Here is a 53960-nt window from a genome sequence, read left to right as displayed (position 1 = left end):
GAGCCAAGTGCTCAGCGCCACACTGCCGATACGCGGCGTGACCGTCTGGTAGATCCACACTGTCGAGCGCTGGAAGGCAGAAGCAAAGTCCTGGCTTTCATTCCACCCCGGCAAGAACCGTGTCTCGCCATCCCACTCAAACCATTCATCGGAGCCGCTGACAGCGCCTGTCTCCAAGGCAATCAGCGTGTGTGGGATCTTGGAGGTCGATGCGGCCACGAAACGCTCAGATGGCCGCTCACCGCTGGTGGTCCATGTCCGACCGTCTTCAAGCCGATAGACGACGAGCGCCGCTGTATCCTGCGTCAGGGATTTGCTGGCAAGGACAGGATCAAGATTTCCGACCGGGACACTCGGCGGAGACTGGCATGCGCCCAGCACGGCGACCAAAGCCACCGCCAACCAGTGCGCAGGATGCCAGCCTGCCCGCATAGCGCTAGAACGGGATCTCGTCGTCGAGGTCCTGGCTGAAACTTTCCTGCGGACCGCTCATCTGGCGCGGCGCGCCAGCCTGCCCCTGATAGCCGCCGAAATCGTTGCCGGAAGACCGGCCACCGCCTTCATTGCGGCTGTCCAGCATGGTCAGCGTGGAGTTGAAGCCGCGCAGCACGACTTCAGTCGTGTAGCGGTCCTGGCCATCCTTGTCCTGCCATTTGCGGGTCTCGAGTTGGCCCTCGATATAGAGCTTGGAGCCCTTTTTGATATAATTCTGGACAACGCGGACAAGGCCTTCGCTGAAAACCGAAACGCGATGCCATTCGGTCTTTTCCTTGCGTTCGCCCGTATTCTTGTCCTTCCACGTCTCGGACGTGGCGAGCGAGAAGCTGGCGACCTGGCCGCCATTCTGGAACTGGCGGACTTCCGGGTCCTGTCCAACATTTCCGACAAGAATGACCTTGTTCACTGATCCTGCCATGGTTCCAACTCCGCTCCGGTCTGTTTCGCTTTCGATTCGAATCCGCTTTTACTCTGCTCAAGGCGGTGTGTCGCCCGCTGCGGTGAGAATTCCCCCGCCTTCGGCATGAAAAAGCAGCGCCCGCTGTATGTTCACATTTTGTTCTTGTCGTCAAGCTGGACTCAAGGCACACATAGGATCTAGCAGATATTTAGTCCCGTTTCGCTGGCGAAACGAGCATCAATCCAGCAGAGAGCCCGTAAATGGCAGAGTCTCCCTTCATCCGCGTGCGCGGCGCCAAGGAACATAATCTCAAGAATGTCGACGTGGATATTCCCCGCGGCGAGCTGGTCGTGATGACCGGCCTGTCGGGATCAGGCAAATCTTCGCTGGCTTTCGACACGATCTATGCCGAAGGCCAACGCCGTTATGTCGAGAGCCTTTCGGCCTATGCGCGCCAATTCCTGGAGCTGATGCAGAAGCCGGATGTAGAGAGCATTGAGGGCCTGTCGCCTGCTATCTCGATTGAGCAGAAGACGACCAGCCGAAACCCGCGCTCGACCGTTGGTACGGTTACCGAGATTTACGACTACATGCGCCTGCTGTGGGCGCGCGTCGGCATTCCCTATTCGCCAGCCACCGGCCTGCCCATCGAGAGCCAGACCGTCAGCCAGATGGTCGACCGCACAATGGACCTGCCCGAAGGCACGCGGCTCTACCTGCTGGCGCCTATCGTCCGTGGCCGGAAAGGGGAGTACCGCAAGGAATTCGCCGAATTGCTCAAGAATGGCTACCAGCGGGTCAAGGTCGACGGCGAGTTTCACGAACTGGAAAACCCGCCCAAACTGGACAAGAAATTCAAGCATGACATCGACGTCGTGGTCGACCGGATCGTCGTGCGCGAGGGCATGGAACAGCGCCTCGCCGAAAGTTTCGAGACGGCGATCGGACTCGCCAATGGCATCGCTATCGGCGAATATGCCGATCTCGAAGACGGCGAGACCGAGCCGAAGCGCATCACCTACAGCGCCAATTTCGCCTGCCCGGTCTCCGGCTTCACAATCCCTGAAATCGAACCCCGCCTCTTCTCGTTCAACAATCCCTTCGGGGCCTGCCCGACCTGTGACGGCCTCGGACAGCAATTGAAGGTTGATGCCGGACTGGTTGTTCCGGACAAGGATCTTGACCTGCTGAACGGTGCGATCGCGCCCTGGGCCAAATCGACCTCACCCTACCAGACCCAGACCCTGCAGGCCCTGTCGGCGCACTACCGATTTGACCTGAAGAAGCCCTGGAACAAATTGTCGGAGGACATCCACCAGATGATCCTGTTCGGCACGGGCGAAGAAGAAATCAATTTCGTCTACGACGACGGCATGCGCCGTTATGAGGTCAAGAAGACGTTCGAAGGCGTCATCCCGAACCTTGAGCGCCGCTATCGCGAAACCGACAGCCAATGGGTGCGTGACGAGATCGCGAAATTTCAGGCAGCCGCACCCTGCCCGGCCTGCGGTGGCAAGCGTCTGAAACCTGAAGCGCTGGCGGTGAAGATCGACAGTCTCGACATTTCCGACGCCTCGGTCTTCTCCATCAAGGATGCTCACATCTGGTTTGGCAATGCGCACAAGGCGCTGACCAAACAGCAGAACGAGATTGCCGGGCGCATCCTGAAAGAAATCAATGACCGGCTCGACTTCCTTAATGATGTCGGCCTGGAATACCTGACGCTCAGCCGCGCCTCCGGCACGCTGTCTGGCGGGGAAAGCCAACGTATCCGGCTCGCCAGCCAGATCGGCTCCGGCCTGACTGGCGTGCTCTACGTGCTGGATGAGCCGAGCATTGGCCTGCACCAGCGCGACAATGATCGCCTGCTGGAAACGCTGAAACGCCTGCGTGACCTTGGAAACTCCGTGATCGTCGTGGAACATGACGAGGATGCTATCCTGACCGCTGACCATGTTATCGACATGGGGCCGGCCGCAGGTGTGCATGGCGGCCAGATCATTGCCGAGGGCACGCCCGATGAGGTGATGGCCAGCCCGAAAAGCCTGACAGCAGACTATCTGAACGGCACCAAGGAAATCCCGATTCCGACGCGCCGTCCGGTCGAGAAAGCCAAGCGCAAAGTGACCCTGAAAGGGGCCACCGGCAACAATCTGAAAAATGTCGACGCGACGATCCCGCTTGGCAGCTTTACCTGCATCACGGGCGTCTCCGGCGGCGGCAAGTCCACGCTGATCATCGAGACGCTTTACAAGGCACTTGCGCGAAAGCTGAATGGCGCGTCGAGCCCGCCACAACCGTACCAAAGTCTTGAAGGTCTGCAGCATCTCGACAAGGTCATCGACATTGACCAGAGCCCGATTGGCCGTACACCACGCTCTAACCCGGCCACTTATACCGGCGCCTTCGGCCCGATCCGCGACTGGTTTGCCGGCCTGCCTGAAGCCAAGGCGCGCGGCTACGCACCCGGCCGGTTCAGCTTCAACGTGAAAGGCGGGCGCTGTGAAGCCTGTCAGGGCGACGGCGTCATCAAGATCGAGATGCACTTCCTGCCAGACGTCTATGTCACTTGCGAAACCTGCAAGGGCAAGCGCTACAATCGCGAGACGCTGGAAGTCCTGTTCAAGGGCAAGTCGATTGCCGACGTGCTGGACATGACCGTGGAAGACGCCGCGAAATTCTTCTCCGCCGTGCCTGCGATTTCGACCAAGCTCGACACGCTGAACCAGGTCGGCCTTGGCTATGTGAAGGTCGGCCAACAGGCGACGACTCTGTCGGGCGGCGAAGCCCAACGAGTGAAGCTCGCCAAGGAGCTCTCCAAACGTGCCACCGGCAAGACGCTCTACATTCTCGACGAACCGACGACCGGCCTGCATTTCGAGGACGTTCGCAAGCTTCTCGAAGTGCTGCACTCCCTCGTCGACACCGGCAACACGGTCGTCGTGATCGAGCACAATCTGGATGTGGTGAAAACGGCGGACTGGGTGCTGGACCTCGGTCCTGAAGGCGGCGATGGCGGCGGCGAACTCGTCGCTTATGGCACACCGGAAGATATTGCTGCCTGCACCGACAGTTGGACCGGTAAACACCTCGCCGAGACGTTCCGACGTCAGGACGAGCGCCGCGCCGCGCGCAACAAGCGATTGCGAGCCGAAGGCACGAGCAAGGTAAAGCCTGCCGCCAAACCGGAGAAGGCCGCCGCAAAGGCGCCTGCGAAAGCCAAAGCTGCAGCCAAGCCGAAGGCCAAGGCCCCGGCAAAGGCCGCAACCAAGGCAACGCCAAAAGCAAAGAGCCCGGCAAAGCGGAAATCCCGCACGCCGAGCCCTGCCAAGTAGTCGCCTGTCGCGCTAGACGAAAGTTTCGTTGATCGCCGCAGTGTCCGTCCAGTTCGGGTCGGTCTTCGCAGCCAGCGCTGCGGGGCCACCGAACACATGCATCATGATGCCAGCCAGCCCCATATAGATCAGCCCGAAGAAAATCGTGGGGATGATGAATCCCGGCGATGCAAAGGCAACAAGTATCGCGGCCGGATCGTCCGATCCGCTCTGCATGACCGGCATCAACGCCAGGACAGCGGTCACCGCGAAGACCAGATACAAGACAAAGATGATCGCCATCATGATCAGCGCCAGGATCAGCCAGCTGCCGATCAACGTCCACACCTTGCCTTTGGTGGCGCGCCACGCACTGCCGAACCGAATCTTGCGATCCCGAATGGTCATGGCGGCCGCGGGTGAGAAGCGCACAGCAACCCATATTGCAAACACCGTGTAGGCAAGCATGACAATCACCGCCACAGCTCCGGCGGCCATGGCGCCATCACCGCCCGCGGCGGCTCCGATGATCATGGGGATCATCATCAATATGAACATCCCTATATAAAGCAGGATCAGCAGACCGAACCAGAACAGGCCGACCACGAACAGGCGGCCTTCATCACCGCCAAGCTTCAGGCTGAACCCGTCGGCGCGCATGTAGCGCCGCTGGCTGGCGGCTTCGAACATGATCCACATCAGGATACCAAAGACAAAAGAGACCAGATAGCCGAGCGCCACCCGGCCCATATTCTCCAGCACCACCTGATCCATCATGTCGGGATCTTCCATGACGATGGGATTGAACGCAGCACCATAGATGGGCGCCATGAGGTAGAGGCTGAGCCCCTGCACAACAATTCCGATCAGCGCATACGCCAACGCATATTTCCAGAGAAACCCTTTCGGTCCCCCGGTTTTGCGGAAGTGCCCCATCGCATTCCCGACTGAAAATTCCAGAGTATTCATCAGCTCGCCCTCTCTTTAGCTGAAAATATCCACACGATACGTATCGTCCACACTGCCGCGCGGGTCATGCCTCGCCGCAAACGCAGCCGGCGCGCCAGCGACATGCATGAGCAGCCCCGACAGGAACAGGCGCGCGATCAGGTAGACGGCCAACACCACGATCACCCCACTGCTCATGAAGGCTGCGGCAATGTCATCGCCAGTCTGAACATTCTCAAATGCTGGCGCTATCATGAACATCATAGGCAACTGGAGCAGTTGGTCGGCGATGCTGACGACGATTCCACCCACGATGCTGAGGATGAGATATGCACCGAGGATTGGCCAAAACCGGCCACGCGACACGTTCCAGGCATCGAAAAACCGGAAAGCCTTGTCTTTTATGGTGAGACCAAAACACGGTGCCAACCGCGTCGCGAAAAACGCGTAGACAAAAAACAGCACGATCCAGAGCCCGAATGCACCCAGGATCGTACCCACGACGCGGCTCGCGATCTGTGACTCGGTAACGCCATCGGCCGCAAGCCCCACTGCCGTGGACACGGCCCCAAAGAACATGAGCACCGGTACAATGATGAACAGGGTTTGCATCACGGCCCAACAGAGTCCGACCGCCATCATTCGTATTTCATCCCCTCCGAAACCGAGGGAAAATCGCTCATCGCGAACATATCGCCGTTGCGACGCGGCTTCGAACATTGCCCAGATGATCCAGCTGCCGAGCATGGCGAAGACCGCCCACCCGACCAGTGGCTCCATCGCACCCAATATCGCGGCGAATACGGCTTGAGGGTCCCCCCGACCGACCGAGGCCTGCTCCAGCATTTCTATGGTCTGGAATACTTGTAAAAAATCGTCTTTGGCGAAAATCAGGATCGCCAAGCTGAACAGGGTGAACACACCGGCAAAGGCGAGAGGAAAGACCCAGAGAAAGCTACGGACATGCGCCGCACGGAACGCGAACATCAGCGCGCCATCAAATGAAAACCGGCTTGGCATGTGGCAGAGCCCCCCCCTGAACTGCTTATCAGGCGTCAGGATAGGACGATTTAGATGACAGGTGCAATCATTCGCTTGGCTCGGTACCAGGATGCAGCTGGTGCAGGGTGGCCACCGCCAGGCCATGTCCGCCAAGCAGGAACGGCACCAGCAGGGCCATGCCAATCGCGCCTGACAGGAAGGCCCCAATGGCGCTATCGCCCCAGATATCCCGCAAGGTCCAGTTGATCAGAACCGCCACAGCAAATGGCAGGATATGTGTCGCCAGTCCCGCGAGACCGAGTTTCACAGCGTGGCCCTTGGTCCATGGCCATGTGCGAAACACCAGTGTCTGGCTCGTCGCAACCGTTGCAGCGCCAACCAGTAACAGACGCAATGCCATGAAGAACAGTATGGCTGCACCCGCCAGACAGGCAAGGATCAGCACCACGCCATAAGCGGTCGACAGCATGTCGATCAGCGCGGCCTGCACGACTTCTGGCGGCGTCTCCGCATCAACATCCACCCGACCGGAAGCCTTGAGCAGGATTCCGGGCAGAATCAGGAGGAAGAACCCGATGAAGACACCCACAAACAGGAATGCCACGTAGATCGCCAGATTTGCATGGGCGAGGCGCAACCGGTCTCCCGTCCCGGTGTCCAGCATGGCGCGGTACACAACCAGCGAAAATTCGATGCCAACTACGAACACGACCAGCGCAGCAATAGCCGGCGCTGCATCGCCCATTGAAGATCCAGGTCCCACGGCGAACGTGTAAACCCCGCCTGCCACAATCAGGGCCAGCATGATGACCAAGCTGGGCCGCGCCGCTTTCAGCGCAAGGGACCAAGCCTCTGAAACAAGGCCGGGAATGGAGAGTTCACGAGTCATATCCGACTCCTTACACGCCTCACCGCGCGCTCGCCACGAGGAATCACGGCAAACGCCATCTTGACGGAGGGGCCGTCGCCCCGCACATCCGGCCCATGAGCATCAAACCCATTCATATTATCGGCGGCGGCATGGCCGGGTCGGAGGCCGCCTGGCAGGCCGCAAATGCAGGCGTGCCCGTCATCTTGCACGAAATGCGTGGCGTCAAAGGCACCGATGCCCACCAGACCGACAAACTGGCGGAACTGGTCTGTTCCAACTCGTTCCGGTCAGACGATCACGTCTCGAACGCCGTCGGTGTGCTGCATGAGGAAATGCGCCGCGCGAATGGCCTGATCATGCATACGGCAGCCGAGCACCAAGTGCCCGCCGGCAGCGCGCTGGCCGTGGACCGTGAAGGCTTTGCCGAGGCGGTTACCGCCAAGCTGGAAGCCCACCCGAACGTCACCATCGTCCGCGAGGAAATCGACGATATCCCGCCCGAAGACTGGGACAGCGTGATCGTGGCCACCGGGCCGCTCACCTCGCTCAAGCTCGCGGAAGCCATCCACGCCCATACTGGCGAGGATGATCTCGCTTTCTTCGACGCCATCGCGCCAATCGTCTATTTCGACTCCGTCGACATGACCAAGGCTTGGCGCCAGAGCCGCTATGACAAGCCCGGACCCGGAGGTGACACAGCGGCGTATATCAACTGCCCGCTGGATGAAGACCAGTACAATGCCTTCATCGACGCGCTGATCTCGGGCGAGAAGACCGAGTTCAAGGAATGGGAAAAAAACACGCCTTACTTTGAAGGCTGCCTGCCGATTGAAGTCATGGCAGAGCGCGGTCGCGAGACGCTGCGATTCGGACCGATGAAACCGGTCGGCCTGACCAATCCACACCAGCCGGACATCAAGGCGCACGCCATCGTCCAGCTGCGCCAGGACAATGCCCACGGCACCTTGTGGAACATGGTCGGCTTCCAGACCAAGCTTAAGTATGGCGCGCAAACCGATATCTTCCGGATGATCCCCGGCCTCGAAAAAGCAGAGTTTGCGCGGCTTGGCGGCATCCATCGCAATACGTTCCTGAATTCGCCGAAACTGCTCGACGAGCAGCTGCGCATGAAAACCCTGCCGCGCTTGCGCTTTGCCGGTCAGGTTACCGGCGTCGAAGGCTATGTCGAAAGCGCGGGCATGGGCTTGCTCGCCGGCCGCTTTGCCGCGGCAGAGCGCCTTGGCCGTCCATTGGCGCCGCCGCCCGAGACGACCGCACTCGGCTCGCTAATCCGCCACATCACCGGCGGACACCTTGAAGGCAAGGCGACGTTCCAACCGATGAACGTGAATTTCGGCCTGTTCCCTGAGATCACCGACTTCCCCAAACACGGGCCCGACGGCAAGCGCCTGCGCGGCAAGGACAAGGGCCGCGCCAAGAAACGCGCGCAGGCCGTACGCGCACTGGAAGATTTTGATTCCTGGCTGTCGGCAACCAGCCTGGTCCCGGCAGAATAAACATGCGCCTCGCCGTCACAGAGCCCGGCGTGCCCGAGATTTTCCATTCGCTACAAGGCGAGGGCGTCTCGGCCGGCAAGCCGAGCGTGTTCGTGCGCCTGTCGCAATGCAATCTCCACTGCCTCTGGTGCGACACGGCCTATACATGGAATTTTCTGGGGACGGAGTTTGCTCATCGCGATGACCTGCCGGGCGCCCCGAAAAAATTCGACCGCACAGCAGAAACCGTCGATGTATCTGTCGACTCCCTGACCGAGAGGCTGATCAGCCAGCCTTGCCGCCGCATCATCTTCACCGGTGGTGAACCTTTGCTGCAACAACGCGAACTCGGTGAGTTAATCCAAAATCTCAAAACCTTCGACCCAGACTTCTATATCGAGATCGAAACCAATGGTACGATCAAGCCTATTGGTCTCGCGGCGGAGCTGATCGACCAGTTCAATGTCTCGCCGAAGCTGGCCCATTCCGGCAATTCGGCCTCAATCCGTCTCAGGCCCGAAGTGCTCGACTTCTATGCGAGCGACCCGCGCGCGAACTTCAAGATCGTCGTCGCAAACCCGTCAGACCTCACAGAAGTTCACGCCCTTGTTGCACAATCCGGTATGCCCACCGGTCGCGTATGGCTGATGCCCGAGGGCCGTACGCCCGCCGAACTTCGTGCGCGAGAAACATGGCTTGCCAAAGCATGTCTTGAAGCTGGCTACAATTTCACCGACCGCCTGCACATCCATCTGTATGGCGATACACGCGGCACCTGAGCCTTATTTGGCCAGCATCCACACAGCCATTGCGATCATCATCAGGTTTTCGGTCAGTGAGACAAAGCCCAGCGGCACATTGCTGTCTCCGCCGACACAGGCGCATTTTAGGTCTCGCTTCTCGATATAGACCGCACGGAAAACTGATACCGCACCAATCGTGCCTATGAACAGGGCGACCGGCGCCGCCAGAAAGATCAATGCGCCGGCAATCATCAGCACGCCTGCCAGCAATTCCGCAAACGGATAGATATAAGCGTACCTGACCCATTTCCGCGCCAACAGGTCGTAGCCGAGAAACGAATTGGAGAAGCTTTCAAGGTCCCGCAATTTCTGGATGGACAGGATGCACATGCTGATCGCAATGAACCACTCCGCTGCACGGATGGTCAGCAAGCTGCCATAGGTGGCCCAGCTGACAGCTAGCGCCATCAGGGCAGCCGACGCGAAGATGGCCATGACCGGCGTATAGGTCTTCGTGTTCTTGTCCTTCGCAGGCTGGCCGAAGAATTCCTTCAAGGCGTCGTATCCGCCGATCCGCTTTCCGTCGATGAAAGTCTGAGGCGTCGTCTTTACATCATGCTCTCGCTTGAAGGCATCGGTCTCCTCGCGGCTGGTCAGGAGATGATCATCCACCGCATACCCTTTGCGGTTCAGAAGCGCCCGGCTTTTCAGCCCGAACGGACAGACATGCGACGGTGTTTTCAACCGGTAGAGATGGGCGACGGGTTTGGTCGTAGACATGGGAAACTCCGATTGTGGACTTCAGACCTTGCCTATATAACCCCCGTACCATGGTACGGTTGCAACAAGATCTTCAAATCTCGATTGGAAAATTGGCCAAAGCTGGAGGCGTAGGTGTGGAAACCGTTCGCTATTATCAGCGTCTGGGTCTGATGCCGCTACCGGAGCGCCCGCAAGGCAGTGGCGTCTCAGGTGGCATCCGCCAATATGGCCGGGCAGATATGGAACGCCTTCGTTTCATTCGCTCTGCGCAGGCCGCCGGCTTCACGTTGAAGCAAATTGCCCGCCTGATCGAACTCGACGCGATGACAGACCGCACGGAAGCGAGACAAATGGCAACAGATCGCCTCAAGGCGCTGGATGCCCAGATCAACGAGCTACAGCAGGCCCGGGCGTCATTGAAACGGCTTGCGGAAGAATGTGCATATGAGGATGGCGGCCCATGCCCCATCTTGAAGGCGTTCGAGCCCTAGACCTTGCCGCTACGGACCGCCTGCAGCACGCAGAGCCGTTTCTGGATCGCGTTCGGCGTCTTGCCCTCGGTGTAGAGTTTGCGCAGCCGGAAATGCGCAATGGCTGGCCGGATCGGCTTCGGTGCAGGCGGCAGGATCGGGCCGAATGCCTTGGAGTCAGAGCGGCGAGCGGCGGCAAAATAGGGCGCGACGTTCCGGATTTCCTCAGCCCAGTTATGCATCGGCGTCAGCACATGCGCCGCCGTCAGCGCAAGCCAGCCTTCCGGTTCCAATGCCCGGTCCTGCGCTTCAAAGGCAGCCTGATAACCATCAATCAGATCCTGCAAGGCGCGTGTTTTCAGGCGCCCGGCCTCGATCTCTTCTTTCAAGGCCCGCGCGACGTCATGTTCGCGCACTTTGCCCATTTCAATTTCGGAAATTGCATCCCGCCACCATTGGAACCGGATCAGGCCAAGACCCTCTTCCGAAACCACCAGGCGCACCCGTGCCAGCTCGTATGCCAGCGCATAAAGTGCCGTCAGCGCCTGTCGCTGATCGTCCTTCGCATAGCGGCTGGAAATCCAGCGGTCTTCGTCTGCCCGCAGAATCCGCTTGTCGATTGCGGCCCATTGAGATTTGGAAAGAGGGCTAGTCTGGTTTGACATGCAACCCATATGTGGGAAGACGCGTAATTAGACCAGATACTTTGCTGCAAGAAAGGACGCCCAAAATGGCATTTTCCCTCCCTGATCTCCCATACGGACGCGACGCCCTGGCGCCGCACATCTCCGAGGAGACCTTGAACTTTCACCACGGCAAGCACCACGCCGCTTATGTCAACAACCTCAACGGCCTGATCGAGGGCACCGACCTCGAAAACGAGTCGCTCGAATCCATCATCAAGAAAGCCGCAGCCGATAGCGGCAAGGCCGGCCTGTTCAACAATGCGGCCCAGGTCTGGAACCACACATTTTACTGGCACTGCATGAAACCGGGCGGCGGCGGCAAACCGCACGGCAAAGTGGCAGAACTGATCGACCGCGACCTGGGCGGCTACGACCAGTTCGTGAAGGACTTCAAAGCAGCAGGCGGCGGTCAGTTTGGCTCCGGTTGGGCCTGGCTGGTCTACAAGGGCGGCAAGCTGCACATCACCAAGACCCCGAACGCGGAAACGCCGGTCACAGATATCGACGCTACGCCGATCCTGACCATGGATGTCTGGGAGCACGCATACTACCTCGACTACCAGAACAGCCGCCCGAACTATATGGGCGCTTTCCTGGACAATCTCGTGAATTGGGATTTTGCGAACCAGAATCTCGCTGACGCGGGCGCCTGATTTGGGGTAAGGTCCTCTCGTCATATGGACGAGGGGACCGCCCATGTTTTGTACAAATTGCGGACAGAAGCTGGGAGATGGCCACCGCTTCTGCGCCAATTGCGGAACAGCTGTTACAGACGGCGCACACTCCGCCTCACCGCCATCCCTCCCTGCACAGAATGTTGATCCCAGCGTCGATTGGCGCAATTCGATGAATGTGGGAGAGATCATCAACCATCCCGATGTTCGAGCACGGGTCGTCCAAGTCACCGGGGCGACTCCCCAAGGGATGACCGCAGAACAGTTCTTCAAATATGCCGAGCCCGTCATGGCGGCGGCTGGCGCGGGCGGGGTCCCGCTGGCCGCGATGAAAGACATCGCCATCCCGCTTTATGCCAAGCTCGGCCTCAAGATGGACCGCGAACTGTCGCAAGGCTTTCGCAACACGTTCGGCGAAACGCTCGCTGCCGTGGTCTGTTCGCTCGCCAGCCGCAGCCAGCCAATCGTGGATATTTCAGAGGCAGGCGATGGCTGCATCATCAATTCCAAAATGGCCTCTTCTGTCTGGTCCTGGGAAGGCAACATGATCATCACTTTGGAATCCCGTGAGGAAGGCACATTGCTGAAAGGCACGATTACCGTGCCCGGACAGGCATTTGATTGGGGCCGATCCAAGCGCGTGCTGCAAAATCTGATCGATGACGTCCAGCGCTATCGCGTCTGACCTGCGCGCTCTCGGGCGAAAGCTGGGCGGCCCCCCTTCCATTTAGTCACAATTTGGCTTATGTGCAGCGCAACACGACGCTCCGGGCATGGAATTCGCCCGGCCCGCCAAAAGTGCACTAAGGCACTGAACGCGGGAAACTGCGGCCACCAAGGCCGCCGGGTTGAATCAGAAACCATTCCAGGAACCATAACATTGACTGACGTAACATTTGCAGACCTCGGCCTTGGGCCGAACGTACTTAAGGCTGTGGAAGAGGCAGGCTATACCACGCCCACGCCGATCCAGGCCGAAGCCATCCCCCATATCCTCGCCGGCGGCGACGTCACAGGCATCGCGCAAACCGGCACCGGCAAGACGGCGGCCTTCGTGCTCCCGATGATCCATCGCCTTGCGCGCGGACGGGCGAGGGCCCGCATGCCCCGTTGCCTGATCCTCTGCCCGACGCGCGAACTGGCCGCGCAGGTGGCCGAGAATTTCGAGAAATATGGCAAGCACCTGAAACTCACCATGGCCCTGCTCATTGGCGGTGTCAGCTTCAAGGAACAAGAAGGTCTGCTCCAGCGCGGTGTCGACGTACTGATCGCCACACCGGGCCGCCTGATGGACCAGTTCGAACGCGGAAAGCTGCTGCTGATGGGGGTCGACTACCTCATCATTGACGAAGCCGACCGCATGCTCGACATGGGCTTCATTCCCGACATCGAGAAGATTGTCTCCAAAATTCCGGCGAAACGGCAGACTCTGCTATTCTCGGCAACCTTCCCGACCGATATTCAGAGACTGGCGAAGACCTTCCAGCGCGACCCGGTCAAGATCGAAGTTGCCCGTCCGACGGACGCCGCCAAGACGATCACACAGCACGTGGTCCACATTCCGACCAATGACGCGAAGGCCAAGCGCACCGCGCTGCGCCGCGTGATCGAGTCCCGCGACGTGAAGAACGGCATCGTCTTCTGTAACCGGAAGGTCGAAGTCGATATCGTCGCGGCCTCTTTGCAAAAGCATGGCCACGACGCCGCCGCCATTCATGGCGACCTGCCGCAGGCCTTCCGCACCCAAGTGCTGCAGCGTTTCCGTGACGGCGACCTGAAGCTGCTCGTAGCGTCGGATGTCGCCGCACGCGGGCTAGACATTCCGGACGTCGGACATGTCTTCAACTATTCGCCGCCACCCAAAGACGAGGATTATGTTCACCGGATCGGGCGGACCGGCCGCGCCGGGCGTACGGGCGAAAGCTTCACGGTTGTGTCACCGTCGGACGAAAAATCCTGGGGCTTTGTCCTCAAGATGATCCAGCAGGATGTCGAGGACTATATGCCCGAGGGCCTGCTTGAGGAACTCGGAGACCTGCCACCGGATGAAAGTCGCAGCCGCGGCCGTTCCCGGTCAGGCAGTCGTGACGACAAATCACGCGGCGGTCGCTCGCGCAGCCGTCGGCGCGACGAGAACACCGACAAGCTGGAAGAGGCAACTCCCGCCGAGTCCAAGCCTAAAGCCAAGGCTGAAGAGCCCAAGGCAAAGACTGAACCGAAGTCCGATGCCCAGACAGATGATCGCCCGGAAGAGAAGCCAAAGCGTGAGCGTGCGGCGAAGCCAAAACGCGATCGCGAACGGGACCGCAAGCGCAAGGATGACGACCCTATCCTCGATCCGGCTCCTGAAAAGGTCAAAGGCTTCGGCAGCGATATTCCAGCATTCCTGAAACGCTAGTTCGAACAGACCGCAAAAGAAAAAGCCCGCCAGCATTGCCGGCGGGCTTTCTTGTTTCCGGAAACAGAGCCTAGCGCTTGATGCGGCCTTTCACCTGACCCCGGAACTTGTCGCCATAAGGCGGGCGCATCATGGCCAGCATCTCACCGCCCGTTTGTATGTACACTGACTTCTTGTGACTGAACTCCATGAAGCCGTCCCGACCGTGATAGCTGCCCATGCCGGATGGACCCACACCGCCAAAGGGCAGGTCTTCCTGCGCGACATGGAAGATGACGTCATTCACGGTCACGCCCCCCGACGTCGTATTGTTCAGCACGTAATCTTTCTCGGTCGAGTCCTCACCGAAATAGTAAAGCCCAAGCGGCCGGTCATGCGCGTTTACATATGCCACCGCATCTTTTGTTTCACCATAAGACTTGATGGGCAGGATCGGACCGAAAATTTCATCCTGCATAACTTTCAAATCATCGCCCGGATTGACGATAATGTGCGGCGGGATCTTGCGGTGCGGCTGCTGGGAGAAGTTCTCTCCCGCCGGATTGAGTTCGTGGACCTCCGCGCCTTTTTCGCGCGCTTCCTCGATATAGCTCATGATCCGGTCATAATGGCGCTGGTTCACGACTGACGTGTAGTCGTCATTGTCTTTCAGGCCCGACGGATACATCGTCTCAATGGCTTTGGTCGCCGCGCCCACAAATTCTGCGGTCTTTTCCTGCGGCACGAAGGCATAGTCTGGAGCCAGGCAGATTTGGCCTGCGTTCAAAGTCTTGCCCGCCATGATACGGCTTGCCGCTTTTTCCATATTGGCCGACCGCCCGAGGATGACCGGGCTTTTCCCGCCAAGCTCCAGCGTCAGCGGCACGAGATTGTCTGCTGCGGCGCGCATGACGTGGTGCGCAATCGACGTCGCGCCCGTGAAGACCATATGATCAAAAGCAAGCTTGGAGAATTCCGCGCCCACTTCCGGACCGCCCGTGATGACCGCCACTTCTTCTTCGTCATAATACTGACCAATCAGCTGTTTCATCAGCTCTGAGGTCGCCTCGGTGAATTCCGATGGCTTGATCATCGCGCGATTGCCAGCAGCGAACACGCCCGCCAGCGGCGCGAAGGTCAAATTGACCGGGAAGTTCCAGGGGCTGATCACACCGATCACGCCCTTTGGCTGGAACTGAAGCTCCGCGCGCGAGCCGAGCAAGCCAAGCGGAAATTCGACCTTGCGTTTCTCAGGCCGCATCCATTTGGCGACATGCTTCTTCGAGAATTTGAGCGCGCCGATAGACCCGGCAATATCGGTCAAATTTGACTGGTCCACAGATCGATGGCCAAAATCTTCCCGCATGGCTTCGGCCAGAGCGTCGCCATGCGTCACCAGGAGGTCGATGGACTTGTCCAGCCATTCGATTCGTTTCGAAACGGAGGGAATGCCGTCGCGAATATGTGCGGCTTTCTGGCGGCTCAGTATCGAGCTCATGCCGGATCCGGTAGCACTATCTAGGGCCATGTATTTCTTCCTTTGGGTCGTTTCCTCACCTGAGTGTAACGCGCATTGACCCCTGAACAAAATAAAAAACATTTCCGTTGGGTCAGGCGTTCACGCGGGCCAGACGACACAATAGGGTGGCAAAAAATGTCCATCGGGAGCGGAACACATGGCCTACACAAAAATTTCCTATGAGCTGAAAGGCGACATCGCCGTCATCAGCTTTGATGATCCAAGCACGCTGAATGCCTGCGGCGTCGATACAGCGCAGGAATTGCTCCACGCATTCGAAGTGGCAGCGGACGAGGCGCGTTGCACTATTCTGACCGGCTCAGGTCGTGGCTTCTGTTCCGGCGCGAATCTCGGCCCCGGCGGTCTCAGCGTACAACTCAGCCATGAAGGCTCCAAGCCAGATGCGGGGCGCGCCCTCACAACGCACTACAATCCGCTGATGCAGGCCATCAAGGAACATCCGCATCCGGTCATTACTGCCGTGAATGGTCCCGCTGCTGGCGTCGGCTGTTCACTCGCACTTGTTGGCGACATCGTGGTTTGCGCCCAGAGCGCCTATTTCCTTCAAGCCTTCCGCCGCATAGGCCTCGTACCAGATGGCGGATCGACCTGGCTTCTGGCCCGCACGATCGGCCGCGTGCGCGCAATGGAAATGGCGCTGTTCGGCGATAAGGTCCCTGCGGAAAAAGCGTTGGAATGGGGCATGGTCAATCGCATCGTTGAGGATGACCAATTGATGCCCACGGCTTTGGAAATGGCCGAGAAGTTGGCAACCGGCCCGACCATCGCCCTGTCTCTGGCACGCGAGCTGATCTGGAAAGCCTGCGAATCCGATTTCGATGAGGCCATCTATGACGAGCGCATCGCTCAACGCACTGCGGGGCGCACGGATGACTTCAAGGAAGGCGTTACCGCATTCCTCAAGAAACGCCCGGCAGAGTTTAAAGGGAAGTAGCCGGAAGGTTTATTTTTTGCCGTCCGTTTTCTCTTAACAATTGCGAAACGGCTTTGTCATATCCCTGTCCAAATTGGACGGGGACATTTCAATGACGACGGAATACCGATTGATTCACTTCAATTGCGCGCGCCCATTAGGCGCGTTCAACATGGAGAATGAATTCGTCCGGGTATTCATGGCAATTTTGCCCCGTATCTTCACTGACGCGGACTCGTTTGACGGCATGCATTGGCATACGCACGGCATCCGGCGCCCAAATGGTGACTGGTATGGCATGCAAGATGCCTTTCCTTATCCCCGCGACATGGCTGCGCCGGATGTGTGCACCATGGCTGGCTGGACATCGATCGAAGCCCTGAAAGAGTTCTCTTATAGTGGACGCACACACCCACCCGGGATGCGCCGTCTGTCCGACAGTCTGGACCGCAGTGACGGGGCCAGCTTCGTACTCTGGTGGGCCCCGCGGGGTGAGCGCTTCTCGATGCAGGATGGCTGGGAGAGGCTGCAATCCCTGAGGCAGAACGGTCCGACAGAATCTGCGTTTTCCCTTGAGCACCCGATCCGCAAACCGGTGGCAGCCTGATGCTGACACGGAGACTTGCACTCGGGCTTTTGGCGTCGATCCCATTGGCGGCGTGCGCCTCGTCGCCTGCGCCAGATGCCCGCCAAATCTATCTGGTCCGCCACGCAGAGAAAGCCGCCGGAGACGATCCGGACCTGACGGTTGTCGGTCGGGCCAGGGCTGATATTCTCGCAAACGAATTGAAGCAGGCCGGCCTTACAGCGATCTACTCAACCGATACCCGGCGCACGCGACAGACAGCTCTTCCAATTGCCAAGGCCACTGGCCTCACCGTGCTGCCCTATGACGCCGGCAATCTGGAGACCTTTGCGAACATGCTCCGCGCGACGCCCGGAAACATCCTCGTCGTGGGCCATTCCAACACCACGCCCGAACTCGTCAAAGCACTCGGCGGCAAACCCGGCGCGCCGATTGTCGAGGCCACTGAGTATGACCGCCTTTATGTACTGACTTCCAAGGGCCGCGGATTCCGGACAGAAATCCGCCGCTATGGAAACTAGCTCCGTCAGGCTGGAAGGCCCAGCCGATAGACGCCCTTGAACACATCCGGATCCTCGACAGGTTTGCCTTTCCGATAGATCAAGACTGTGCCCGCCTTGTGCAGGCGCACGGCTTCTGCCCGCACATCCTTCAGCACACGTTGAAAATTCGCATCACTCACGGCGCGCGCTGCCTGTTCAGCACTGATCGTCTTGCCTGCACCAGCTTCTGTGGTCAGATCTAGAATCGCCTGCCTGACCGGGTTCGCTTTCTCCTCGTTCACCAGTCCACCGCCGCATAAACGAGTTGCTGCAATTGTGGCCTGATCGGATAGGTGCCTGAAGGGATCATCTGTGTCGCCTGGATGACGACCATTTCTTCTTCGGGATCAATCCAGAAGAAGGTGGACGCAAGGCCACCCCAGCTGAAATTGCCCAGACTGGAAGGCTGCATCGAGGCAACCGGATCAGTCAGCACAGAGCCCCCGAGCCCGAAACCATTGCCTTCCATCCGCGCTTCGGAGAACGTCTTGTCTCCCATCTCCTTGATCGTCTTGCCATCCGGAAGATGATTTTGGCGCATGAACTCCCACGTCTTCGGGCTGATGATGCGTGCGCCGTCCAGCGTACCGCCACGCATCAGCATCAGGCAGAAACGGTGATAATCCCGCACGGTAGAGGCCAGACCGCCGCCAGCATTCAGCAGTTTCGGACGCTTGCTATAGAGCTTCGACTCCTTGCCAGCGGCATCGGACATCGATATCTCGCCAGTCAACGGATGCTTGTTGTAGCATGCCATCAACCGGTCAATCTTGTTCTCCGGCACCCAGAAGTCGGTATCATCCATGCCAAGTGGACCAAAGATACGTTCCCGGAAGAACTCATCGAGAGGTTGCCCCGCAACGATTTCGACGATCGCGCCGAGCACGTCAATGGAATGCCCATATCCCCATTGTGTGCCAGGCGAGAATGAGAGCGGCAGTTTCGCGATCCGCTGGCTCATTTCCAGCAAGGTTTCGGTCGGCGCACCGATCTTGTGCTTGCGATAGATCGCGTCAGGTTCGTCCTGCATCAGGAAGCCGTACGTGATTCCCGATGTATGCGTGAACAAGTCCAGGATTGTCATCGGGCGGTCAGGTGCGCGGGTCGTATAATCCTCGCGACTGCCTCCGTCGAAAACCTGGACGTCCGCGAACTCGGGAATGAAGCGCGACACTTCATGGTCCAGGCGCAACTTGCCCTCCTCGAACAGCATCATCGCCGCCAGAGACGTGACTGGCTTGGTCATGGAATAGATTCGGAAGATCGTATGCGGACCGATCGGTTCGCCTTCGCCAATATGCGTGGTGCCGGAATAATCCTCCAGCGCCACCTCGCCCCCGCGTGACACCAATGTCGCCACGCATGGTAATTTGCCTCGGTCGATATAGTTCTGCTGGAAATATTGCGGAATGGCTGCAAGCCGTTCGGCATTCAGGCCCACATCATGCGGGTCGGTCAAATCGTGTTCGAACATGGCTTAAAGTCTCCCGGATTTGGCCGCCTTGGCCAATTCGCGTGCGATGATGATCTGCTGGATCTGGCTGGTGCCTTCATACAGGCGGAAGATGCGCACGTCGCGGTAGAATCGCTCGATGCCATAGTCGGAGACATAGCCTGCACCGCCAAACACCTGCACCGCACGATCAGCCACCCGGCCGCACGCCTCGGTGGCAAACAATTTCGTGGAAGAGGCGAGTAGGGTGACATCCTCGCCCGCATCGCGCCGACGCGCGGCATCCATGATCATGCATTCCGCCGCATAAGTCTCAGCCTGGCTGTCAGCGATCATCGCCTGGATCATCTGGTGGTTCATGATGGCCGTGCCGAATTGCTTCCGCTCGAGGGCATAATTCACCATCTCGCGGATCAGGCGTTTCGACACGCCCGTTGCTACGGCTGAGATGTGCAGGCGTCCCTTGTCGAGCACGCTCATCGCAACCTTGAAGCCTTCGCCTTCCTTGCCGATGATGTTCTCGGCTGGCACGCGGGCATCTTCGAAGATCACGTCACAAATGTGCGCGCCCTGCTGGCCCATCTTCTTTTCCGGCACACCAACCGACACGCCCGGTGTGTCGCGTTCCACGACAAAGGCTGACACGCCCTTTGGGCCCGGCGTATCCACATCGGTCCGCGCCATGACTGTGAACAGGTCCGCCTTGTTGGCATTGGTGATGTAGCGCTTGGTGCCGTTCAGCACATAATGATCGCCGTCACGGATTGCCTTTGTGGTCAGGCTGCCCGCATCAGAGCCCGCTTCCGGCTCGGTCAGCGCAAAGCTCGCGATCAGATCGCCTGACGCGATGCCCGGCAGCCATTTTTCCTTCTGCGCGTCGGTCCCGAACAGGACGAGCGCCTGGCTCCCAATACCGATATTCGTGCCGGCCACACTGCGGAAGGCTGGAGAGGTCTGGCCGAGCTCAAACGCCACCAGCGCCTCGGTCTCCATGTCCAGCGCGAGGCCGCCATACTCTTCCGGCACCGCAATGCCGAACAGGCCGAGATTCTTCATCTCATCGACCACAGCCTGCGGAACTTCGTCCTCGTCGCCGACTTGCGCTTCGATCGGCACGCATTTCTCGGTCACGAAGCGGCGCACCTGCTCGATCAGCGCCGCGCGGATTTCGGCATCGAATGCCATACGATTTCCTCCGATTATATACCTTCCCACGTAATCTATGCCCCAACGGCACGCTTGTCGAAGGGTGACTGTGCGGTATCGTGCCGGAAAAACAGCAGGGAGGCGGAATGACCGCAGAAACAGTCCAAACCGGGGAGTTTGCCGGCTGGCAGACATGGCCCGACGAGCCGTTTGAACACGATGCCGCCGGTCCGTTCTATTTCAAGATTGACGATGATGGCCCGGTCGCGGCCTTTCGGGCACAACGCAAGCATATGAATGCGGGCGGCGTGATGCATGGCGGCTGCCTGATGGCGTTCGGTGACTTCTCCCTGTTCGCGATCGCGCATGACGGCATGGAGGGCGAATACGGAGTCACGGTCGCCTTCACGTCTGAATTTCTGGATGGCGCGTTGGAAGGCGAATACATCGAAGCGCGCGGCGAAGTGCTCCGCAAGGGGGGCTCCATCACCTTCGTGCGCGGCCTTGTCACCGCGAATGGCCGACCCGTCCTCAACTTCTCCGGCACAATCAAGAAACGAAAGAAACGCACATGAGCCACCCGCCATATCAGGATCTCTCGCGCTCCATTGAAGGCAAGACCGCACTCATTACCGGCGCCGCCAGCGGCATGGGCCGCGCCACCGCCCACCTGTTCGCCCGCCAAGGCGCCAACGTCGCCGTGACAGACCTCAAGCAGGAAAATGTCGATGTCGTTGTTCAGGAAATCCGTGATGCTGGCTTCGCCAATGTGCAGGGCTGGGCGCTGGACGTCAGCGACAAGGACGCGATCAAGCGCGTCGTGGACGAGACGGCCGCGCATTTCGGCGGGCTGGAAATTCTCGTGAACAATGCCGGCTTCGCCAGGATGGCTGACGTTGCCGAGGAAAGCTATGAAGACGCATGGGCCGACAGCATCAATGTCATGCTGACCTCCCACCAGCGCGCCATCCGCGCAGCGCTCCCTTACATGCGCAAGGCAGGCTTTGGTCGCATCGTGAACATTGCGTCCACGGAAGGCCTTGGCGCCACGCCGGGCAATTCGCCCTATGTCGCAGCCAAACATGGCGTCATCGGCCTGACCCGCGGGCTCGCCGTCGACCTTGGTCGTGAAGGCATCACCGTCAATGCGATCTGCCCCGGCCCGATCCATACGGGCATCACCGCTGGCATCCAGGACGAGCACAAGGAAATCTACGCCAAGCGCCGCGTGCCTTTGCGCCGTTACGGCATCCCGGAAGAGGTGGCCAATATGACGCTATCTCTCGTCCTGCCAGCGGCCAGCTTCCTGACCGGCGTGCATATCCCGGTCGATGGCGGGATGAACATCAAGAACGCCTAGCCCGCAAAACCGCGTGCCTTCATGGCGTCGTACCAGCGACCGAGATTCTCGTGCTCCTTGTGCGGCGCCCATTTCATGACGCGGCAGAAGCCACAGGTGATGAACAGCGTAATGTCCGCAATCGAGAACCGGTCAGCCGCGAGGAATTCGTGGTCGGCAAGGTGGGCATCAAACCGCTCAGCCATGCGCTTGGCGTTCTTCTCACCCTTGGCAGCGGCCTCGGCGCTCTGCGGGACTTCCAGCGGCGCCATCATCTCATGCGCATTGCGGAACCAGGTCGCGAACTGCACCATGAACATCAGCTCGACCCGGCGATCCCACATCTCGATCAGGGCCTTTTCCTTCGCGTCCGTTCCCATCAGGTTCGGCTCCGGGAAGACATTCTCGAAATAGGTACAAATCGCCCGGCTTTCGGTGACCTTGGTCCCATCATCCAGCACCAGCGCCGGCACCTGCGCAAACGGAGAGACCTCGCGATATTCCTTCGTCCGGTGCTCCTGTTTCATGATGGAGACTTCTTCCAGATCCACCGCGTCCAATTTGCCTTTCGCGCGCAGGAAAAAGACAACCCGGTCCGGATTGGGGGCCATGGGGCTATGATAGAGTTTCATCGGTTTCCTCCTAGAATGTTTTTCTCATGCCCAGCGTCGCATTCAGAGGTTCGCCAGGGAAGTAGCGTTCATTGCCAAAGGCGAGATCTGCCCGGTCGGCATAATTTTCGTCTGTCAGATTCCGCACGATCGAGAACAGCTCGGCCGTCTCGCTGAGGGCCCACGCGCCCCGCGCGCCCAGCACGGTGTGGCCGGGGTAAGTGGTCGTGTTCGCGGGATCCACGAAATACTCGCCGACATGATCAACATTCAGTGACAGTTTGATCGCGTCCGTCGCCTGCCAGTCGAGCGACACATTGGCCAGCCATTCCGGCGCCGTGTCGATTTCATTGCCGTCGCGGATGGTCTCGGTGCCAGAGCCGGTGATCCGGTCGAATGTATAGGTCTGGTCAGACCAGCTGGCCGAGCCGGACACGCTCAGGACAGGCGTCAGCTCAAATGCCGCGGAGGCTTCCACGCCCTTGTGCTCGGTCGCCCCATCCGGAACGTTCAGCCCGTCACTGTCACGAAAGAAGAAATTGTCCTTCTCCATCCAGTAGGCCGCAACATCATATACCAGCCGACCGTTCAGCGCATTGCCCCGCGCGCCAATCTCGACGCTGTCGAGCGTCTCTTCCTCCACCTGTCCGGACACTTGCAGGCTTTGCAGGCGGTAGAGATCAGAGGCCTGTGGCGCGCGCTCGCCGCGGGCATAGTTCGCATAAAGATCGGTCACCTCCGTTACCGACCAGATCAGGCCCAGCTTCGGCGTCAGGAGGTCAAAATTATCGGTCCGGTCATCCGGCACATTGAACCGGCCATTGATGCCGGGCGCCACATCGGTCGAATAGTCATACTCATGCGCTTCCGCGCGCAGCCCAGCCAGCACGTGCACATCCTCACTCAGCGCAAAATCCAGCTCGCCCCAGACCGCCCCCATCAACGTGTTGACGGTGTAGTCATAGTGTTTACCTTGCGGGAAACGCGAGTCGCCCGGAAAGAAGCCGAACGGTTCGGGCTGGATTTCAGTCAGCCAGCCGCTTGCAACATCAACATCCGCGCCCACGCGCCAGGTCAGGCTGTCGGAAGCCTCCCGTTCAAAGCGCGCCATCACACCCCCACCGGTCGAGCCATTCTTCTCCACGCCACCATTCGGCAGGAAGTGCTGTGCAAAGATCATCGACTGGGTGTGCGCATACGGCGTCAGGGTCAGCGTGCCGCCGCTGAGGTTTTGAGACAGCCGCGCGCCTGCCCGCGCCGACCACGCATCGCGGTAGGCTTCCGGGTTCGGATTGGATTTGGCAATGTCCTCATCCTTGTAGGCATCCGGCCCCTGAGCAAAGCCGGCCGTTTCCTGGTTGAGGTTTGACGCGGTGAGCCATGTCGTCGTGTCCCAGTCGCCCAGCATCCAGTCGCCGACCAGTGTCAGTTTCTGCTGGTCCACGCCCGTATTGTCGCGCCAGCCCGTATCCTTCTGCAAGGATACCGCCGCCAGCCAGTGCGCCCCCTCGTCCAGCGTGACATCCGTGCGCCAGCGACCAAGAGTGCCATAGCTCGCGACCACCTGGCCGCCGCTGCCGACTTCCGGCAAGATGACATTGACCAGTCCGTGCACGGCATTGGAACCGTATTTCGCACTGCCCGGCCCGCGCACGACTTCAATCGCGCTCGCCACTTCATGATGTGGCTCGAACAGACTGTTGACGTTGCCAAAAGCGGGCGAGCGCACCGGCACGCCATTCTCCATGACCAGGAAACTTCCCTGCCCGGCCCCGCCGGTCAGCACGGGTGAGCGGATTGCAACCAGATGCTCCTGCCCGGAATTCATCTGAATGTTCACGCCGGGCAATTTGTTCAGGATCTCAGCAGGATGATCGGCGAGCGTCTCGTCGATCTCAGCAGCGTCCAGACCCGCAAGGCTCCCGGGATCGGTCTCTGTCCGATCACCCCAGACGCTCACCGGCGCCAAGCGTTCCTGTGCCAAAGAAGGCATAGCCGTTGCCATACCGCAGGCGGCCAGCAACCCAATTCGAAATCGTGTCATCTTCATATCCCGCACTCGTGCCAATCCCAGCCCTGAAGTCTAGGCCTGACCGTGCGGGAGGCGAGCGGAAAGATCAGCCACCCACACCTGCAAATAGCTGATATGGCAGCGCCCCGACCACCGCGCCAGAAAGACACGTCGCCAGCGTCCCCGCCAACAGCGTCCGCCAAGCCAGCGCCAGGAAATCATCCCGCCGCGCCGGTTCCACAATGCTCAGGCCGCCAATCAGGATGCCCATGGAGCCGAAATTCGCAAAACCGCAAATGGCGTGCGCCGTGATGATGCGCGTGCGCGGGTCCATTGCGTCCTGAGGCACTTCAGCGAGTTGCAGGAAGGCCACGAATTCGGTCAGCACCGTCTTCACGCCCATCAGCGAGCCCGATTGCGCCGCCTCGCCCATCGGCACGCCGATCATGTACATCAGCGGCGCGAAGATCCAGCCAAGGATACGCTCAATGGAGAGCGGTGCACCCGCCACATCCGGGAATGCGCCCAGCCCTGCATTGACCAGCCAGAGCAGCGCCAGCGCCGCGATCAGCATGGTCGCAATGTTCAGCACGATCTTCAGGCCGTCAGAGGCGCCCGTCGAAAAAGCATCCATCGTGGAAGAATAGCTGAAATCAGGTTCCTTCATCCGCTCGGTCGCGGGCGTCGTCTCCGGAATCAGGCAGAGCGCCACGGCCACCGCTGCCGGGGCCGCCATGATGGAGGCGGTCAGCAGTTGTGCCAGCGGATTGTCCATCTTGCCTTCAAGGAACGCCCCATACACCACAAGCACACTGCCTGCGATGGTCGCAAAGCCCGCCGTCATCATGATCAGCAGCTCAGACCGGGTCATACCCTTGATGTAGGGCCGGATCAGAACCGGCGCCTCGGTCATACCCATGAACACATTGGCCGACACGGCGAGAGACGTTGCCCCGCCAAGCCCCATCGCGCGCTGAAAGATATAGGCGAACCCGTTTGTGACCCATTGAAGGATGCGCCAGTGCCAGAGAATGGCGGACAGCGCGGCAACGACGATCACGATTGGCAGAATTTGGAAAAAGAACAGCGGCGGCGGCGACCCATCCATCAATTGCTGCGCGGCCACATTGTCACCGACATACCCGAACACAAAGCTGGTGCCGGCCCGCGTCGCATTTTGCAGGCCATCGACCACGTCATTGGCCTTGAACAGGATCGCCCGCACAAAGGGGATGCCAAACAGGATCAGCGCAAACACGAACTGCATGATCGTCGCGCCGATGATCAGCCGGAACGGAAACAGTTTCCGCTTCTCTGACAACACCCAGCACACACCATAGATCAGCAAGATGCCGAGCAGCGCCCGCGCATTGTCCCAGCCCCATTCATACCCTGCGATGGAAAGCATTCGCCGCTCCCTTTCCCCAAAACTGTCACATTCAGGCTTAGCGGCGCCTTGGCCGGAGGGGAAGTATTCATGTGCGCAACTGCGTGCAACTCCCCCAGCCTGCCCATCCTTCGACTTCGCTCAGGTTGAGCGCTGCAACCTGGCAGCAGAGTGCGGACTCATCCTGAGCGAAGTCGAAGGATGGGCGAAGTCGAAGCACCGGCGCGGGAGACTAGGGCCCGGCCCTCTCCCGACGTCCGGCTTGCGCGGCGCCCACCCGGCTGCTCAAGTGACGCGCATGGAAACACTCATCCCCATCGCGCAACAGATCGCAAACACGCTCAAGGCCCGCAGCGAGACCGTGGCCATCTCGGAATCCTCAGCTGGCGGCCTCATCTCGGCGGCGCTGCTCGCCGTGCCCGGCGCCTCGGCCTATTATCGTGGGGGCGGCGTTATCTACACGCCCAAGGCATTCAAGCATCTGCTCGGCCTGACACGAGAAGATATTGGCGACATGCGCTCTTCGACTGAGCCCTATGCCCGTCTGCTGGCCAACACCATTCGCGGCAAGCTCGCCGCCGATTGGGGCCTCTGCGAGACCGGCGCCTCAGGCCCAACCGGCAATGGCTATGGCGACGCCGCAGGCCACACCTGCATCGCCGTAGTCGGCCCGAACCGGTTCGAGATCTCCACCACTTTGGAGACCGGCCTCAGCGACCGCCCGGAAAACATGCGCCTCTTTGCAAAAGAGACGCTCGAAGTCTTCCTGGCGGCGCTGGGCTGATACCTAGCCCAGCTTGCAGACGCAGAGCTTGTTGCCGTCGGGGTCCCGGAAATAGGCACCGTAGAAGTTTGGCAGGCGTTGGCCCGGCTCGCCTTCACAGGTGCCGCCCATTTCTAGCGCTTTCTTGTAGGCGCGGTCGACGGTCTCATTATCCTTGCAGCCAAGCGCCGGCATGACGCCATTGCCGGCAGAGGCGGCTTCGCCATCATAAGGACCGCCAATCGCGATCATCGGCTGGCCGGGGCCGGTGCCATAGAATTGCAGCCGGTCATTGGCGAAGACGCGTTGCCCGCCCAGCTCCCCCATGACCGCGTCATAGAAATCGACGGCCTTGTCCTTGTCGTTTGATCCCAGTGTTACATAAGCCAGCATGACGATCCTCCCTGGATACTTTTCTTCGGCTGGCCAAAACGCAATCACGGCGCGGCAATCCGCGCAAGAGGTGACGCTACGGGTATGCTTGACGTTTACGTCAGCGTTTGGTCTGACACGAGGCAGAACAGTCAAGGAATGAGGAATAGTCCCATGTCAGATATCCGTTTCGACGATCGCGTCGCCATTGTCACCGGAGCCGGCGGCGGTCTCGGCCGTTGCCACGCGCTGGAACTCGCCCGCCGCGGCGCGAAAGTTGTCATCAACGACCTCGGCGGCACGCTGGACGGCACCGGCGGAAATTCCGAAGCGGCCGAAGCCGTTGTGAAGGAAATCGAGGCCATGGGGGGCGAAGCCATCGCGAACGGATCGTCGGTTTCCGACGAGGCTGGCGTCAAGAAGATGATCGATGACACGATGGCCAAGTGGGGCCGCATCGACATCATCATCGCGAATGCCGGAATCCTGCGCGACAAATCTTTCTCCAAGATGACCCAGGCCGACATCGATCTCGTAATTGACGTCCATCTGCGCGGCAGCTTCATGCCGGTCCACGCTGCATGGAACATCATGAAAGAGCAGAACTTCGGCCGCATCGTCGTGACCACATCTTCCACCGGCCTCTACGGCAATTTCGGCCAGGCCAACTATGGCGCTGCCAAGCTCGGCGTGGTGGGCATGATGAACACGCTGAAAATTGAAGGTGCAAAAAACAACATTAAAATCAACGCCGTCTGCCCGATTGCTGCAACTCGCATGACGGAAGGCCTGATGCCCGACGAAGTGCTCGCCCAGCTCAAGCCGGAATATGTCACGCCCGGCGTGATGAACCTCGTCAAGGATGAAGCCCCGACCGGCATGATCCTGTCAGCCGGTGCTGGTGCCTTCTCGATGGCGCGCATCGTCGAGACCGAAGGCGTCTTCGTGGGCCAGGGTGAAGGTCTGTCGGCTGAAGCCGTTGCGGCGAAATGGGACCAGATCACCGATGTCTCGACCACGAAGCCTGCCTTCCAGTCTGGCGGCGAGCACGGCCAGAACATCTTTGCGGCTGTCGCAGCCGGCATGAAAGGCTAAGCTCCGGCTTGCCAAATACGCGATTGGGGCGCAGGTACTTCCTGTAAACAGGGAGATTATCATGCGCCTCATCGCTCTTGTTTTGTCTATCACGCTTCTCACCGGCTGTGCCTGGTTCGAGAAGCCCCCGGAAGACACTATACTTGTTGAGGTTGAGCCAATTCCCTCGCCTCCCCCAACGCAACTGCCGCCTGGCCCACCAATCGCAGGTGTTGGTGAAACCTGCGGAGGCATTGCCGCCATCCAGTGTAGAGATGGCTTGTTCTGCAAAATGGATGACGGGGCCTGCCGCAACATCGCAGATGCGGCCGGCGTCTGCACCGAAGTCCGCCCGATGTGCACGCGCGAATATCGCCCGGTCTGCGGCTGTGACGGGAAGACCTATGGCAACAAGTGCGAAGCCCACGCCGCGATGACAAGCATCGCCAGCGAAGGCCCCTGCATGCTGGAAACGTCTGAGGAGTAATACCTCAGACTATTCCTGCATCGCCTTGAGATACATGGAATTTACCGGCTTCGAGAAGACGCGCTCGACCATCGGGATGAAGAATTCCAGCGGCTCGCTCTCATAGTCCGGATCGAACGCGGCTTGGTCGTAGAGATGGCAGAACTGCGCGCAATATTCGTAATGCGGGCTGTCCTTGAAATGCTCTCGCAGATTCCGGTCCAGCCCGATATGGTGGAAGAAGTAATAGCCCTGGAACGCGCCATGATTGGCTACCATCCAGAGATTGGCCTCTGACACGAACGGCTTCAGGATCGCGGCGGCCACATCCGGATGATTGTAGCTGCCCAGCGTGTCGCCAATATCGTGAAGCAGCGCGCAGACCACATATTCCTCGTCGCGGCCGTCGCGATGCGCGCGGGTCGCGGTCTGGATGGAATGTTCCAACCGGTCGATCGGGAAGCCACCATAATCGCCATCGAGCAGGCGCAGATGGTCGATTACGCGCTTGGCGAGCCCCTTGTTGAAGCTCTTGGAATGCTCAACGATGATATCCCAATCATCCTTGGTGCCTTCCAGCATTTCGCGAAACTTCGCGCGTTCGCCCATGTCGTGTCCGTCGGCCATGTCTTCCTCCTGATATTTTCAGGCAGAATACACTGATGACGCCCGCGTCACAAATGGAAACGCCCCCGAGGCCATAAGCTTCGAGGACGCCTCTATGCGATGCTGGCCTGCACTCAGTCCCAGAGAGAGCCAAGTGCCAAACGCTGGCGCCAGGTAGTGCGCGGTGGCACATGCGCAGGCCCGCAATCCGGACAGACATGATCGTGCAACCGCTGGGACAAGGCCCAGGCGGATTCCCCGGTCCTGACACCAACCGCGGTGAGCACATCGATCAGCTGACGCAAATGCGCATCACTCAGATCGTCATTGCCCTTCAGCAACGCCTCGGCCAGTCTCCAGCCGGCCACATCCTGGCGCAGGGCCAGAGCCACCGGCGGGCTGGACGATTTGCGAACCGCATAAACCGCCATCCGGCCCATGGCGAGGTCGGCGGCAAAGTCTCGCAAGCAATTTCGGAATTCCAACGCCATCTCGTTCAGCGCCTTTCGGGTCCGGACCGGTTCGAACCAGTCCGGCAGGGCGGGTGGAGCCAGCACTCGTCCAAACTCGACCGGCTGCAGGGCTTCGGCCGCCATGTCGAACAGGGCCAACGCGCTGTTCGCGCGCTCCCAACGCTGAACCAGACGAGACGCTCCGCTCGCCCCGTGGATTTGCCGTGCGAGCTGGTAGGCTGCGGCCAGGTCTTCCACAGCTTGGGGCGTTTCGGGCAAGTTCGCCACGATACCCGGAACCCGCAAGGCTTCCGGCACCGCCACGATCACGCCCAGACGATCGGCTCGAATCTGCGGCATGTGCCGCAAGACTTTCACCGCTTCAGGATCTGCAAACAAGCTGAGGAAGTTGGCATAGTCACCCACCTCCCACAATTGTTCACCCATCCGGCCGAGTGCCTTCATCAGGCCGCCCGGCGCATCGCCGCGCATCAGGATACGCGCAAGCTCGGCGTCGCGGGCGCGTTCCACCACTCGCACGATATCCATGCCATCATCGCTGGTGCTGCTCCAACGCCGCTCCAGCAGAATTGCCGCCGCATGGCGCCGTGCCGACGGCAGGGTCAGGAACCCGGCATGCGGCACAGGCCAGAAACGAGCAATCCGCTCTGCGTGGGGGCCGGCAATATAGCCCAACAATGGCGTCGCTGCCGACGGCTTGCCAAACAGCAAGACACCAGCACGGGTCATGGGCGCGCCCATGATCCACCTCCTTTCACATCTTCCGACAACTGAACTCTTCAGAAACGGACTATCGAAATTCAATCTGTGATTATATCAGGAGGCGACCGGCCAATGCGCGGGAGCCGCTGATAGCGCTCCCCGCATCTGCAAGGAGCTGTTTGTCGTGTTACAACTCAGCTTCATCTTGTTTCTTTCGGTTGGTCTGCCAGGCCTTCCGTAAACGCACGAACGGCCTGACAGGAATTGGGCGTATAATCCAAAGTGCGACAATGTGTCAACCTTTGACGCAAACGATTTGTTTCAACGTGTGAACCACCTCCACCAGATCAGTCTGCGCCGCCATGACTGCGTCGATGTCCTTGTAGGCCATTGGCGTTTCGTCAATCACGCTGGAATCTTTCCGGCATTCGACGCCATCCGTTGCCGCCCGGTGGTCCTCGACCGAGAACCGCCGCTTGGCTTCAGTCCGGCTCATGGCACGGCCTGCCCCGTGCGAGCACGAGCAGAAGGAGTCGGCATTGCCCTTTCCGCGAACAATGAAGGATTTCGCCCCCATTGAACCGGGAATGATCCCCAGTTCGTCCTTCCCGGCACGGACGGCCCCCTTGCGGGTCACCCAGATGTCCGCCCCGAAATGGTGTTCCCGCTCCACATAATTGTGGTGGCAGTTCACCGCCTCCTTCTCCAGCGAGAAGGCCGGAAAATGCTCACGCAAGGCAAACAGGACACGGTCCATCATCACCTCGCGGTTCAGGCGAGCATAGTCCTGCGCCCAGCTGACCGCATAGGTATAGTCGTCGAACAGGTCTTCTCCTTCAACAAAGAAGGCGAGATCCTTGTCCGGGACATGATAGCCCAGCACGCGCCGCTCCAGTGCCTCACGCGCCTCCCGGATAAAGTGGGTGCCAAGAATGTTCCCGGTCCCGCGCGATCCGGAGTGCAGCATGACCCAAACACGGTCCACTTCATCGAGACACAGTTCGATGAAATGGTTCCCGCCGCCAAGCGTCCCCAGCTGTTTCGCAAAGGCCGTCCGCTGGATGCGCTTGTGCTTCTTCAGGATCACGTCGAGCCGCTCCGCCATGCCGGAGGCCCGAAGCGCCGTGGCTGCACGCGCGGGTGTTTCCTTGTGGCTGCCACCGCGCCCATTTCCCACAGGCACCTTGCGTTCGATCTCGCTACGGATGGCCGACAAGCTATCAGGCAAGTCATTTGCCGTCAGGCTCGTCCGGATGGCCATCATCCCACAGCCAAGATCGACTCCGACCGCCGCCGGGATGATCGCCCCCTTGGTGGGAATGACCGAGCCGACCGTTGCGCCGCGCCCGAAGTGGACATCGGGCATCACGGCAAGGTGGCTGTGAATGAACGGCAAGCCTGCAACACTCTCAAGCTGTGTACGGGCTTGTGGTTCTACAGGCACACCCTTTACCCAGGCCTTGATACGTCCGCCGGCGCGGGTTTCGATCACTTCAAATTCACTCATTGGTCTCAGCTTCGTGTCACGAAGCTCCTCCTGACAAGCCCTCCACGCGTCTCCATCGGGTTCGAAAGACAAAAAAACCCTCCGGGCGAAAACGCGCGGAGGGCGGCATAAGACCGAAAAACGGTCCCCGGGCTGACGTTCAGCCCTATCCAGCAACCTCCATGCGGCAGCATTCGCAACCCAGTTGTAGGGTGCGTTCATATGCCTGGAAATTTGAGTTTGGCCGTTTCATGGGTCCGTCCTCGGGCTGGAATGAGCGCGCCTTATGATCGTGAGAATACGAGGCGTCAACCAAAAAAAGGAAAAAGCCCCGAACGAAGATCATCCGAAGCCTGTCTAGTTTTTCCGAATCCGCCTTGTGCGACAAGGCTCTATACACTTTGGCGGACAACCGGAAAAAATCTCGCCGCGTGGTCTATTCCGTTGCCGATGATGCCGATACCGCCAATGATCATACCTTGTTGCAACAGGTATGTCATGAAGTCCGGCGATCGTGAAAACCTGATCCGGCGCAATCTGCGCCTGAATATCCGAGGTCATCAATTCGCCTCTCAGGGGTGTCTGGAACTCCCCGCTCGATTAACAGGCCTTGATGACGCTTTCTTTGGCCCCGCCAGTGCATTCCAACAAATCATGAAACATGCGCTTTTTCGCGACTATTGCAGCTGATCCTGACGGGGTTTTACGTATTTCGTGCTAGTCTTAGAGGTTCAAGTAATGAATTGGAAAAGCAGAAGCGCTATCCTTGCAATCAAATTACTTTTTCTTGGCGGTCTTTTCGCCAGCGTAGCGTGAACACCAGAACGGGACCCTGTTGGAATGCAATCGACCTCGGTAGTCATTCCGACCTGCAACAGAGCGTCTCTTCTTGCGGATTCCCTGAAGTCCGTTTTTGCCCAGACCGTACAGCCGGATGAAGTCATCCTGATAGATGATGGATCGACCGACAACACGCCGGACGTCGCAGCGCGCTACCCGCAGGTGCGCTATGTGCGCACTGAAAACCAGGGCAAGTCCGCGGCCATCAATCTGGCCATGACGCTGATGACCGGCACCCGGCTCTGGGTTGTTGACGATGACGACATCGCCTGCCCTGACGCCCTCCAAAAACTGGGAGCTGCGCTCGACGCCAACCCGTCCGCTGGCTTCAGCTATGGACGCCATGACCGGTTCACCGACCCCGCAAATGGCGGCGAGCGAGTCTGGCAGGACACCGGCTACTGGCGGGAGTGTCACCCGCGTGACTTCCTGATCGCCACGATGGAAGACATGTTCACACACCAGTCTGGCATGCTGTTCCAAAAGACACTGCTGGATGCGACTGGCCCATTCGATACCGGGCTCAAGCGCTCGGTCGATTATGACTATATTCTCCGCGCAGCGCGGATCAGCACCAGCGTCGCCTGCCCCGCCATCGTCTTCCACCAGCGCCAGCATGATGGGGATCGCGGCTCAGGCGCGAACAGATTTCCAGCCTCGGAACTGGTGCGTCGCTGGATCCAGCATGACCAGATCATCTTCAAGCGCATCTACGAGACCTGGGCGCTCGACGAATTCCTGCCGCGGGGCGAGAGTGTTGTCGGCACCCCCAGTAAGCGTCAGGCGCTGATTCAACGAGGCGCCATCATGGCACGCAAGAAATTGTGGGATCATGCCATGCGGGACTTCGCGAATGCGGCGCTCCTGATGGATCTCGATCTGACTCAGGCAGAACGTGCAATCGCCCGGCGAGGGAGCCAGTCGAAATATGGTATCCAGGAATTGCTGGACGATCATGTGATTGGTCAGGGCTTGCGGGATGTCGCTGGCCTGTCCCGTAACGGCGCTGAACTCATTGGCGAACTCGCGACCGGTTTTCGGTGGCGTATCCGGGACGAGTTGACAAGCGGCCACCCCCGCAAGGCCTCGCGACTGCTCCAGCTCTATATCACGCTGACCTCGTCAGCCTTTCATAATTCCCGGCCAACTGATTCCCCCTGGTATCCGGACGACCTTCTGACAGAGCCACATAAATCGCCCGGCAAGTAGGCGTGGAACCGGGTCAGTGATCCCACGAATCCATCTCAGAGCACTTCTTCATAGAGCGCCAGCGCATCGTCATACGTGACAAGACGGGGGTTGTTCTTCATCAGGCGCTCATTCTTGACCGCATCCTCAGCCATTTTTGGCAAGTCATTGTGATTGACGCCAACCTCGGTCAGCTTCAGGGGCGTGCCGCTTTTCGCGCACAGCTCCACCATATGGTCGATAAAGGCACTCGCGTCCTGGGCCACGCCAACGACGGGACCGAGATCCGCATAGTCCTTGGCGGCGACGACCGCATTGAACCGCAAGACCGGCGACAGCATCAGCGCATTCGACACACCATGCGGCACATGGAACAGCGCGCCCAGCGGATAGGCCATCGCATGCACGGCCGCGACCGGCGCATTGCTGAAGGCCTGCCCGGCGAGCGTTGCTCCGATGCACATGGCCTCGCGCGCCTCGATATCATCCGGGTGCTCACATGCGCGCAACAGATTCCCGGCCAGCAGGCGCAGGCCTTCCTTGGCCAGTGCACCCGAGACCGGATTGCGCAACAGCTTTGACGTATAGGATTCGATGGCATGAACCATCGCATCGATCCCGGTTGCCGCCGTCACACCGCGCGGCGCGGTCAGCGTCAGCATCGGATCGACAATGGCGAGATCGGCAAACAACTGGTCTGAAACGACTCCGATTTTCTTCATGTCATCTGACGTGACGATGGAGATCGCCGTGACCTCTGATCCGGTCCCTGCTGTCGTTGGCAATAGCACCAGCGGTGGGCGCGAGCCTTTCACATTGCCGACGCCGTAGACGTCTTCCAGCGATTGCCCGGAATCCATCAGCACGGCAATCAGCTTTGCGGTATCCAGTGACGAGCCTCCGCCCAGCCCGATCACGCCATCGGCGCCATGTTCGCGAGCCGCAGCGACCGCATCGCGGATCGTGGCCGCAGGCGGGTCAGCAACGACCTTGTCATAGACAAACACTTCAAGACCCGCATCGCGCAGGCTTTCCAGCGCGCCCTCCACCAGGCCGGCCGCAATGACGCCCTGGTCCGTCACGAAGACCGGGCGTTTCATGCGATCGCTGACCAGCTTGCCGAGTTGGGCAGCACTGCCCCGTTCGAACAGGATGTGCGGCGGCGTCTTGAAGCTGAATCCCATCGGTCTTTCTCCCAATTTCACTACAGGCTTACGCCTATCGGGCCTGAACAGTAAATGTTGCAGATTGCCCGAAAATCGCACGGTCTGTCATGTCGTACACACGGAAAACCTTTGCCCAAATGCAAGAAACCCCGGACCAGCGGGTCCGGGGCTCCTGAAACAATTCGAATACAGCGAGGAAAGACTAGCCTTCCATCGACTCCATTTCGGCTTCGTGACGTGCACGATCCGCAGCACCCTTGGCGCTCTCGTCACGGTCGACCAGTTCCAGAACGGCAACCGGTGCGTTGTCGCCATGGCGGAAGCCAGCTTTCAGAACGCGGGTATAGCCGCCATTACGGTCCTTGTAGCGCTCGCCCATCACGTCGAACAGCTTGCGGACAGCCGCTTCGTCACGGACCTTCGAAAGGGCCTGACGGCGTGCGTTCAGGTCGCCCTTCTTGGCGAGGGTCACCAGCTTGTCCATGAGCGGAGCCATTTCCTTCGCCTTCGGAAGGGTGGTCACGATCTGCTCATGCTCGATGAGGCTGGCAGCCATGTTCGCGAACATCGCCTTGCGGTGCGATGTCGTCTTGTTCAGTTTACGGTATCCAAGGCGATGGCGCATTGTCGTGTTCCTTAAGGAGGTGGTCAGGCCCCCGATTACTCAGTGGGCTAGAGGTGGTCGTCGTATTTCTTGGCGAGGCCTTCGATGTCTTCCGGCGGCCAATCCGGCACTTCCATGCCGAGGTGCAGACCAAGACCGGCGAGGACTTCCTTGATCTCGTTCAGGGATTTGCGGCCGAAGTTCGGCGTGCGCAGCATCTCTGCTTCGGACTTCTGGATGAGGTCACCAATGTAAACAATGTTGTCGTTCTTCAGGCAGTTTGCCGAGCGAACGGACAGTTCAAGCTCGTCGACTTTCTTGAGCAGGACAGGGTTGAAGCCGAGATCGGTTTCTTCTGTCTGTGCGCCCGTTTCCACGGTCGGCTCTTCGAAGTTGATGAACAGTTGCAGCTGATCCTGCAGGATACGCGCGGCATAGGCCACGGAATCTTCCGGCGTGACAGACCCGTCTGTCTCGATGTCGAGGGTCAGTTTGTCATAGTCGAGAACAGTACCCTCACGGGTGTCTTCGACCTGATAGCCGACGCGGCGGACCGGGCTGTAAATCGCGTCAATCGGAATATAACCGATTGGTGCATCTTCCGGACGGTGCGCCTCGGCCGGGACATAGCCCTTGCCGGTCGCAACGGTGAATTCCATGCGCACTTCAGCGCCATCATCCAGAGTACAGATCACGAGATCCGGGTTCAGGATCTTGGTGTCACCGGAGGTTTCGATCTGGCCGGCTTTGACTTCGCCCGGACCTTTCGCCTTCAGCACCATTCGCTTTGGCGTGTCGCTCTCCATGAAGATCGCAACCTGCTTCAGGTTCAGCACGATTGTCGTGACGTCTTCGCGAACACCCTGGATCGCAGAGAATTCGTGAACGACATTGTCGATCTGAACGCCGATGATCGCAGCACCTTGCAGGGACGACAGCAGAACGCGACGCAGCGCGTTGCCGAGAGTCGTACCATAGCCACGCTCCAGCGGCTCAATGACGAGCTTGGCTTTGCGCTTGGCATCGTATCCGGCCTGGACGACAGGACGGTTCGGGCGGATCAGCACTTTCCAGTTACGGTCGTTGACGTTGGTGGGTTCGATGTCTGCCATGGGCGACGGATCCTCAGAATGGGTCAGGCGACATGAAATTATGCCGCCAATAAATACGAACTAGACGCGGCGGCGCTTTGGTGGGCGGCATCCGTTGTGCGGAATTGGCGTCGTGTCTGTGATAGCCGTAACGGTCAGGCCAGCAGCCTGAAGAGCGCGCAGTGCGCTCTCGCGGCCCGAACCTGGTCCACGCACGCTGACTTCAACAGTCTGCATACCGTGATCCATGGCCTTCTTTGCGGCATCTTCTGCCGCCATCTGGGCTGCGTAAGGCGTCGACTTGCGCGAGCCCTTGAAGCCCATCATGCCGGAGGACGACCACGAAATCGTGTTGCCCTGGGCATCCGTGATGGTGACCATGGTGTTGTTGAAGCTGGAGTTCACGTGAACAACACCAGAGGTGATGTTCTTGCGCTCTCTCTTGCGGACGCGGGTCGTTTCACGAGCCATTGAAGACTATCCTATTTCTTCTTGCCGGCGATCGGCTTAGCCGGGCCCTTGCGGGTACGGGCGTTGGTGTGCGTACGCTGACCGCGAACCGGCAGTTTACGGCGGTGACGCAGGCCACGGTAAGAACCGAGATCCATCAGGCGCTTGATGTTCATCGACGTATCGCGGCGAAGATCACCTTCGACGAGATAGTCGGCATCGATCGTTTCACGGATCTTGATGACTTCGGCATCCGTCAGCTCGTTCACGCGACGGGTCGACTCAACGCCAACCTTCTCGATGATCTCACGGGCCATGGATGGGCCGATGCCATGAATGTACCGCAGCGCGATTTCCACGCGCTTGTTGGTCGGGATGTTAACGCCTGCAATACGGGCCAAGGCCGATCTCCTAAGCGGACTGTTCATACATAAAGAGCGCGCCAAGGCGGAAACATCCGTCCTGCGCGCCGGCGATTAAGCCTAAAGCTAAGAAACGAGGCTTATAACGATGGAAATTAACGCGTCAACCGCGGAATCCCACCTTTACGCCGTCTCTTTCAGGGCCGCGTCGATTGCGGTTGCAACCGCCTCGATTGAGCCCATTCCGTCGACTTCCACGAGGATACCACGCTCGGCATAAATAGGCACCAGAGGCGCTGTATCTTCGTAGTATTTTTCGAGGCGTTTCGAGAACGTCTCGGGATTGTCATCCTTGCGGCCCTGTTCTTCGAACCGCTTGGTGACACGTGACAGCAGCTTGTCATCATCGACAAGGATGCGGATCACGCGATTGACGGCTTCACCGCGGGATTCGAGTAGACGATCCAGCGCTTCGGCCTGACCGACTGTGCGTGGGAAACCATCAAAGATGAATCCCGGCGCGCCGGCCTGAACTTCCAATTGCTCGTCGATCAGGGCGATGACGATCTCGTCGGAAACGAGGCTGCCTTCATCCATGATCTGGGCAACTCTTTCGCCGAGCTCGGAGCCAGACGCGCGCGCCGCGCGCAGCATGTCACCGGTAGAGAGTTGAACGAACCCCCGCTCTTCGACCAGGCGTTTCGCCTGCGTGCCTTTTCCGGCCGCTGGCGGCCCGAACAGAATTAGGTTCATCTCTTACGACCCCCGAGTTTCGACTTCTTGATCATGCCCTCATACTGGTGCGCGATCAAATGCGACTGAATCTGTGTCACTGTATCCATCGTAACAGATACAACGATCAGAAGAGAAGTACCGCCAATATAGAAAGGTATCTCTGGGAAATATCGCCGCAGGAGTTCAGGAAGGATACAGACGAACATCAGGTACAGGGCCCCAATGGTCGTCAGTCGGGTCAAAACATAGTCGATATAGGCCGCCGTGTTCGAGCCAGGACGGATACCGGGAATAAATCCGCCATACTTGCGCAGATTGTCCGCCGTCTCTTCCGGATTGAACATGATGGAGGTGTAGAAGAAGGCAAAGAAGATCACCATCGCCCCGTAAGACGTGATGTAGGTCCACGAACCCGGCGCGAAATGCGTCGCCAGCCAGCCCAGAACGCCACTCACAGCGCCGGAGGCTTCGGCATCGGCCGGATTGCCACCCAGGAAGCCCACCGCCGTCAGCGGCAGCATCAGCAGCGCAGAGGCGAAGATTGGCGGGATAACACCAGACGTGTTGATCTTGAGCGGCAGGAAGCTCTTCTGGCCCTGGGCAACACCGTGGGCCTGCTGTCGCTTCGGATACTGGATCAGCAGCCGCCTTTGCGAGCGCTCCATGAAGACGATGAAGACAACCAGCGCGATCACCATGGCCGCAATCGCCACCACAAACGCCACGTTCACAGAGGTCGTGCGCGCCTGCGAGATCAGGTTGAAGATCGCCTTTGGCATTTCAGCGATAATGCCCGCGAAGATGATCAGCGAGATACCGTTGCCGATGCCGCGCGCCGTGATCTGCTCACCCATCCACATCAGCAGCATCGTGCCGCCGGTCAGCGTCACAACGCCGGTCAGGATGAAGAACCAGGACGAGATGCCCTCAATGCGCACAGCGGCAAGGCCGCCAGCAATTGCAAAGGACTGGACCAGCGCGAATCCCAGTGTGAGGTAACGCGTATACTGGTTGATCTGCTTGCGGCCGGACTCGCCTTCCTTCTTCAACTTCTCAAGCGTTGGAGAGGTCGCGGTCAGCATCTGGATGATGATCGAGGCCGTGATGTAAGGCATCACGTTCAGGGCGAACACACCCATCCGTTCCACCGCGCCGCCGGCAAACATGTTCATGTTGCCAAGCAAGCCATCGGACTGGCTCTCGAAGAATTGGGCGTATTGCTGCGGGTCGAGTCCCGGCAGCGGGATGAACGTCCCGAGCCGGTAGAGGATCAAAATCCCGAGAGTAAACAGGATCCGGCTCTGCAGGTCCTTGGCTTTTGCAAAGCTCCGGAAATTCATGTTCCGAGCCATTTGTTCGGCAGCATTCGCCATGGGCCGCTTGACCTCCCTGAAAAAGCGTTCGCCGCCTAAATCGGCGGCGAAACAGTATTTGTGAAGGGGTTACCGGTAAAAACCGCCGATTATTCGTCAGCAGTCTCTTTAGCCGGCCCCGTGACGGTGACTTTACCGCCAGCCTTCTCAACAGCTTCAATAGCTGCCTTCGAGGCGCCTGTCACAGTGATATTCAGATTCTTTGGTGCGTCACCTTTGGCAAGCAGACGCACGCCATCGCGCACATTGCGAACCAGACCAGCGGCCACCAGCGACTCTTCGGTCACATCCTTGGCATCCAGCTTGCCAGCGGCAATCGCCTTGCCGAGACGGCCAAGGTTCACCCAGGCATGGGACTTGGAGTTACGCGCCGTGAAGCCGCGCTTTGGCAGACGCATGTAGATCGGCATCTGGCCGCCTTCAAAGCCATTCACGGCAACGCCGGAACGAGCCTTTTGGCCTTTGACACCGCGACCAGCCGTCTTGCCCTTGCCAGAGCCGACGCCGCGGCCAACGCGCAGGCGGTTCTTTGTTGAGCCCTCAGCGGGAGACAATTCGTTCAGTTTCATCGGTCTATCTTTCGATATCGTGCGGCTGCGAATGGTGGCGATTACTCGCCAACCACCTCAACCAGGTGAGCCACCTTGCGGATCATGCCCCGCACGGACGGCGTATCTTCGAGTTCCTTGGTGCGGCCGACCTTGTTCAGGCCCAGCCCCATCAGGGTCTGGCGCTGCTCAGGACGACGGCCAATCGGGCTGCCAACCTGGCGGACAGTGACTTTGCTTTTAGCCATTTTCGTGCCCTTCCCTAGTTCGTCGCGTCAGCCATGCCGGCTTCGGACGCGCCATCATTGCGGCGACCGACGACATCCTGAACCTTCAGGCCACGCTTGGACGCAACGGTCCGCGGGCTGTTCTGCTCTTTAAGCGCATCAAACGTTGCACGCACCATGTTGTAAGGGTTGGAGGAACCGATCGACTTGCCGACCACGTCCTGAACACCCAGAACTTCCATGACAGCACGCATCGGACCACCTGCGATCACGCCGGTACCTGGAGGCGCTGCACGCAGCACAACCTTGCCTGCGCCGTGACGGCCACGGCCATCATGGTGCAGAGTGCGACCTTCGCGAAGCGGCACGCGAACCATGTTGCGCTTGGCTTCTTCTGTGGCTTTGCGGATCGCTTCAGGCACTTCGCGGGCTTTACCCTTGCCGAACCCTGCGCGGCCCTTCTGGTCACCAACGACAACCAGGGCTGCAAAACCGAAATTCTTACCGCCTTTGACCGTCTTCGCGACGCGGTTGATACCAACCAGCTTGTCGACGATGTCGGACTGCTCCTCGTCGCGATCGCGATTCCGGCGGCCTCTTCCTCTTTCTTCAGCCATAGGGCCTCTCCTTAGAATTTGAGACCGCCCTCACGGGCGGCGTCTGCCAGGGCTTTCACCCGGCCGTGGAACATGTAACCGCCACGATCAAAGACGACGTCTTCGACGCCTGCTTCTCTCGCGCGCTCTGCGAGCGTCTTGCCGACGAGGGCAGCCGCAGCGGCGTCACCACCGGTCTTGGCCGAGCCGAGCACATCCTTTTCCAGCGTCGAAGCCGAAGCGAGCGTAATGCCTTTTTCGTCATCGATGATCTGGGCGGAGATATTCTTGTGGCTGCGCGCAACCGACAGGCGTGGACGACCCTCAGCAACCTTGCGGAGCTTGGTACGAACCCGCTGGGCGCGGCGCAGCATCTTATCGCGTGAGCTTTTCATGGGCTTACTTCTTCTTGCCTTCCTTGCGGCGGACATATTCGCCCTGATAACGGATACCCTTGCCTTTGTATGGCTCAGGCGGACGGAATTCGCGGAGTTCGGCAGCAACCTGGCCAACAGACTGTTTGTCTGCACCAGAGACGATGATCTCGGTTGGCTTCGGCGCTTCCAGCTTGATGCCGTCCGGAGCCTTGAAGATCACATCGTGCGAGAAGCCGAGTGCGAGCTTGAGATCGGTACCCTGCATTTGGGCACGATAACCAACGCCAACCAGTTCCAGCGTCTTCGAATATCCATTCGAAACGCCTTCGACCATGTTCGCGGCGCGGGCACGAGCGGTGCCCCACTGCGTACGGGCCTTGGAATCAAGGGCTTCAGCGAAGGTTGGCAGGCGACGACCCCGAGCCTTTTCAGCCTCGATACGGTCATTTGCAGCCTGCACGAGATCTTCGCGCGGCGAAACGGTCAGCTCGTTGTTCTCGAGCTTTGGCGTGATCAGCTCAGACAGGACCAGCGAAAGCTCACCCTTGGAGCCTTTTGCCTTGATCGTCTGACCTTCGACCGAAACGGTCGTGCCATTCGGAACTTCGATCGGGAGTTTACCAATACGTGACATGATAGCTCTCCTAGAATACGCGGCAGAGCACTTCGCCGCCTACATTCTCGCTGCGGGCAGAATTGTCAGACATAACGCCTTTCGAAGTCGAAAGGATCGAAATGCCCAGACCATTGCGCACTAGCGGAATGTCGGAGACAGAAGAATACACCCGGCGACCTGGCTTGGAGACACGTTTGATCTCCGAGATCACTGGCTGACCTTCATAGTACTTCAGCTCGATATCAATATTCTTGTGACCGTCTTTTTCAACTTCGGTGTAGCCGCGGATGAAGCCCTCATTGATGAGAACCTCCAGGACGCGAATACGAAGTTTCGAAGACGGCGTGACGACTTTAGACATGCCGCGCATCTGAGCGTTGCGGATGCGTGTCAGCATATCTCCGAGGGGATCAGAAATGTTCATCTTTGATATCCTCCTCTCTTACCAGCTGGACTTCACGAGACCGGGGATCTGACCGTTTGAGCCAAGCTCACGCAGCGCGATCCGCGACATTTTGAGTTTGCGATAGTAGCCGCGCGGACGCCCGGTTACTTCACAGCGATTACGCACACGGTTTGGGGCCGAGTTACGTGGAAGTTCAGCAAGCTTGAGACGTGCCTTGAAGCGCTCTTCCAGTGAAAGGTCCTCATTCATGGCGACGGCCTTCAGCTCGGCACGCTTTGCAGCGTACTTTTCGACAAGCTTCTGACGCTTCTTGTTCTTCTCGATTGCGCTCTTCTTTGCCATATCAGCAGATCTCCTGGCGCTAGTTCCGGAACGGGAAGCCACACTCGGCGAGGAGTGCCTTGGCTTCTTCGTTGGTTTCAGCCGTGGTGCAGACGATGATGTCCATACCGCGAATATCTTCCACCTGATCGTAATTGATCTCCGGGAAAACGATGTGTTCTTTGAGGCCCATGGCGTAATTGCCCATGCCGTCGAAGCTCTTTCCGTTCAGTCCACGGAAATCCTTCACGCGCGGCAGCGCAATATTGGTGAGCCGGTCAAGGAACTCGTACATGCGCTCACGGCGCAGGGTCACTTTCGCACCGATCAGCATGCCTTCGCGCAGCTTGAAGCCAGCGATCGACTTGCGTGCCTTGGTGGCGACAGGCTTTTGGCCTGCGATCAGTTCGAGCTCGGCCAGGGCAGCCTTGATCTTCTTGGAGTCGGAGACAGCTTCGCCGACACCCATATTGATCACGACCTTGTCCAGTTTCGGAACCTTCATCGGGTTCGAATACTTGAACTGCTCCTGCAGCTTGGCCCGGATCTCTTCACGGTACTTCGTCTTGAGACGGGGTTCGTATGCCTTAGACATCGATGGACTCCCCTGAGCGTTTGGCAAAGCGCGTCTTGCGGCCATGCTCATCAGTTTTGAAACCAACACGCACTGCTTTTCCGTCGCGCGGATCGGCATGAGCCACGTTGGAAACGTGGATCGGTGCTTCGAAAGACTTCAGACCACCGGGGTCCATCTGGCTCGGCTTCTGGTGCTTCTTGACGACGTTCACACCGCGCACAACAACGCGATCCTCGTCGACCAGCACTTTCAGCACTTCGCCTTTGGTACCTTTGTCGCGGCCTGCGATCACGACAACGGAGTCGCCTTTTTTGATCTTAGCAGCCATCTTACAAGACCTCCGGGGCCATGTTCGCGATCTTGACCTGGTTCTTGCCGCGCAGTTCACGCGGGACCGGGCCAAACACACGAGTGCCGATTGGCTCACCATTGGTATTGATGAGAACGGCAGCGTTTGAGTCGAAACGAATGGTTGTGCCATCCGGGCGGTTGATGTCCTTTGCCACGCGAACGACGACAGCCTTGCGGACGTCACCCTTTTTCACACGGCCCGTAGGAATTGCTTCCTTGATGGACACCACGATCACGTCACCAACCGATGCATACCGGCGGCCTGCGCCACCCAGCACCTTGATGCACTGAACGCGGCGCGCGCCGGAATTGTCGGCGACGCGAAGGTTTGATTGCATCTGGATCATGCGTCACCTTCCCCGCCGGTCACAAGTTCCCAGCGTTTCAGTTTGGAATGCGGAACGCACTCCTGGATCGTTACAATTTGACCCTCGACAGCCGCATTGGCTTCGTCGTGGGCGTGATACTTCTTAGAGCGGCGAACAATCTTCTTCATCACAGAGTGGGTGAAGGTCCGCTCTACACGGACGATTGCGGTCTTGTTCTGCTTGGCAGAGACCACGACGCCTTCCATAATACGCTTTGGCATGATCTCTCTCCTACGCCTGACCTGCTTCGGCTTTTTCGCGAAGGATCGTCTTGACGCGTGCAATATCGCGGCGGACTTCCTTCACTCGGGCCGTTTTCTCCAGTTGGCCGGTGGCCGTCTGGAAACGCAGGTTGAACTGCTCTTTCTTCAGCTTGACGAGCTCATCCTTGAGCTGGTCGAGGCTTTTCGTTCTTACATCTTGGGCTTTCATGATCAGATACCCTCAATCCGCTTGACGACTTTCGTCTTGATCGGAAGCTTCGCAGCGCCAAGGCGCAGGGCCTCGCGTGCGACATCCTCAGACACGCCGTCGATTTCGAACAGGATGCGGCCAGGTGCGACACGGGCGACCCAACGGTCGACAGAGCCTTTACCTTTACCCATCCGGACTTCAATCGGCTTTGCCGACACTGGCAGGTCCGGGAATACACGGATCCACACTTTGCCCTGACGCTTCATGTGACGCGTGACAGCCCGACGGGTTGCCTCGATCTGGCGCGCGGTGACCCGTTCCGGCTCGAGAGCCTTCAGGCCAAACTCGCCGAATGCCAGCGATGAACCGCCCTTGGCATTGCCCCGGATCTGGCCCTTGAAGGCCTTACGGAATTTGGTTCGCTTCGGTTGACGCATCTCTTACGCTCCGGAGGCTTGCGCGCCGGTGGCCGGTCCGCGCTGGTTTGCATTGGCACGTGCACGGGACTGGCCGGAAGATTCCAGACGCTTGTCCTGAGCCATCGGGTCGTGCTCCATGATCTCGCCTTTGTAGACCCAGACCTTGATGCCGATGATGCCGTAAGTGGTGGCCGCTTCTGCAGTGCCGTAATCAATGTCGGCGCGCAGCGTGTGCAGCGGCACGGAGCCTTCTGCATACTTCTCGGTCCGCGCAATCTCTGCGCCGCCAAGACGACCGGACACCATGATCTTCACACCGTCAGCGCCGAGGCGCATGGCGGACTGGATGGCCCGCTTCATGGTGCGACGGAACGAGGCACGGCGCTCAAGCTGGCGAGCAATGTCGTCGGCGATCAGCGTGGCATCGATTTCCGGCTTGCGGATTTCGACCAGGTTCACGCGAACTTCGTCGGTCGTCATCTTCGACAGAACTTTGCGAAGGGCTTCGATGTCGCCGCCCTTCTTGCCGATCACGAGACCCGGACGTGCCGTGTGGATCGTGATAAGGCATTTCTTGTGCGGACGCTCGATGATGATCTTCGAAATGCCGGCTTGCTTCAGACGCTTGCGGATTTCCTTGCGGATCGCGATGTCTTCGTGCAGCAGGCGACCGAAGTCGGCCGTGTCGGCATACCAGCGGCTGTCAGACGTCCGGTTGATGCCCAGACGCAGGCCGATCGGATTTACTTTCTGACCCATTATGCGGCCTCCGCTTCAACTGAGGTGTCACGCAGGATGATGGTCATCTGCGAGAATGGCTTCTGGATGCGAGCAGCGCGGCCACGAGCACGGGCGCGAATACGCTTCATCACGAGGTTCTTGCCGACATGCGCTTCTGCAATGACGAGGCTGTCGATGTCGAGGCCGTGATTGTTCTCGGCGTTCGCGATGGCGCTCTGCAGCAGCTTGCGGACATCCTGGGCAGGACGCTTCGGCGAGAACTGCAGCTGAGCCAGCGCACGCTCGACCGGCATGCCGCGGATCTGCTGAGCCAGAAGGTTCAGCTTCTGCGGGCTTGAACGGTACATGCGCAGAACAGCGCGCGATTCATTCGAAGCCTGCTTCGGAGGATTCTTGGCTTTAGCCATGACTACTTCCTCTTCGCTTTCTTGTCCGCACCGTGGCCATAGTAGGACCGCGTTGGCGCGAACTCGCCGAACTTGTGACCGACCATTTCCTCAGAGACGGAAACCGGGATGAATTTGTTGCCATTGTGGACCTGGAAATTCAGGCCGACAAAGTTAGGCAGGATCGTTGAACGGCGCGACCAGGTCTTGATCACAACGCGCTTTTCAGAGGCGCGCGCTTCTTCTGCTTTCTTGAGCAGATAGCCGTCTACGAACGGGCCTTTCCAGACAGAACGTGGCATGTCTTGCGGCTCCTCTTAGCGTTTCGCGTTACGGCGACGGATGATCAGACGATCCGTTGCCTTGTTTTTACGGGTCTTGGGACCGCGTGTTTTCTTGCCCCATGGCGTCACTGGGTGACGTCCACCGGACGACTTGCCTTCACCACCACCGTGTGGGTGGTCGACCGGGTTCATGACAACACCGCGGACAGACGGGCGCTTGCCCATGTGACGCTTGCGGCCTGCCTTGGACAGAACCTGGTTCATGTTGTCCGGGTTGGACACGGCGCCGACCGTTGCCAGGCAGCTGTCCATCACCATGCGAAGTTCGCCGGAGGTCAGCTTGATCTGGGCATAGCCACCATCACGACCGACCAGCTGGGCATAGGTGCCAGCGGAGCGAACCATCTGCGCGCCCTTCTGGGGCTTCAGCTCGATGTTGTGAATGATCGTACCGACCGGAATGCTTTTCAGCGGAAGCGTGTTACCCGGCTTGATGTCAGCCGTCTTGGACGTGACCACCGTGTCACCGACTTCAAGGCGCTGTGGCGCGATGATGTAGGACAGCTGGCCGTCTTCGTACTTGATCAGTGCGATGAAAGCCGTGCGGTTCGGGTCGTATTCCAGACGCTCAACAGTTGCCGGCATGTCCCAGCGGTTACGCTTGAAGTCGACCTTGCGGTACAGCTTCTTGGCGCCGCCACCGATGCGGCGAGCCGTGATACGACCCGTATTGTTGCGTCCACCCTTCTTGGTCAGACCTTCGGTCAGCGCCTTGACGGGCTTGCCCTTGTGAAGGTCGGACTTGTCCACCAGCACAAGCTGGCGACGCCCTGGGGAGGTTGGATTGAAAGTCTTAAGTGCCATGTTTCTCGTCCTTCTCCCCTAGAGGCCCGTCGTGATGTCGACGGACTGACCCTCGGCGAGCGTCACGATGGCTTTTTTCATGTCGTTGCGACGACCTTCATAGCCACGAAAACGCTTCGTCTTGCCCTTTTGGACCAGAGTGTTGACCTTGGTTACTTCGACCTTGAAGAGCGCCTCGACAGCGTCCTTGATCGCTTTCTTGTCAGCGTCGATCGCCACTTCGAAGACAATCTTGTTGTCTTCAGCCACCAGAGTCGATTTCTCGGTGATCAGTGGGCGACGGATGACGTCGTAGTGATGTTCTTTTACGTCGGCCATGATTACTTAGCCTCCTTCGCGCCATCGAAACGGGCCTTGATGCCTTCGGCCGCTTCCTTGGTGATGACGAGCTTCTTGCGGCGCAGGATGTCATAGACATTCAGGCCAGCAACCGGCAGCACGTCGACGTTCGGAATGTTGCGAGCTGCCTTGGCGAAATTCTCGTCCACGGTCGTGCCGGAGATGATCAGCGCGTTCTCGATACCGAGACCTGCGAACTGACCGACCAGCTCTTTCGTTTTCGGAGCCGACAGGATCGCCTCGTCCAGCACGATGACCGCATCCGCCTTCACCTTGGAAGACAGGGCGTGAGCCAGAGCCATCTTGCGGACCTTTTTAGGCAGGTCGTGAGCGTGGCTGCGGACTTTTGGTCCGTGCGCAACAGAACCACCAACAAAGATCGGCGCATTCCGGGAACCGTGACGCGCGCCGCCGGAACCTTTCTGGCGGATGTACTTCTTCGTGGTGCGGCTGACTTCGCCGCGGGTCTGGGTCTTGTGCGTACCAGCCTGGCGCTTGGCCAGCTGCCAGCGAACCGTGCGCTGCAGGATGTCACCACGGATGTCTTCGATGCCGAAGATGGCATCATCAACCGTGATGTTTCCAGCGGCTTTGCCGGCAAGGGTTTTGACTGCGAGTTCCATTATTCAGCACCCTCTTGAGTTGCTTCAGCTGCTGGCGCGGCAGCCGCGCTCGCTGCCTTGAAGGAGCCAGCCGCTGGTGCGTCGGCCGGAAGAGGCTTCTTCACCGCGTCGCGGACTTCAACATAGCTGCCGTCGTGGCCAGGCACAGCGCCCTTGACCAGGATGAGGCCGCGCTCAACGTCGGTGCGCACCACTTCCATGTTCTGGGTGGTGACACGCTCAACGCCGTAATGACCGGCCATTTTCTTGTTCTTGAACACGCGGCCCGGATCCTGGTTCATACCCGTCGAACCGTGCGAACGGTGAGAGATGGACACACCGTGCGTGGCGCGCAGACCACCAAAGTTCCAGCGCTTCATCGCACCGGCAAAACCCTTACCGATCGTGATGCCGGCAATGTCAACTTTCTGACCCGGAACGAAATGGTCAGCCAGGACTTCAGCGCCAACTTCCGGCAGGTCGCCAGAGACGCGGAATTCGCGCAGCTTGCGCTTCGGCGCGACGCCGGCTTTTGCGAACTGGCCACGCAGCGCCTTGGACGTGCGCTTGGCTTTCTTTTCGCCGATGCCGAGAATGACAGCCTGGTAGCCGTCCGTGCGGGTGACGTCGCCACCCTTCTTGGTCTTCACGGCGCGCTCTTCTTCAGTGCGCACGCCAACAACCTGGCAGCCATCAAGCGACAGGACGGTGACCGGCACGTGGCGGCCGCTCTCGTCAAATACGCGTGTCATGCCAACCTTGCGGGCAAGCACGCCGGAACGGGGTGCTGGCAGAGCCATTAGCGGCCTCCCTCAAGTTTGATTTCAATGCCAACGCCGGACGACAGGTCGAGCTTCATCAGCGCGTCCACCGTCTGCGGGGTCGGGTCTACAATGTCGAGGATCCGCTTATGGGTCCGGATTTCAAACTGCTCGCGCGACTTCTTGTCGATGTGCGGCGAGCGGTTCACGGTGAAGCGCTCGATACGGGTCGGCAGCGGGATCGGGCCTTTGACCTCAGCGCCGGTGCGCTTGGCCGTGCTCACAATCTCTTTCGCCGACATGTCGAGGGCGCGGTGATCGAAGGCCTTGAGCCTGATCCGGATATTTTGTCGTTCCATCGTTCGGTCCGTCCGCACAAAACACGTTAGCCCCAACGTGGCGCAGAAGTGCGCCAGGGCGTAGCGTGGGATTAAATTGTCTGTTTCGAGGGAGCGTTCGCTCTATAAAGCGCTGCCATCCCGGCGAAGTCGGGGGTTTATGGGATCGATAGGCCCGCGTCAACTGAGTCGTGAAGCTTTTATGCAGAAAGACTCACAGGCTCGCAGGTCCGGAAACAGGCGCCGCTGCGGACGCTTTCCTCCGCCATCTCCCCTCAGGCGGATCAAGCCAAATTGGCAAGCGCGGCGCACACGTCCACTGCCGCCGTGTGCAGGATATTCACGGCGTGTCCCGGCAGTATCCGAAAATCGACATTCGGCCGCTTGTCCATATGCGCCGCAACCTGATCGGCCGAGATGATCGTGTCGCCCCCTGCCTGCAACCAGACCTGCGGTGCCGTCACGGCGTCCATATCTTCAGACCAGTCTGCCATTGCCGCAGAGCCATCCCGAATCCAGGCTTCAGCCCCCTGCTCGACGGCGTGATAGAGCCCCTCTGCTTGTACCTTCATCAGGGACGGGTCTTTCAATGTCGCCAGATCGAGAGGAGACTTCTGGAATTGTGTCGTCAGAAACGCTTTCGTCCCGCGCCGCCGATATACGGGCAAGCCCACCGACATCACCATTTTCATGATGGACGGCGCATGACGGGTGGCCATGGCAGCAAACTTGGTCTGCGGGTCCATGTGCGCGAGGTGCACGGCCTCATCAATCGGAATGCCGCCGCCGACGACCAACATGTCGCTGAGCCGGTCACCCAGCGCGCGGGCAATCCGGAACGCATGCGACGAGCCTCCTTGGTGAACACACAAGCTGATCCGCTCCAGCCCCAGATGCTCCACCAGTGCAACCGCGTCTTCCACCACCGTCCTGTCGAAATCAGCCCGTGACCGGCTCGGGCTCGTATATCCAAAGCCCGGGCGCGACGGCGCCACCAGATGGAGGCCGGATGCTGTGAGGCGTTCAAGGAAATCCTGCGTGAAGAACGGCCCCTGAAGATAGCCGTGGACAAACAGGATCGCGCGCGCGCCCTGCCCGGCCTTGTACCAGGCCAGCTTGCGACCGCCCGGCCGGTCCAACAACGAGAGGCCCGCCTGTGGTGTCGCCCATACTTCGGCGCTGGGCGGGGCAAGCTGCTGTGGCAGTTGTCGCATCAGAAAGGCGATGCTGGCACACAACTGGACCACATCCGACATCCGACCACAGCCAGTTTTTCTCAATATGCTCTTTGACTGGCCTTTGATTGTTTCCAGCGCCCGCCCCCGCTGCTGCGCAATCTCCTTCTGGCTTAGATTCGCCAGATAGCCTTCCAGCACTTCAGTCTCGCTGGTGGTCAGTCCAAACGCCTCTTTTAACCGCTCCATCAGTGGCTCCGACCAGTCAATGTAGGACAAGGAGACATGGACCCGGTCCGCCAGATCCTTTGGACGCTGGATCAGCCCGAGACAGGCCCGGACCTGAGGCGTCTCGACATTGGCCAGGATAATCCGGTCCTGCTTCTGAGGTTCGGTCGACCGCATGGTCTTGCGGATTTCCGCCCGCGCCATCGGATCGAGCGGCAATTCGTCGAGCGCGCAGGGAAAGCGCATCCCCGTCAACTGCGCAGCCGCCGCATTGCCTGTCACCTGTCCGGTTCGAGCAGAAACATCGAGCGCTGCATGGAAGCGTTCGCTTTGAGCCGTTTCCCGCCGGGATGCTTCCTCGATCAGCGCGCTTATGCGGTCGCCATGCGTGTCCAGCATGTCGTCGTCGCCGAAATGCCGGGGCACGTCCTGTGCGACTTGCGCTGCTTCCTCTTCTTCAAAGAAATAGGCCATCGCCGCATTCAGGAACGCGTCGAACCGATCGGCTTCGGATGGTACTTCGTACGCCGCGCCCAGCATATCGAAATAGCGATTGGTTAAGGACATGCAGGCTCTGGAACACAAGCGGAAGACAGTAGGTCATTCTAGACAGGCGCGCGCCCGCGGCAAGTCAGGACTTCAACTGGAGAGTTTTTCATTATCCCCCCTTGGGGGCATGCGCGCTACCGGCTCAGGCGATTATTCAGGACGGGCATTCCGCGCGGCTGGGTGGGGATCCGGCCTTCGAAAAGGATAGTTGATGAAGATTTCCGCGATCAGGCTGACCGGCTTGGCCTTGCTCACCTTGCTCCCCGGAGCAGTTGCTCACGCCCAGACCTCAACGAATGAGATGGCCTGCGCCAAAGGCGGTGCCGAGGCCTGCTTCTATGCCGGCGCGGACTATGCGCAAGGCGCGAGCGGGCTAACGCGAAGCATGCCCAAGGCCGCTGAGCTGTTCATGAAAGCCTGCACACTCGGCATTCCAGATGGCTGCTTCTACACCGCTGGCATGTACCGCAAGGGCGCGGACGGCATCGCCGTCGATCCGGGCCGCGGCATCGATCTCTATGAAACCGCGTGCACAATGGGACATGAGGAGGCTTGCAGTGCCACATTCGCGATTCTCGGCGTCGCGGATAAGGGCGAACAGGATATTCCGCGGCTCCTGGCCGCCTTTGAGAAGGGCTGTGCCAACGAGTCGATGAAGGCATGCCAATGGGGTGGCGAGTTCTTTTATGATGGCCGGGGGGAGGAATATTCAGATACTATTGATTTCACCCGTGGTGCGCCGCTCGCTTACAAGACGTGCAAAACAACTGCCTCGCCCGCGGACTGCATCATGGCCGAAGTTATGTATGCCAAACCGGATTCTCCCGCCTTCAACGCAGAACGCGCCCTTGAGCTGACCGAGATCAATTGCGACGCGAACATCAAGGAATCCTGCGGCAATCTCGGCCGCATCTACGCGACCATTGGAGACTATGAGATGGCCGTCGGGCCGTATGAGAAATCCTGCGAACTTGGCCACGAAAAGATCTGCGCCTATGCCAAAGACCTGCGTCGCTATGTGGATGAAGTCGAGGCATGGAATGCCAAGCAGGCAGCGCGCCAGGCAGAGATGGCGACCATGCTGAATGCGGGAGACTATAATGGCGCGGTTGGCACCGCCGTCTCTGTCTACTCTTCCACCGTTTATGCAGAACAAGCCGTCATGGCCGCCTCGAATGCGGGGCGTATGTCATCGGTAGACGACTACGATCTCAAAGTGCTCGAACACTGGTTCCAGACCGGAGCGGTTGGTTCCATCGTCCGGTCTGAAATGCGTCGGCGTGGCCTGGCCATCTCCGGCGAAGACAATTCCTGGGCTCGGGACATGCAGACGATAAAGTCCGCCAATGCCCGCTTCAATGCGGCCCGGTCGACGTCAACCTATCGGCCGATTGAACGAGCGCCGACCTCTGTCAGCCAGGGTCTCAGCAGCGCCGATGCCGCAGCGCAAACACGGGAGAAATACCGTTATGCGCATTGCACGATGAATAACAATGCCAATCGGAACGTTTGTCGCTGACACACCCAGCGACGAGCGATAGAGGGCGGGGCCACACCACCCTGCCCTCACACGCTCCATGCGCCTTGATCCCAGCCCAGAAGGGCGCGGGTTTCGGCCGCGTCGTGCGCGAAGACACGGCGCAGATAGTCCCGGTCATCTGAACTCATCCGGTCGGCTTCGGGCGCCGCATTATACTGGGTGGAGACGTCAAATTTGCGCGCAGGCAAACCCATGAACTGGCAAACCGTGGCCAGCTCTCGCTGCGGATCGGCTGCGAGGTCTTCGCTGCGCAGGAACAGGAGCTGATCATCCGGAAACAACCGCCTCAGCTCCCGGATCTGAGGCGCGTAATAGCTGCGCGCCAAGTACGAGCGTTCCCGGTCCTGATTTGGCAAGGCCCGGCGGGCGCGTTCGCGCTCCTGGCGGATCGCAATCGGATAGGGCAGCGTTTCGCGTCCCAGCCGGCAATCCATGCGATAGTGAGACCAGGCACGCTCCACCGGATCGCGCAGGATCACGATGATCTGGATATCGGGATTATACACCCAGACCCGTTCCAGCGCGCCGCTCCACCAGCTGATGATCGGCGTCGCCTCGCCCAGCATGCACCCGTCGCGCCAGGCCTTCCAATCGAAGTGGCGATGATACAGCCAGTAGTCCAGCGGGCGGATGCCCGTTGGCGGGCGCCTGTCGAAGAAGTGCGGTTCTTTCTTCTTTGCCATGCAGATATCGGGATGCTGGCGCAAATATGCGTCCAGCGACGTGGTGCCGGCCTTTTGAACGCCGGCTATGATGAAATCGATGCGTCTTGCCATGTATCCGGAATAGCGCGGGTGTCTTGCCTGATTTTGCCGGAATGCGGTTCTTGTGTCGCAAAGTGTTGCAGGGTGAATGCGCGATTCACCTTGTTTAACCAAGGCCTCACGCTTTTCACGGACACTTCGGTCTCACCTGCCCCTCATCCGAAGGCCCCCGATGAAGCCTCCCCTGTCTTCCCTGTTCAGCCGCCCGGCCGTCCGCTATGGATTGGCCAGCATTGCGGCCTTCGGCATGGATCTGGCGCTGACCATGGCATTGCGGCTTGGCGGCCAGCTCAGCCTTACCCTGTCGGCAGCGATCGCCTTCATCGTGACCGGGCTGGTTTTCTATTTTGTCCATGAATTCTGGACGTTCGGGCATGACAGTTCAACCGTTTCGTCAGGTCGGCTTGTTCGCAACCTGACCTCGCTCGGCGCAGCCTTCTGTGTGCGTGTCGGCATCATCGGCGCACTGGAACTGATGCGTTCGCCCGGTTCGCTTCTGGCGCTCGTCTATTTCGGATTGGGCGCGGCCGCATCGCTCACGGTCAATTTCCTGATCAACAAATACTGGGTCTTCACCCGCACCTGACGCCCATAAAAAAGGCCGCCCCTTTTGGGACGGCCTTCTCATTACTGCCTGATGGGAACAGGG

Annotated in this window: 67 protein-coding genes (1 of these 67 running past the window's edge); 19 read left to right on the top strand and 48 right to left on the bottom strand. The window is 59.3% G+C overall.

Annotated features, from left to right (window positions below; all coding sequences use genetic code 11):
• Both blaOXA and B2P82_RS02150 read right to left on the bottom strand, forming a co-directional pair.
• Positions 1–432, bottom strand: the 5' portion of a protein-coding gene (blaOXA, locus tag B2P82_RS02155; RefSeq protein WP_290494824.1) for an OXA-1090 family carbapenem-hydrolyzing class D beta-lactamase. The gene continues 426 nt to the left of window position 1, outside the view; the window shows 432 of its 858 coding nt (coding positions 1–432); it begins with the start codon at positions 430–432; the stop codon falls past the left edge of the window.
• Positions 433–436: 4 nt separating this feature from the next.
• The gene (locus B2P82_RS02150) at positions 437–916 is read right to left on the bottom strand and encodes a single-stranded DNA-binding protein (RefSeq protein ID WP_034814137.1); all 480 of its coding nucleotides are present in this window, start codon (positions 914–916) and stop codon (positions 437–439) included.
• A 242-nt stretch (positions 917–1158) separates the two neighbouring features.
• Between B2P82_RS02150 and uvrA the strand changes: the two genes are divergently transcribed.
• On the top strand, positions 1159–4233 hold the full coding sequence (uvrA, locus tag B2P82_RS02145) for an excinuclease ABC subunit UvrA (RefSeq protein ID WP_290494822.1): 3075 nt from the start codon (positions 1159–1161) through the stop codon (positions 4231–4233).
• Between the two features lie 12 nt (positions 4234–4245).
• Here the strand turns inward: uvrA and B2P82_RS02140 are convergent, their stop codons facing one another.
• From B2P82_RS02140 to B2P82_RS02130, 3 genes are all read right to left on the bottom strand, one after another.
• Positions 4246–5181: a hypothetical protein gene (locus B2P82_RS02140; protein ID WP_290494820.1), complete on the bottom strand. Its 936-nt coding sequence runs from the start codon at positions 5179–5181 to the stop codon at positions 4246–4248.
• 15 nt (positions 5182–5196) lie between these two features.
• Positions 5197–6180: a hypothetical protein gene (locus B2P82_RS02135; protein ID WP_290494818.1), complete on the bottom strand. Its 984-nt coding sequence runs from the start codon at positions 6178–6180 to the stop codon at positions 5197–5199.
• Between the two features lie 67 nt (positions 6181–6247).
• A complete protein-coding gene (locus B2P82_RS02130; protein WP_290494816.1) occupies positions 6248–7051 on the bottom strand; it encodes a hypothetical protein in 804 nt (267 codons plus the stop codon).
• A 95-nt stretch (positions 7052–7146) separates the two neighbouring features.
• Between B2P82_RS02130 and trmFO the strand changes: the two genes are divergently transcribed.
• The gene (gene trmFO, locus B2P82_RS02125) at positions 7147–8550 is read left to right on the top strand and encodes a methylenetetrahydrofolate--tRNA-(uracil(54)-C(5))-methyltransferase (FADH(2)-oxidizing) TrmFO (protein ID WP_290494815.1); all 1404 of its coding nucleotides are present in this window, start codon (positions 7147–7149) and stop codon (positions 8548–8550) included.
• A 2-nt stretch (positions 8551–8552) separates the two neighbouring features.
• Positions 8553–9308, top strand: a complete 756-nt coding sequence (locus B2P82_RS02120) for a 7-carboxy-7-deazaguanine synthase QueE (RefSeq protein ID WP_290494813.1) — start codon at positions 8553–8555, stop codon at positions 9306–9308.
• 3 nt (positions 9309–9311) lie between these two features.
• Here B2P82_RS02120 and B2P82_RS02115 read toward each other — a convergent pair whose 3' ends face one another.
• Positions 9312–10052, bottom strand: coding sequence for a MauE/DoxX family redox-associated membrane protein (locus B2P82_RS02115; RefSeq protein WP_290494811.1), 741 nt, complete (start codon positions 10050–10052; stop codon positions 9312–9314).
• Positions 10053–10102: 50 nt separating this feature from the next.
• Between B2P82_RS02115 and B2P82_RS02110 the strand changes: the two genes are divergently transcribed.
• Positions 10103–10525: a MerR family DNA-binding protein gene (locus B2P82_RS02110; RefSeq protein WP_349679718.1), complete on the top strand. Its 423-nt coding sequence runs from the start codon at positions 10103–10105 to the stop codon at positions 10523–10525.
• On the opposite strand, the gene B2P82_RS02105 is transcribed toward B2P82_RS02110, so the two are convergent.
• Positions 10522–11169, bottom strand: a complete 648-nt coding sequence (locus B2P82_RS02105; protein WP_290494809.1) for a squalene/phytoene synthase family protein — start codon at positions 11167–11169, stop codon at positions 10522–10524. The genes B2P82_RS02110 and B2P82_RS02105 overlap by 4 nt on opposite strands.
• 65 nt (positions 11170–11234) lie before the next feature.
• Between B2P82_RS02105 and B2P82_RS02100 the strand changes: the two genes are divergently transcribed.
• The 3 genes from B2P82_RS02100 to B2P82_RS02090 all read left to right on the top strand — a co-directional run bounded on the left by B2P82_RS02100 (position 11235) and on the right by B2P82_RS02090 (position 14262).
• Positions 11235–11843, top strand: coding sequence for a superoxide dismutase (locus tag B2P82_RS02100; RefSeq protein WP_206992518.1), 609 nt, complete (start codon positions 11235–11237; stop codon positions 11841–11843).
• A gap of 43 nt (positions 11844–11886) precedes the next feature.
• Complete coding sequence (locus tag B2P82_RS02095; RefSeq protein ID WP_290479084.1) at positions 11887–12549, top strand: zinc ribbon domain-containing protein; 663 nt, start codon at positions 11887–11889, stop codon at positions 12547–12549.
• Positions 12550–12744: 195 nt separating this feature from the next.
• Positions 12745–14262 (top strand): DEAD/DEAH box helicase, encoded by a 1518-nt coding sequence (locus B2P82_RS02090; protein WP_290480900.1) that lies wholly within the window; start codon positions 12745–12747, stop codon positions 14260–14262.
• Positions 14263–14332: 70 nt separating this feature from the next.
• On the opposite strand, the gene B2P82_RS02085 is transcribed toward B2P82_RS02090, so the two are convergent.
• Positions 14333–15769 (bottom strand): coniferyl aldehyde dehydrogenase, encoded by a 1437-nt coding sequence (locus tag B2P82_RS02085; RefSeq protein WP_290494804.1) that lies wholly within the window; start codon positions 15767–15769, stop codon positions 14333–14335.
• A 148-nt stretch (positions 15770–15917) separates the two neighbouring features.
• Between B2P82_RS02085 and B2P82_RS02080 the strand changes: the two genes are divergently transcribed.
• From B2P82_RS02080 to B2P82_RS02070, 3 genes are all read left to right on the top strand, one after another.
• Complete coding sequence (locus B2P82_RS02080) at positions 15918–16715, top strand: enoyl-CoA hydratase/isomerase (RefSeq protein ID WP_206992514.1); 798 nt, start codon at positions 15918–15920, stop codon at positions 16713–16715.
• Between the two features lie 91 nt (positions 16716–16806).
• A complete protein-coding gene (locus B2P82_RS02075; protein ID WP_290494802.1) occupies positions 16807–17301 on the top strand; it encodes a DUF3291 domain-containing protein in 495 nt (164 codons plus the stop codon).
• A complete protein-coding gene (locus B2P82_RS02070) occupies positions 17301–17801 on the top strand; it encodes a SixA phosphatase family protein (RefSeq protein WP_290494800.1) in 501 nt (166 codons plus the stop codon). The genes B2P82_RS02075 and B2P82_RS02070 overlap by 1 nt, the downstream gene beginning before the upstream one ends.
• Before the next feature lie 5 nt (positions 17802–17806).
• Here the strand turns inward: B2P82_RS02070 and B2P82_RS02065 are convergent, their stop codons facing one another.
• Genes B2P82_RS02065 through B2P82_RS02055 form a run of 3 tightly spaced genes read right to left on the bottom strand, consistent with a single transcriptional unit; the run spans position 17807 to position 20460 of the window.
• Positions 17807–18064 carry a DUF3253 domain-containing protein gene (locus tag B2P82_RS02065; protein WP_290494798.1) on the bottom strand — a complete coding sequence of 86 codons (258 nt, stop codon included), beginning with the start codon at positions 18062–18064 and terminating at the stop codon, positions 17807–17809.
• Positions 18061–19296 (bottom strand): serine hydrolase domain-containing protein, encoded by a 1236-nt coding sequence (locus tag B2P82_RS02060; RefSeq protein ID WP_290494796.1) that lies wholly within the window; start codon positions 19294–19296, stop codon positions 18061–18063. Before B2P82_RS02060 ends, B2P82_RS02065 begins: the two co-directional genes overlap by 4 nt.
• Positions 19297–19299: 3 nt before the next feature.
• Positions 19300–20460 carry an acyl-CoA dehydrogenase family protein gene (locus B2P82_RS02055; RefSeq protein ID WP_290494794.1) on the bottom strand — a complete coding sequence of 387 codons (1161 nt, stop codon included), beginning with the start codon at positions 20458–20460 and terminating at the stop codon, positions 19300–19302.
• A 107-nt stretch (positions 20461–20567) separates the two neighbouring features.
• Here B2P82_RS02055 and B2P82_RS02050 point away from each other — a divergent pair, with 107 nt between their 5' ends.
• On the top strand, positions 20568–20996 hold the full coding sequence (locus tag B2P82_RS02050; RefSeq protein ID WP_206992510.1) for a PaaI family thioesterase: 429 nt from the start codon (positions 20568–20570) through the stop codon (positions 20994–20996).
• Positions 20993–21781, top strand: a complete 789-nt coding sequence (locus B2P82_RS02045) for an SDR family NAD(P)-dependent oxidoreductase (RefSeq protein WP_290479090.1) — start codon at positions 20993–20995, stop codon at positions 21779–21781. The genes B2P82_RS02050 and B2P82_RS02045 overlap by 4 nt, the downstream gene beginning before the upstream one ends.
• Here the strand turns inward: B2P82_RS02045 and B2P82_RS02040 are convergent.
• From B2P82_RS02040 to B2P82_RS02030, 3 genes are all read right to left on the bottom strand, one after another.
• Complete coding sequence (locus B2P82_RS02040) at positions 21778–22392, bottom strand: glutathione S-transferase family protein (protein ID WP_290494791.1); 615 nt, start codon at positions 22390–22392, stop codon at positions 21778–21780. The genes B2P82_RS02045 and B2P82_RS02040 overlap by 4 nt on opposite strands.
• 10 nt (positions 22393–22402) lie before the next feature.
• Positions 22403–24415, bottom strand: coding sequence for a TonB-dependent receptor (locus tag B2P82_RS02035; protein ID WP_290494789.1), 2013 nt, complete (start codon positions 24413–24415; stop codon positions 22403–22405).
• A gap of 73 nt (positions 24416–24488) precedes the next feature.
• Positions 24489–25790: a NupC/NupG family nucleoside CNT transporter gene (locus tag B2P82_RS02030; protein ID WP_206992507.1), complete on the bottom strand. Its 1302-nt coding sequence runs from the start codon at positions 25788–25790 to the stop codon at positions 24489–24491.
• A gap of 277 nt (positions 25791–26067) precedes the next feature.
• Here B2P82_RS02030 and B2P82_RS02025 point away from each other — a divergent pair, with 277 nt between their 5' ends.
• Positions 26068–26553, top strand: a complete 486-nt coding sequence (locus B2P82_RS02025) for a CinA family protein (protein ID WP_290494787.1) — start codon at positions 26068–26070, stop codon at positions 26551–26553.
• 3 nt (positions 26554–26556) lie between these two features.
• Here the strand turns inward: B2P82_RS02025 and B2P82_RS02020 are convergent, their stop codons facing one another.
• Complete coding sequence (locus B2P82_RS02020; RefSeq protein WP_290494785.1) at positions 26557–26925, bottom strand: VOC family protein; 369 nt, start codon at positions 26923–26925, stop codon at positions 26557–26559.
• 153 nt (positions 26926–27078) lie between these two features.
• On the opposite strand from B2P82_RS02020, the gene B2P82_RS02015 reads away from it, so the two are divergent.
• Positions 27079–27999: an SDR family NAD(P)-dependent oxidoreductase gene (locus B2P82_RS02015; RefSeq protein ID WP_206992504.1), complete on the top strand. Its 921-nt coding sequence runs from the start codon at positions 27079–27081 to the stop codon at positions 27997–27999.
• Positions 28000–28060: 61 nt separating this feature from the next.
• Positions 28061–28465, top strand: a complete 405-nt coding sequence (locus B2P82_RS02010; RefSeq protein ID WP_290485003.1) for a Kazal-type serine protease inhibitor family protein — start codon at positions 28061–28063, stop codon at positions 28463–28465.
• Between the two features lie 9 nt (positions 28466–28474).
• Here B2P82_RS02010 and B2P82_RS02005 read toward each other — a convergent pair whose 3' ends face one another.
• The 3 genes from B2P82_RS02005 to B2P82_RS01995 form a co-directional block, all read right to left on the bottom strand.
• The gene (locus B2P82_RS02005; RefSeq protein WP_206992502.1) at positions 28475–29071 is read right to left on the bottom strand and encodes an HD domain-containing protein; all 597 of its coding nucleotides are present in this window, start codon (positions 29069–29071) and stop codon (positions 28475–28477) included.
• Between the two features lie 113 nt (positions 29072–29184).
• Positions 29185–30264, bottom strand: a complete 1080-nt coding sequence (locus B2P82_RS02000; RefSeq protein WP_290494783.1) for a hypothetical protein — start codon at positions 30262–30264, stop codon at positions 29185–29187.
• 256 nt (positions 30265–30520) lie between these two features.
• The gene (locus B2P82_RS01995; protein ID WP_290494781.1) at positions 30521–31732 is read right to left on the bottom strand and encodes an RtcB family protein; all 1212 of its coding nucleotides are present in this window, start codon (positions 31730–31732) and stop codon (positions 30521–30523) included.
• Between the two features lie 477 nt (positions 31733–32209).
• Here B2P82_RS01995 and B2P82_RS01990 point away from each other — a divergent pair, with 477 nt between their 5' ends.
• The gene (locus B2P82_RS01990; protein WP_290494779.1) at positions 32210–32401 is read left to right on the top strand and encodes a hypothetical protein; all 192 of its coding nucleotides are present in this window, start codon (positions 32210–32212) and stop codon (positions 32399–32401) included.
• 150 nt (positions 32402–32551) lie between these two features.
• Positions 32552–33760 carry a glycosyltransferase family 2 protein gene (locus B2P82_RS01985; protein WP_290494777.1) on the top strand — a complete coding sequence of 403 codons (1209 nt, stop codon included), beginning with the start codon at positions 32552–32554 and terminating at the stop codon, positions 33758–33760.
• Between the two features lie 35 nt (positions 33761–33795).
• Here the strand turns inward: B2P82_RS01985 and B2P82_RS01980 are convergent, their stop codons facing one another.
• From B2P82_RS01980 to B2P82_RS01840, 29 genes are all read right to left on the bottom strand, one after another.
• Positions 33796–34923 carry an iron-containing alcohol dehydrogenase gene (locus B2P82_RS01980; protein WP_156947868.1) on the bottom strand — a complete coding sequence of 376 codons (1128 nt, stop codon included), beginning with the start codon at positions 34921–34923 and terminating at the stop codon, positions 33796–33798.
• Positions 34924–35107: 184 nt separating this feature from the next.
• Entirely contained in the window at positions 35108–35530 is a 423-nt protein-coding gene (gene rplQ, locus B2P82_RS01975; protein WP_034814177.1) for a 50S ribosomal protein L17, read from the bottom strand.
• A 47-nt stretch (positions 35531–35577) separates the two neighbouring features.
• Positions 35578–36621, bottom strand: coding sequence for a DNA-directed RNA polymerase subunit alpha (locus tag B2P82_RS01970; protein WP_206992497.1), 1044 nt, complete (start codon positions 36619–36621; stop codon positions 35578–35580).
• Between the two features lie 60 nt (positions 36622–36681).
• Entirely contained in the window at positions 36682–37071 is a 390-nt protein-coding gene (gene rpsK / locus B2P82_RS01965; protein ID WP_034814179.1) for a 30S ribosomal protein S11, read from the bottom strand.
• An 11-nt stretch (positions 37072–37082) separates the two neighbouring features.
• Complete coding sequence (rpsM, locus tag B2P82_RS01960; protein ID WP_034814180.1) at positions 37083–37451, bottom strand: 30S ribosomal protein S13; 369 nt, start codon at positions 37449–37451, stop codon at positions 37083–37085.
• A 144-nt stretch (positions 37452–37595) separates the two neighbouring features.
• On the bottom strand, positions 37596–38165 hold the full coding sequence (locus B2P82_RS01955; protein WP_034814181.1) for an adenylate kinase: 570 nt from the start codon (positions 38163–38165) through the stop codon (positions 37596–37598).
• Positions 38162–39520, bottom strand: a complete 1359-nt coding sequence (gene secY, locus B2P82_RS01950; protein WP_206992495.1) for a preprotein translocase subunit SecY — start codon at positions 39518–39520, stop codon at positions 38162–38164. The genes B2P82_RS01955 and secY overlap by 4 nt, the downstream gene beginning before the upstream one ends.
• Before the next feature lie 89 nt (positions 39521–39609).
• Positions 39610–40089: a 50S ribosomal protein L15 gene (gene rplO / locus B2P82_RS01945; protein ID WP_034814184.1), complete on the bottom strand. Its 480-nt coding sequence runs from the start codon at positions 40087–40089 to the stop codon at positions 39610–39612.
• Positions 40090–40130: 41 nt separating this feature from the next.
• Positions 40131–40316: a 50S ribosomal protein L30 gene (rpmD, locus tag B2P82_RS01940; protein WP_034814186.1), complete on the bottom strand. Its 186-nt coding sequence runs from the start codon at positions 40314–40316 to the stop codon at positions 40131–40133.
• 14 nt (positions 40317–40330) lie between these two features.
• Positions 40331–40912 (bottom strand): 30S ribosomal protein S5, encoded by a 582-nt coding sequence (rpsE, locus tag B2P82_RS01935; protein ID WP_034814187.1) that lies wholly within the window; start codon positions 40910–40912, stop codon positions 40331–40333.
• A gap of 11 nt (positions 40913–40923) precedes the next feature.
• Entirely contained in the window at positions 40924–41286 is a 363-nt protein-coding gene (gene rplR / locus B2P82_RS01930; protein ID WP_290494775.1) for a 50S ribosomal protein L18, read from the bottom strand.
• Positions 41287–41290: 4 nt separating this feature from the next.
• Positions 41291–41902 (bottom strand): 50S ribosomal protein L6, encoded by a 612-nt coding sequence (rplF, locus tag B2P82_RS01925; RefSeq protein ID WP_034814190.1) that lies wholly within the window; start codon positions 41900–41902, stop codon positions 41291–41293.
• 10 nt (positions 41903–41912) lie between these two features.
• On the bottom strand, positions 41913–42308 hold the full coding sequence (gene rpsH, locus B2P82_RS01920) for a 30S ribosomal protein S8 (RefSeq protein WP_034814196.1): 396 nt from the start codon (positions 42306–42308) through the stop codon (positions 41913–41915).
• Between the two features lie 18 nt (positions 42309–42326).
• Positions 42327–42632, bottom strand: a complete 306-nt coding sequence (rpsN, locus tag B2P82_RS01915; protein WP_034814198.1) for a 30S ribosomal protein S14 — start codon at positions 42630–42632, stop codon at positions 42327–42329.
• 19 nt (positions 42633–42651) lie between these two features.
• The gene (rplE, locus tag B2P82_RS01910; RefSeq protein ID WP_034814200.1) at positions 42652–43206 is read right to left on the bottom strand and encodes a 50S ribosomal protein L5; all 555 of its coding nucleotides are present in this window, start codon (positions 43204–43206) and stop codon (positions 42652–42654) included.
• Positions 43199–43516: a 50S ribosomal protein L24 gene (rplX, locus tag B2P82_RS01905; protein WP_034814202.1), complete on the bottom strand. Its 318-nt coding sequence runs from the start codon at positions 43514–43516 to the stop codon at positions 43199–43201. The genes rplE and rplX overlap by 8 nt, the downstream gene beginning before the upstream one ends.
• Position 43517: 1 nt before the next feature.
• Positions 43518–43886: a 50S ribosomal protein L14 gene (rplN, locus tag B2P82_RS01900; RefSeq protein ID WP_034814203.1), complete on the bottom strand. Its 369-nt coding sequence runs from the start codon at positions 43884–43886 to the stop codon at positions 43518–43520.
• Entirely contained in the window at positions 43883–44128 is a 246-nt protein-coding gene (gene rpsQ, locus B2P82_RS01895) for a 30S ribosomal protein S17 (RefSeq protein ID WP_034814204.1), read from the bottom strand. Before rpsQ ends, rplN begins: the two co-directional genes overlap by 4 nt.
• Positions 44129–44138: 10 nt before the next feature.
• Positions 44139–44339 carry a 50S ribosomal protein L29 gene (gene rpmC, locus B2P82_RS01890; protein ID WP_034814205.1) on the bottom strand — a complete coding sequence of 67 codons (201 nt, stop codon included), beginning with the start codon at positions 44337–44339 and terminating at the stop codon, positions 44139–44141.
• Between the two features lie 2 nt (positions 44340–44341).
• Positions 44342–44758, bottom strand: a complete 417-nt coding sequence (gene rplP / locus B2P82_RS01885) for a 50S ribosomal protein L16 (RefSeq protein ID WP_034814206.1) — start codon at positions 44756–44758, stop codon at positions 44342–44344.
• A gap of 3 nt (positions 44759–44761) precedes the next feature.
• A complete protein-coding gene (gene rpsC / locus B2P82_RS01880; protein ID WP_206992493.1) occupies positions 44762–45499 on the bottom strand; it encodes a 30S ribosomal protein S3 in 738 nt (245 codons plus the stop codon).
• Complete coding sequence (gene rplV / locus B2P82_RS01875) at positions 45499–45888, bottom strand: 50S ribosomal protein L22 (RefSeq protein ID WP_034814208.1); 390 nt, start codon at positions 45886–45888, stop codon at positions 45499–45501. Before rplV ends, rpsC begins: the two co-directional genes overlap by 1 nt.
• A 2-nt stretch (positions 45889–45890) precedes the next feature.
• Positions 45891–46169, bottom strand: a complete 279-nt coding sequence (gene rpsS / locus B2P82_RS01870) for a 30S ribosomal protein S19 (protein ID WP_034814209.1) — start codon at positions 46167–46169, stop codon at positions 45891–45893.
• Between the two features lie 15 nt (positions 46170–46184).
• The gene (gene rplB / locus B2P82_RS01865) at positions 46185–47015 is read right to left on the bottom strand and encodes a 50S ribosomal protein L2 (protein ID WP_034814210.1); all 831 of its coding nucleotides are present in this window, start codon (positions 47013–47015) and stop codon (positions 46185–46187) included.
• A gap of 18 nt (positions 47016–47033) precedes the next feature.
• On the bottom strand, positions 47034–47333 hold the full coding sequence (locus B2P82_RS01860) for a 50S ribosomal protein L23 (protein ID WP_034814211.1): 300 nt from the start codon (positions 47331–47333) through the stop codon (positions 47034–47036).
• Positions 47334–47335: 2 nt separating this feature from the next.
• Positions 47336–47977 carry a 50S ribosomal protein L4 gene (rplD, locus tag B2P82_RS01855; protein ID WP_034814212.1) on the bottom strand — a complete coding sequence of 214 codons (642 nt, stop codon included), beginning with the start codon at positions 47975–47977 and terminating at the stop codon, positions 47336–47338.
• Positions 47977–48756 carry a 50S ribosomal protein L3 gene (gene rplC, locus B2P82_RS01850; protein WP_206992492.1) on the bottom strand — a complete coding sequence of 260 codons (780 nt, stop codon included), beginning with the start codon at positions 48754–48756 and terminating at the stop codon, positions 47977–47979. Before rplC ends, rplD begins: the two co-directional genes overlap by 1 nt.
• Complete coding sequence (gene rpsJ / locus B2P82_RS01845) at positions 48756–49076, bottom strand: 30S ribosomal protein S10 (RefSeq protein ID WP_027836784.1); 321 nt, start codon at positions 49074–49076, stop codon at positions 48756–48758. The genes rplC and rpsJ overlap by 1 nt, the downstream gene beginning before the upstream one ends.
• Before the next feature lie 263 nt (positions 49077–49339).
• Positions 49340–51025 (bottom strand): bifunctional helix-turn-helix transcriptional regulator/alpha/beta hydrolase, encoded by a 1686-nt coding sequence (locus B2P82_RS01840; RefSeq protein WP_290494773.1) that lies wholly within the window; start codon positions 51023–51025, stop codon positions 49340–49342.
• A 193-nt stretch (positions 51026–51218) separates the two neighbouring features.
• Here B2P82_RS01840 and B2P82_RS01835 point away from each other — a divergent pair, with 193 nt between their 5' ends.
• The gene (locus B2P82_RS01835; RefSeq protein WP_290494771.1) at positions 51219–52526 is read left to right on the top strand and encodes a tetratricopeptide repeat protein; all 1308 of its coding nucleotides are present in this window, start codon (positions 51219–51221) and stop codon (positions 52524–52526) included.
• A gap of 47 nt (positions 52527–52573) precedes the next feature.
• On the opposite strand, the gene B2P82_RS01830 is transcribed toward B2P82_RS01835, so the two are convergent.
• Positions 52574–53323: a sulfotransferase family protein gene (locus B2P82_RS01830; protein WP_290494769.1), complete on the bottom strand. Its 750-nt coding sequence runs from the start codon at positions 53321–53323 to the stop codon at positions 52574–52576.
• A gap of 160 nt (positions 53324–53483) precedes the next feature.
• Between B2P82_RS01830 and B2P82_RS01825 the strand changes: the two genes are divergently transcribed.
• A complete protein-coding gene (locus tag B2P82_RS01825; RefSeq protein WP_290494767.1) occupies positions 53484–53897 on the top strand; it encodes a GtrA family protein in 414 nt (137 codons plus the stop codon).
• The last annotated feature ends 63 nt before the right edge of the window (positions 53898–53960 follow it).

It is taken from the genome of Hyphomonas sp. UBA4494 (assembly GCF_002388935.1).
Lineage (GTDB): Bacteria > Pseudomonadota > Alphaproteobacteria > Caulobacterales > Hyphomonadaceae > Hyphomonas.
Note: the sequence above shows the minus strand (reverse complement) of the source record. Positions and strands in the feature narration are given on the sequence as shown.

Bases quoted from the DNA above. Each gene is read 5' to 3' on its own strand.
- B2P82_RS02050 (WP_206992510.1), top strand. From the start codon at position 20,568: ATGACCGCAGAAACAGTCCAAACCGGGGAGTTTGCCGGCTGGCAGACA.
- secY (WP_206992495.1), bottom strand. From the start codon at position 39,520: ATGGCGAATGCTGCCGAACAAATGGCTCGGAACATGAATTTCCGGAGC.
- B2P82_RS01995 (WP_290494781.1), bottom strand. From the start codon at position 31,732: ATGAGTGAATTTGAAGTGATCGAAACCCGCGCCGGCGGACGTATCAAG.
- rplX (WP_034814202.1), bottom strand. From the start codon at position 43,516: ATGGCTGCTAAGATCAAAAAAGGCGACTCCGTTGTCGTGATCGCAGGC.
- B2P82_RS02045 (WP_290479090.1), top strand. From the start codon at position 20,993: ATGAGCCACCCGCCATATCAGGATCTCTCGCGCTCCATTGAAGGCAAG.
- rpsN (WP_034814198.1), bottom strand. From the start codon at position 42,632: ATGGCAAAGAAGAGCGCAATCGAGAAGAACAAGAAGCGTCAGAAGCTT.
- rplB (WP_034814210.1), bottom strand. From the start codon at position 47,015: ATGGCACTTAAGACTTTCAATCCAACCTCCCCAGGGCGTCGCCAGCTT.
- rpsQ (WP_034814204.1), bottom strand. From the start codon at position 44,128: ATGCCAAAGCGTATTATGGAAGGCGTCGTGGTCTCTGCCAAGCAGAAC.
- B2P82_RS02110 (WP_349679718.1), top strand. From the start codon at position 10,103: ATGGTACGGTTGCAACAAGATCTTCAAATCTCGATTGGAAAATTGGCC.
- B2P82_RS02150 (WP_034814137.1), bottom strand. From the start codon at position 916: ATGGCAGGATCAGTGAACAAGGTCATTCTTGTCGGAAATGTTGGACAG.
- B2P82_RS02120 (WP_290494813.1), top strand. From the start codon at position 8,553: ATGCGCCTCGCCGTCACAGAGCCCGGCGTGCCCGAGATTTTCCATTCG.
- rpsE (WP_034814187.1), bottom strand. From the start codon at position 40,912: ATGGCTGAAGAAAGAGGAAGAGGCCGCCGGAATCGCGATCGCGACGAG.
- B2P82_RS02040 (WP_290494791.1), bottom strand. From the start codon at position 22,392: ATGAAACTCTATCATAGCCCCATGGCCCCCAATCCGGACCGGGTTGTC.
- B2P82_RS01825 (WP_290494767.1), top strand. From the start codon at position 53,484: ATGAAGCCTCCCCTGTCTTCCCTGTTCAGCCGCCCGGCCGTCCGCTAT.
- B2P82_RS02095 (WP_290479084.1), top strand. From the start codon at position 11,887: ATGTTTTGTACAAATTGCGGACAGAAGCTGGGAGATGGCCACCGCTTC.
- B2P82_RS01860 (WP_034814211.1), bottom strand. From the start codon at position 47,333: ATGGCCGACGTAAAAGAACATCACTACGACGTCATCCGTCGCCCACTG.
- rpsJ (WP_027836784.1), bottom strand. From the start codon at position 49,076: ATGGAACGACAAAATATCCGGATCAGGCTCAAGGCCTTCGATCACCGC.
- B2P82_RS02015 (WP_206992504.1), top strand. From the start codon at position 27,079: ATGTCAGATATCCGTTTCGACGATCGCGTCGCCATTGTCACCGGAGCC.
- B2P82_RS02130 (WP_290494816.1), bottom strand. From the start codon at position 7,051: ATGACTCGTGAACTCTCCATTCCCGGCCTTGTTTCAGAGGCTTGGTCC.
- B2P82_RS01835 (WP_290494771.1), top strand. From the start codon at position 51,219: ATGAAGATTTCCGCGATCAGGCTGACCGGCTTGGCCTTGCTCACCTTG.
- B2P82_RS02075 (WP_290494802.1), top strand. From the start codon at position 16,807: ATGACGACGGAATACCGATTGATTCACTTCAATTGCGCGCGCCCATTA.
- rplF (WP_034814190.1), bottom strand. From the start codon at position 41,902: ATGTCACGTATTGGTAAACTCCCGATCGAAGTTCCGAATGGCACGACC.
- B2P82_RS02010 (WP_290485003.1), top strand. From the start codon at position 28,061: ATGCGCCTCATCGCTCTTGTTTTGTCTATCACGCTTCTCACCGGCTGT.
- trmFO (WP_290494815.1), top strand. From the start codon at position 7,147: ATGAGCATCAAACCCATTCATATTATCGGCGGCGGCATGGCCGGGTCG.
- B2P82_RS02025 (WP_290494787.1), top strand. From the start codon at position 26,068: ATGGAAACACTCATCCCCATCGCGCAACAGATCGCAAACACGCTCAAG.
- B2P82_RS02070 (WP_290494800.1), top strand. From the start codon at position 17,301: ATGCTGACACGGAGACTTGCACTCGGGCTTTTGGCGTCGATCCCATTG.
- B2P82_RS01985 (WP_290494777.1), top strand. From the start codon at position 32,552: ATGCAATCGACCTCGGTAGTCATTCCGACCTGCAACAGAGCGTCTCTT.
- rplP (WP_034814206.1), bottom strand. From the start codon at position 44,758: ATGCGTCAACCGAAGCGAACCAAATTCCGTAAGGCCTTCAAGGGCCAG.
- rpsS (WP_034814209.1), bottom strand. From the start codon at position 46,169: ATGCCACGTTCTGTCTGGAAAGGCCCGTTCGTAGACGGCTATCTGCTC.
- B2P82_RS02115 (WP_290494811.1), bottom strand. From the start codon at position 10,052: ATGTCTACGACCAAACCCGTCGCCCATCTCTACCGGTTGAAAACACCG.
- B2P82_RS02060 (WP_290494796.1), bottom strand. From the start codon at position 19,296: ATGTTCGAACACGATTTGACCGACCCGCATGATGTGGGCCTGAATGCC.
- rpsC (WP_206992493.1), bottom strand. From the start codon at position 45,499: ATGGGTCAGAAAGTAAATCCGATCGGCCTGCGTCTGGGCATCAACCGG.
- rpsH (WP_034814196.1), bottom strand. From the start codon at position 42,308: ATGAACATTTCTGATCCCCTCGGAGATATGCTGACACGCATCCGCAAC.
- B2P82_RS01955 (WP_034814181.1), bottom strand. From the start codon at position 38,165: ATGAACCTAATTCTGTTCGGGCCGCCAGCGGCCGGAAAAGGCACGCAG.
- B2P82_RS02100 (WP_206992518.1), top strand. From the start codon at position 11,235: ATGGCATTTTCCCTCCCTGATCTCCCATACGGACGCGACGCCCTGGCG.
- B2P82_RS02020 (WP_290494785.1), bottom strand. From the start codon at position 26,925: ATGCTGGCTTATGTAACACTGGGATCAAACGACAAGGACAAGGCCGTC.
- B2P82_RS01830 (WP_290494769.1), bottom strand. From the start codon at position 53,323: ATGGCAAGACGCATCGATTTCATCATAGCCGGCGTTCAAAAGGCCGGC.
- rplR (WP_290494775.1), bottom strand. From the start codon at position 41,286: ATGAAAAGCTCACGCGATAAGATGCTGCGCCGCGCCCAGCGGGTTCGT.
- rpmD (WP_034814186.1), bottom strand. From the start codon at position 40,316: ATGGCTAAAAGCAAAGTCACTGTCCGCCAGGTTGGCAGCCCGATTGGC.
- rplC (WP_206992492.1), bottom strand. From the start codon at position 48,756: ATGGCTCTGCCAGCACCCCGTTCCGGCGTGCTTGCCCGCAAGGTTGGC.
- B2P82_RS02035 (WP_290494789.1), bottom strand. From the start codon at position 24,415: ATGACACGATTTCGAATTGGGTTGCTGGCCGCCTGCGGTATGGCAACG.
- rplE (WP_034814200.1), bottom strand. From the start codon at position 43,206: ATGTCTAAGGCATACGAACCCCGTCTCAAGACGAAGTACCGTGAAGAG.
- rplN (WP_034814203.1), bottom strand. From the start codon at position 43,886: ATGATCCAGATGCAATCAAACCTTCGCGTCGCCGACAATTCCGGCGCG.
- B2P82_RS01840 (WP_290494773.1), bottom strand. From the start codon at position 51,025: ATGTCCTTAACCAATCGCTATTTCGATATGCTGGGCGCGGCGTACGAA.
- B2P82_RS02080 (WP_206992514.1), top strand. From the start codon at position 15,918: ATGGCCTACACAAAAATTTCCTATGAGCTGAAAGGCGACATCGCCGTC.
- B2P82_RS02055 (WP_290494794.1), bottom strand. From the start codon at position 20,460: ATGGCATTCGATGCCGAAATCCGCGCGGCGCTGATCGAGCAGGTGCGC.
- rplD (WP_034814212.1), bottom strand. From the start codon at position 47,977: ATGGAACTCGCAGTCAAAACCCTTGCCGGCAAAGCCGCTGGAAACATC.
- B2P82_RS01990 (WP_290494779.1), top strand. From the start codon at position 32,210: ATGAAGTCCGGCGATCGTGAAAACCTGATCCGGCGCAATCTGCGCCTG.
- rplV (WP_034814208.1), bottom strand. From the start codon at position 45,888: ATGGCTAAAGCCAAGAATCCTCCGAAGCAGGCTTCGAATGAATCGCGC.
- B2P82_RS02135 (WP_290494818.1), bottom strand. From the start codon at position 6,180: ATGCCAAGCCGGTTTTCATTTGATGGCGCGCTGATGTTCGCGTTCCGT.
- B2P82_RS02000 (WP_290494783.1), bottom strand. From the start codon at position 30,264: ATGGGCGCGCCCATGACCCGTGCTGGTGTCTTGCTGTTTGGCAAGCCG.
- rpsK (WP_034814179.1), bottom strand. From the start codon at position 37,071: ATGGCTCGTGAAACGACCCGCGTCCGCAAGAGAGAGCGCAAGAACATC.
- B2P82_RS02085 (WP_290494804.1), bottom strand. From the start codon at position 15,769: ATGGCCCTAGATAGTGCTACCGGATCCGGCATGAGCTCGATACTGAGC.
- rpmC (WP_034814205.1), bottom strand. From the start codon at position 44,339: ATGAAAGCCCAAGATGTAAGAACGAAAAGCCTCGACCAGCTCAAGGAT.
- rplO (WP_034814184.1), bottom strand. From the start codon at position 40,089: ATGAAACTGAACGAATTGTCTCCCGCTGAGGGCTCAACAAAGAACCGC.
- B2P82_RS02005 (WP_206992502.1), bottom strand. From the start codon at position 29,071: ATGGCCGACGGACACGACATGGGCGAACGCGCGAAGTTTCGCGAAATG.
- B2P82_RS01970 (WP_206992497.1), bottom strand. From the start codon at position 36,621: ATGGCAGACATCGAACCCACCAACGTCAACGACCGTAACTGGAAAGTG.
- B2P82_RS02105 (WP_290494809.1), bottom strand. From the start codon at position 11,169: ATGTCAAACCAGACTAGCCCTCTTTCCAAATCTCAATGGGCCGCAATC.
- B2P82_RS01980 (WP_156947868.1), bottom strand. From the start codon at position 34,923: ATGGGATTCAGCTTCAAGACGCCGCCGCACATCCTGTTCGAACGGGGC.
- rplQ (WP_034814177.1), bottom strand. From the start codon at position 35,530: ATGCGCCATCGCCTTGGATACCGTAAACTGAACAAGACGACATCGCAC.
- B2P82_RS02140 (WP_290494820.1), bottom strand. From the start codon at position 5,181: ATGAATACTCTGGAATTTTCAGTCGGGAATGCGATGGGGCACTTCCGC.
- B2P82_RS02030 (WP_206992507.1), bottom strand. From the start codon at position 25,790: ATGCTTTCCATCGCAGGGTATGAATGGGGCTGGGACAATGCGCGGGCG.
- uvrA (WP_290494822.1), top strand. From the start codon at position 1,159: ATGGCAGAGTCTCCCTTCATCCGCGTGCGCGGCGCCAAGGAACATAAT.